Source organism: Streptomyces sp. NBC_00234 (assembly GCF_036195325.1).
Classification (GTDB): Bacteria; Actinomycetota; Actinomycetes; order Streptomycetales; family Streptomycetaceae; genus Streptomyces.
On the sequence record NZ_CP108101.1, the window covers coordinates 6,119,905 to 6,177,575 of the forward strand.

A 57,671-nucleotide genomic window follows, 5' to 3' on the forward strand; every position below is an offset into this window, starting at 1 on the left:
CGGAGGCGTACCCGAGGGCAGTGTCGACCTCGACATCCCGGAGACGCTTCCGATGGTCGCCGTCGATCCCGGCCTGCTGGAGCGCGCCGTCGCCAACATCGTCGAGAACGCCGTGAAGTACAGCCCCGAGCGCACCCGCGTCGTCGTCGCCGCCAGTTCGCTGGGCGAACGCGTCGAACTGCGCGTCGCCGACCGCGGCCCCGGCGTCCCGGACGAGGGCAAGGAGCGGATCTTCGAGCCCTTCCAGCGCTACGGCGACGCCCCGCGCGGCGCCGGGGTCGGCCTCGGCCTCGCGGTCGCCCGCGGCTTCGTGGAGGCCATGGGCGGCACGCTCGACGCGGAGGACACCCCCGGCGGCGGGATGACCATGGTCCTCACCCTCAAGGCCGCGGCGGGAGCCGTTCCGGTCAGTACCGGCCTGCCCGCCCAGGTCACCTCGTGAATCCTCCGTACCTCGTACATGTCCCGTGCAGCAGAAAGGCAGGTCCACGATGACCAGGGTGCTTGTGGTCGACGACGAGCCGCAGATCGTACGTGCCCTCGTGATCAACCTGAAGGCGCGCAAGTACGAGGTGGACGCGGCGCCCGACGGAGCCACCGCGCTGCAGCTCGCCGCCGCCCGCCACCCCGACGTCGTCGTCCTCGACCTCGGACTGCCGGACATGGACGGCGTGGAGGTGATCCGGGGGCTGCGCGGCTGGACCCGGGTACCGATCCTGGTCCTCTCCGCCCGCCATACCTCGGACGAGAAGGTCGAGGCCCTGGACGCCGGCGCCGACGACTACGTCACCAAGCCCTTCGGCATGGACGAGCTGCTGGCCCGGCTGCGCGCGGCGGTACGCCGGGCCGAGCCCGTCGGCGCGGACGGTGCCGACGGCGTCGTGATCGTCGAGACCGAGGGGTTCACCGTCGACCTGGCGGCCAAGAAGGTCAACCGCGGGGGCCGCGACGTACGCCTCACGCCCACCGAGTGGCATCTGCTGGAGGTCCTCGTGCGCAACGGCGGCCGGCTCGTCAGCCAGAAGCAGCTGCTCCAGGAGGTCTGGGGGCCCTCGTACGGCACCGAGACCAACTACCTCCGGGTCTACATGGCGCAGCTGCGCCGCAAGCTGGAAGCCGACCCCTCGCACCCCCGGCACTTCGTCACCGAGCCCGGCATGGGCTACCGGTTCGAACGCGGCTGACCACCGGGAACGGGGTACGAGGAGGTCATACCGGGACGACTGAGGTAACCCGTCCGAGTGACGCCCCCGGGCACCCGCCGGTACCCCCGGACACCGGTACCCTTCGGGTATGAGTGCTGTTCCCCGATTCGAGAAGCCCGGCAAGGCGGATAAGCCGTCCGGCCGCTTCCGCCGCATGCTCGACCGGCTTTCCAGCTCCCAGCAGGACCTGGAGTCCGAGGAGCTGCGGGAGGACGCGCAGGCGTCGGGGTGCACGCGCATCGCTGAGTGCTCCGACCGCCAGATCGTGAAGGTGACTGGTACGTTGCGGACCGTCACCCTGCGTCCGCGAGCCGGAGTTCCCGCCCTGGAGGCGGAGCTCTTCGACGGTACCGCGCCGCTCGACGTGGTCTGGCTCGGACGGCGCTCCATCGTCGGTATCGAACCGGGCCGTAAGCTCATCGCCTCGGGCCGTATCTCGATGAGTCACGGACGCCGGGTGCTGTTCAACCCCAAATACGAACTCCGACCGCTCGGCAAGGAGTAGCCGGTGACGTCTCTTGACAAGCCGACGTCCGACACGGACACGTCCCACCCCACCGCCAGGGAAGAAGCCGCAGCGAAGGCGGTCACCGAGGCAGCGCTCTCCGAGGCGTTCGGCGGTGTCCGCGGCATGGTGGAGACCGTCCTGCCCGGTCTGCTCTTCGTCACGATCTTCACCATCAACAAGGACCTGCACACCTCGGCCATCGCGGCCCTGGTCGTGTCGCTGCTCCTGGTCGGTGTGCGGCTGATCCGCAGGGACACCGTCAAGCACGCCTTCAGCGGCGTCTTCGGCGTGGCCTTCGGTGTGGTCTTCGCGATGATGACGGGCAACGCCAAGGACTTCTATCTGCCGGGCATGATCTACACGCTCGGACTGGCCCTCGCGTACATCGTCACGACCCTCGCGGGGGTGCCCCTGATCGGCCTGATCCTGGGGCCGGTCTTCAAGGAGAACCTCTCCTGGCGCACCAGGAACCCCGGACGCAAGGCCGCCTACGCCAAGGCGAGCTGGGCCTGGGGCCTGATCCTGCTCGCCAAGTGCGCGATCCTCTTCCCGCTCTACTGGTGGGCCGACACCACCCAGCTCGGCTGGGTCCTGGTCGCGCTGAAGATCCCGCCGTTCCTGCTCGCGGTCTATCTGACCTGGCTCTTCCTCGCCAAGGCGCCGCCGCCGATCGACGTCTTCGCCGAGATGGAGGCCGAGGAGCAGGCAGAGAAGGACCGCAAGGCTCAGGCCGCCCGGTCCGCCGGCCACGAGGGCTGACGCCCGCAGCACCGGCACACGCGCAACGAGAGGGGCCCTGAACCGTCTGACACGGTTCGGGGCCCCTCTCGTTGCGTGCGTTGCGTGCGTGTTGCGTGCGTGCCCTAGTCCTCGTCGAGCTCGCGGCGCACGGACAGCAGATCCTCCAGCTGTTCCTCGCGCGCCTGGGCCGCCACGAAGAGCAGCTCGTCACCGGCTTCCAGCGTCTCCTCGGTGCTCGGCGTCAGGACGCGCGTACCGCGGATGATCGTGACCAGCGAGGTGTCCTCCGGCCACGCCACGTCGCCGACCGAGGTGCCGGCGAGCGCCGACTCCGGGGGCAGTGTCAGCTCGACGAGGTTGGCGTCGCCGTGGCTGAAGCGCAGCAGGCGGACCAGATCGCCGACGCTCACGGCCTCCTCGACCAGGGCCGACATCAGACGCGGCGTGGAGACCGCGACATCGACGCCCCAGGACTCGTTGAACAGCCACTCGTTCTTCGGGTTGTTCACCCGGGCGACGACCCGCGGCACGCCGTACTCGGTCTTCGCGAGCAGGGAGACGACCAGGTTGACCTTGTCGTCGCCGGTCGCGGCGATCACGACGTTGCACCGCTGGAGGGCGGCCTCGTCCAGCGAGGTGATCTCGCAGGCGTCCGCGAGCAGCCACTCGGCCATCGGGACCCGCTCCACCGAGATGGCGGTCGGGGCCTTGTCGATGAGCAGTACCTCGTGCCCGTTCTCCAGCAGCTCCGTCGCGATGGAACGGCCCACCGCGCCGGCACCGGCAATCGACACGCGCATCAGTGACCGCCTTCTTCAGGGCCCTCGGCGAAGGCCGCCTCGACCTTCGCGACCTCGTCCGTACGCATCATCACGTGGACCAGGTCGCTCTCCTGCAGGACCGTCTGCGACGTCGGCAGGATCGCTTCACCCAGTCGGGTGAGGAACGCCACGCGGACGCCCGTCTGCTCCTGGAGCGTGCTGATCTTGTGGCCGATCCACGAGGGCGTGGTGTGCACCTCGGCGAGCTGCACCCCACCGCTCGGGTCGCGCCACAGCGGCTCGGCGCCGGACGGCAGCAGCCGACGCAGCATCTGGTCCGCGGTCCAGCGGACGGTGGCCACGGTGGGGATACCGAGGCGCTGGTAGACCTCGGCACGCCGCGGGTCGTAGATCCGGGCGGCCACGTTCTCGATGGCGAACATCTCGCGGGCCACCCGGGCCGCGATGATGTTCGAGTTGTCGCCGCTGCTCACCGCGGCGAACGCGCCGGCCTCTTCGATCCCGGCCTCGCGGAGAGTGTCCTGGTCGAAGCCGACCCCGGTGACCCGACGGCCGCCGAACCCGGAACCCAGGCGTCGGAACGCGGTGGGGTCCTGGTCGATCACGGCGACCGTGTGTCCCTGCTTTTCCAGGGTCTGCGCGAGAGCGGCTCCGACTCGCCCGCAGCCCATGATGACGATGTGCACCTTGCGCCTACCTCGCCGTCCTGGTCATCCCGCTGACCTGCGAAAACACCCTGGTCACACTTCTTTCTCAGCTTGCCGGGCAAACAACGGGGCAACGACCTTCGGCGTTGCCCGGGGTTGAGCTTATGCCGCAACGCGACGGCCGCCTCATCCGAGTGTGCGTTCGTGGGGGCCGGTGCGGCAAAGGCTGGGGAACCGTGTCTGCTCGCACCCTTGAGCGCCACACCACAGACATCTAACATGTCAGTTCATGGAGACTCTCCGGCCCGTCCGACGGACCCTGCTGCGGGACACCGCGTACGAGGCGATTCGTGACGCCATCGTCCGCGGCGACATCCCACCCGGTGCCTCGGTCCGCGACGCCGACCTCGCCGAACGGCTCGGGCTCTCCCGGGCGCCCGTCCGCGACGCCCTGTCCCGGCTCGCCGGCGAAGGGCTCGTCGAGAGCAAGCCGCAGAGCTACACCCGCGTCACCCGGCTCGTCCCGCGCGACGTCAGGGACGCCGCCGCCGTCGTCCGCGCGATGCAGGAGCTCGCGGCCCGCACCGCGGTCCCGCGGCTCACGGACGAGGACATCGCGGCGATGCGGGCGGCGAACGAGCGGTTCCGCGCGGCTGCGGCCGAAGGCGACACCGCCGCCGCGCTGCGCGCCGACGACGAACTGCACGAGGTGCTCGTCACCGCCTGCGGCAACCGCGCCGTCGCCGCGACGGCCGAGCGCTACACCCCTCTGATCCGCCGCCTCGAATGGCGCCGGTTCGGCACGGCGAGCGCGGTGCACGGCTCGGCCGCCCTCCATGACCGGCTCATCGACGCCTGTGCCGACGGAGACGCGGAAGCGGCCGGCCGGATCACCGCGGAGATCTGGCAGGTGCTGGAACAGCTCGCCGACGAGCCGCCCGCCCCGTGACCCCGGCCGACCGCCCACCGCCGTACCGATGGACCGTCCGCCGCCTTACCCGGTTGACCGTCGACGCCGTACCCGATCGATCCGCCCCGCGATCCAAGGAGCCCTCGTGACGACCCTGCCGGCCGACCTCTCCTCGTACGAGCGCTACCCCCTCCTCTTCGGGCCCTCGCCGGTGCACCGCCTGGACCGGCTCACCGAGCACCTCGGCGGCGCCGCGCTCTGGGCCAAGCGTGAGGACTGCAACTCCGGCATCGCCTACGGCGGCAACAAGACCCGCAAGCTCGAATACCTCGTCGCCGACGCGCTGGCCCAGGGCTGCGACACCCTCGTGTCGATCGGCGGCGTCCAGTCCAACCACACCCGGCAGGTGGCGGCGGTGGCGGCCCGCGCCGGTCTGAAGTGCGTCCTCATCCAGGAGAGCTGGGTGGAGTGGCCCGACGCCGTCTACGACAAGGTCGGCAACATCCTCATCAGCCGGCTGGCCGGAGCCGACGTCCGTCTCGTGCGGGCCGGCTTCGGGATCGGCGTCAAGGAGAGCTTCGAGCAGGCCCTGCGCGAGGTCGAGGACCGGGGCGGGCGTCCGTACGCCATCCCGGCCGGCGCCTCCGACCATCCGCTCGGCGGTCTCGGCTTCGCCAACTGGGCGTACGAGGTCGCGGAGCAGGAGGCTGCCCTCGGTGTCTTCTTCGACACCGTCGTCGTCTGCTCGGTCACCGGCTCCACCCAGGCCGGCATGGTCGCGGGCTTCGCCGCCATCGAGGAGGCGGGCGGCCGGCCCCGGCGCGTGCTGGGCATCGACGCCTCCGCGGAACCGGCCAGGACCCGGGAGCAGATCGCCCGGATCGCCCACGACACCGCCGCGCTGATCGGTGTGCGGCGCGAGCTCACCGAGGCGGACGTCGAGCTCGACGAGCGCTACCACGGGGGTACGTACGGCATCCCCGACGAGGCCACGCTCGACGCGATGCGGCTGGCCGCGCGGACCGAGGGAATGGTGACGGACCCGGTGTACGAGGGGAAGTCGATGGCGGGGATGGCCGACCTCGTGGCGCGGGGCGAGATCGCCCGCGACGCGACCGTTCTCTACGCCCACCTCGGCGGTCAGCCCGCACTGAACGGATACAGCGCGCTCTTCGCGGAAGCATGAGCGCAAGGAAGGCGTTAAAGATTGAGCGGAGTTCTGTGCCCGGAGCCGGAAATTAGGGGAGATTGACCCCTTTTGATGGGGTGGTGGCTCAACGGCATCCATACGGAACGCATACGATCCTCTGCGTGTCCAAACTGACCGACGTGCCCAAACGGATCCTGATCGGCCGGGCGCTGCGCAGCGACAATCTGGGAGAAACGCTCCTCCCGAAGCGCATCGCGCTCCCCGTCTTCGCATCCGACCCGCTGTCCTCGGTGGCGTACGCACCTGGAGAAGTTCTCCTCGTGCTGTCCATCGCGGGTGTGTCGGCCTACCACTTCAGCCCGTGGATCGCGCTGGCCGTCGTGGTGCTCATGTTCACGGTCGTCGCCTCGTACCGGCAGAACGTGCGTGCGTACCCGAGCGGCGGCGGTGACTACGAGGTCGCCAACACCAACCTCGGACCGAGGGCCGGACTGACGGTCGCCAGCGCCCTGCTGGTCGACTACGTCCTGACCGTCGCCGTGTCGATCTCCTCCGGTGTGGAGAACCTCGGCTCGGCGGTCCCCTTCGTCGTGGAAAACAAGGTTCCGGTCGCCGTCGGGGCGATCGTCCTGCTGACGGTGATGAACCTCCGGGGCGTCAAGGAATCCGGCAAGCTCTTCGCCATCCCGACGTACCTCTTCGTCGTCGGCGTCTTCCTGATGATCCTCTGGGGCGCGTTCCGCGGACTCGTCCTCGGCGACACCATGCACGCCCCGACCTCGGACCTGGAGATCAAGCCCGAGCACCAGGGGCTGGCCGGCTTCGCGCTGGTCTTCCTGCTCCTGCGGGCGTTCTCCTCCGGCTGTGCCGCCCTCACCGGCGTCGAGGCGATCAGCAACGGCGTGCCCGCCTTCCGTAAGCCGAAGAGCAAGAACGCCGCGACCACCCTCGCGATGATGGGCCTGCTGGCCGTCACCATGTTCTGCGGCATCATCGGGCTGGCCATGGCCACCGATGTGAAGATGGCCGAGAACCCGGCGGAGGACCTGATCCGCGACGGCGCCGCCGTCGGCGAGAGCTTCGTCCAGGACCCCGTGATCTCCCAGGTCGCGGCAGCGGTCTTCGGCGACGGGACCTTCCTCTTCGTGGTGCTCGCCGCGGCCACCGCACTCGTCCTCTTCCTGGCCGCCAACACCGCGTACAACGGCTTCCCGCTGCTCGGCTCGATCCTCGCCCAGGACCGCTACCTGCCGCGCCAGCTGCACACCCGCGGCGACCGGCTCGCCTTCTCCAACGGCATCGTGCTGCTGGCCGGCGCGGCGATCCTGCTCGTCTGGATCTACGGGGCGGACTCGACCCGGCTCATCCAGCTGTACATCGTCGGCGTCTTCGTCTCCTTCACCCTCAGCCAGACCGGCATGGTGCGGCACTGGAACCGCCATCTGCGCGCCGAGAAGGACCCGGCGGCGCGCCGCCACATGATCCGCTCGCGCGCGATCAACACCTTCGGCGCCTTCTTCACCGGCCTCGTGCTGGTGGTCGTCCTCGCCACCAAGTTCACCCACGGCGCCTGGGTCGCGCTGCTCGGCATGGTGATCTTCTACGGGACGATGAGCGCGATCCGTAAGCACTACGACCGAGTCGCCGACGAGATCGCCGCCGACGAGACCCCCTCGGACGAGACCGTCCGGCCGTCCAGGGTCCACTCGATCGTCCTGGTCTCCAAGCTCCACCGGCCCACGCTGCGCGCCCTCGCGTACGCCAAGCTCATCCGCTCCGACCGGCTGGAGGCGCTCACCATCAGCGTCGACGCGGACGAGACGAAGACGCTCAAGGACGAGTGGGAGCGACGCGGCATCAACGTGCCGCTGAAGATCCTCGACTCGCCCTACCGCGAGGTGACCCGCCCGGTCATCGAGTACGTGAAGGGCCTGCGCCGGGAGAGCCCGCGCGACGTGGTCAGCGTGTACATCCCGGAGTACGTCGTCGGGCACTGGTACGAGCACCTCCTGCACAACCAGAGCGCCCTGCGGCTGAAGGGCCGGCTGCTCTTCACCCCGGGTGTCATGGTGACGTCGGTGCCGTACCAGCTGGAGTCGTCCGAGGCCGCGAAGAAGCGCGCCAGGAAGCGCGCCGACTGGAGCGCGCCCGGCTCGGTGCGCCGGGGCCCGGTGGAGCGGAAGCAGAAAGAGCCCAGCAGCAAGGGCTGACCGGCGGAGCCGTTTGTGGTAAGCGGCCGGGCGGCACCCACGTAGACTGGTGGGTCGTTGTCCGGCCGCTTTCCCCTTGATCTCTGGAGCCACCCCCCATGCAGAACGAATCCACTCCGCCGCAGGCCGGGGACTCGCTGGCCGGGGACTCGCAGACCGCGGACTCGTTGGTCGGGGAGGAGTACGAGGTCGAGGTCGGCCCCGTCGCACACGGCGGCCACTGCATCGCCCGTACCGCGGAGGGCCAGGTCCTCTTCGTACGGCACACCCTCCCCGGCGAGAAGATCGTCGCCCGGGTCACCGACGGCGAGACCGGCTCCCGCTTCCTGCGCGCCGACGCCGTCAGGATCATCGAAGCCTCCAAGGACCGCGTCGAGGCCCCCTGCAAGTACGCGGGACCCGGCATGTGCGGCGGCTGCGACTGGCAGCACGCCAAGCCCGGCGCCCAGCGCCGGCTCAAGGGCGAGGTCATCGCCGAGCAGCTCAAGCGTCTCGCGGGCCTGACCCCCGAGGAGGCCGGCTGGGACGGCACGGTCATGCCGGCCGAGGGCGACAAGCTCCCGCAGGGCCAGGTGCCCGCGTGGCGCACCCGCGTCCAGTACACGATCGACGAAGAGGGCCGGGCCGGTCTGCGCAAGCACCGCTCGCACGAGGTCCAGCCGATCGACCACTGCATGATCGCCGCCCCCGGGGTCACCGAGCTGGGCGTCGAGAAGCGCGAGTGGCCGACGCTGGCCGCGGTGGAAGCCATCTCCGCCACCGGCTCCCACGACCGCCAGGTCATCCTCACCCCGAAGCCCGGCGGCCGACTGCCCCTGGTCGAGCTGGACAAGCCGGTCTCGGTGCTCCGCGTCGAGGAGCACGACGGCGGCGTCCACCGCGTGCACGGCCGCGCCTTCGTCCGCGAGCGCGCCGACGACCGCACGTACCGCGTCGGCTCCGGCGGCTTCTGGCAGGTCCACCCGCAGGCGGCCGACACCCTCGTCCGCGCGGTCATGCAGGGCCTGCTGCCCCGCAAGAACGACACGGCTCTCGACCTCTACTGCGGCGTCGGCCTCTTCGCGGGCGCCATCGGACAGCGCATCGGCGAGAAGGGCGCGGTGCTCGGCATCGAGTCCGGCAAGCGCGCCGTCGAGGACGCCCGCCACAACCTCAAGGACCTCGACCGGGTCCGCATCGAGCACGGCAAGGTCGACCAGGTCCTGCCGCGCACGGGCATCACGGAGTGCGACCTGATCGTCCTGGACCCGCCGCGCGCGGGCGCCGGCAAGCAGACGGTGAAGCAGCTGGTGGCCCTGGGTGCCCGCCGCATCGCGTACGTGGCCTGCGACCCGGCGGCCCTGGCCCGCGACCTGGCGTACTTCCGCGAGGGCGGCTACAAGGTGCGGACGCTGCGGGCGTTCGACCTGTTCCCGATGACGTCGCATGTGGAGTGCGTAGCGATTCTGGAGCCTGCTGACAAGGGTGCCTGACCTGCGGTTATGCGGCTCGGGTGGGTCATTCGACCTGTTGTCCTCCGTGCAGCGGGTCGAGCGGACGGCTTGCCCCTCGTAGCTCCTGACCTGCGAATTCATCAGGGAGGTGCTTGCGTCGGCGACGCCTTCAGGGTCTCGTTCGGAGACTCTTGACGCTCCGATGACGCTCGAAGGGAAGTCTCAGCCTCCCGCACCCTTCCGGCTGCGGCTCTGCGGACCGGACCATCGGCACGGGGGCAAGGACTTCCGGTACGGGCGTCCCGTTGCTCCGATGGTGCCCTGTGAAGTGGTGTAGCGGATCTTGGCGGGGATGTGAGCCTGTTCTGAGCCGTCGTGTGCATCGGCTGTCTGTGTGTACTCCCTGAGAACGAAGTCGGCCACCGTGTAACTGCCTTCGGGGAACGGGCAGTTTGGCCCAAGGTATACACGGTGGCCTTGTCCTGGCATGGCCTGCTCCGCCTGTTGGAGTCACTACGTTCGGCGGACGGTCTTGAACTCGTCAGGGGGGAGCACCCTGGGAGCCGGGGCAGTCGTGCGCTGCAGCGTCGCCGCCGACTGGGCGATGCCTGGACCAACGCGACCCGCAGCCGGGACAGCGTCCACTTCAGCGCTGGATTGGCTTTGGCCAGGCCCTCGCTGTCCAGGATGAAGGCGCGTCAAGAGACCGCACGGAGCGCCCATGACGCATGCTCCGCACGGCGGCCTTGCGCCCCGACTTCGTCGATCACGCAGCTGACCAGGGGTTTTCTTCACATGCTTCGACGCCCTTACATCATCGCGACGACGACTTTGCCGGCCTTTGCCCGTCCCTTCTCGACGTACTCCATGGCCTGGAGGGTCTCTTCGAACGGGAAGACGCGGTCGACGACGGGGCGGATCTTCCCGGTGTCGATGAGGGGGGTGAGTTCGCGGAGTTGGTCGCCGCTGGCCTTCATGAACAGGAACGAGTACGTCACGCCATGGCGCCTGGCGTTGCGCCGGGTTCTGAAGCTGAGGGCTGTCATGGCCAGGCGGAGGATCGGGTTCGCGCCCAGTTCGCGGGCGAAGGCCGGGTCGGGCGGGCCCGCGACGCTGATGACCGTGCCGCCGGGCTTGAGCACGCGCAGGGACTTGGCGAGGTTCTCGCCGCCGAGGCTGTCGAGGACGACGTCGTAGCCGTCGAGAACCTCTTCGAAGTCCTGGGTGCGGTAGTCGACGACGACGTCCGCGCCGAGGTCCCTGGCCAGGTCGACCTTGGCGGTACTCACGGTGGTGGCCACGTGCGCGCCCAGCGCCTTGGCCAATTGGACGGCGATGGAGCCGAGGCCGCCGGCGCCCGCGTGGACGAGGACCTTCTGGCCCGGCTGCACGTGGGTCCGCTCGACCAGTGCCTGCCATGCCGTGAGGGCGACCAGGGGGAGGGAGGCGGCCTCGGTCATGGTGAGGGTGGCCGGTTTGGGCGCCAGGTCGTCCTGGTGGACGGCGATGAGTTCGGCGAAGGTGCCGATGCGGTCCTTGTCGGGCCGGGCGTAGACCTCGTCGCCCGCCGCGAAGCGGGTGACGGACGAGCCGACCCGGACGACCGTCCCGGCGAGGTCGTTGCCCAGAACGAGCGGGAGACGGTAGGGCATGAACGCCTTGAAGTCTCCGTTACGGATCCTGAGGTCCAGCGGGTTCACGCCCGCCGCGTGGATCTTGACCAGGACGTCGTCGGTACCTACTTGAGGGTCGGGTAGGTCGGCGGCACGCATCCCGGCCCGGTCGCCGTACTTCTCGACCATGAATGCCTTCATCGTCGTCTCCGTTCCGTTTCCCGTCCGTGAAAGGCCGGGTATCCGCTCGCCCAGGTTCTCTCCCCGTACGAGATGGTTTGTGGTGATGTTCTCGCTGCGGCGCGGGCGCGCCCCGCCCTCAGCCGCGTTCACCCGTCAGGCCACCGGCACGACCGGGGCGGTGGCGCGGTCTGGCCGCGCCGGGGTGGGGAGCGTCAGTCCGCGTTCGGCTGGGGTGCCGCGGACAGGCTCTGCTTGACGTACCGGCTGGTCTCGTCGGCGAGGATCTCGGGCAGGCCGGTCTCGATGCCGTGCAGGGCCTGGGCTGCGACGTCGGCGGCGGCGACCTTCTGATCGGCGGGCACGCCGGCGGCCATGTCGGTGTCCATGTAGCCGACGTGCAGCGCCGAGACGGTGATCCCGCGCGGTGCCAGTTCCTCGCGGGTCGCGTCGCTCAGCGCCCAAGCGGCGGCCTTGGACGCGGCGTAGGAGCCGAGGCCGGCCGGGTGGAACCAGGACAGGGCGGACAGGACGTTGAGCACGGCGCCGCCGCCGTTGCCCTCGATCACGGGGGCGAAGGCGCGGGTCGCGGCGAGCGGGCCGAAGAAGTTGGTCTCCATCTCCCGGCGCACGTCAGCGACATCGCCTCCGATCAGTGTCACGCCGGTGGAGATGCCCGCGTTGTTGATCAGCAGTGTCGCGTCGGACGCCACGCGCGCGGCCTCTCGTACCGACGCCTCGTCCGTGACGTCCAGCCGCAGCGGGATGACGCCCGGCACGTCGACCGTCTCGGGGCGTCGGGCCGCGCCGTACACCTTCGCGCCGCGCTCGACGAGCTGGGCGGCCAGGTGCCGCCCGAGGCCCCGATTGGCGCCGGTGACGACTGCGACCGCGTTCTTGAGTTCCATGTCCACTCCTGGTCGTGGCGGGCGCCGTCGGCCACCCGCAACTGTTTAGATTATGAAGTCAATCTAAACACGGGTCTATGATAGATGCCAGTCGACATCCAAATGGGAGGTGGTCATGGGCCGCGTATCGCAGGCGCAGGCGGAGGAGAACCGCAGGCGGGTGGTGGACACCGCATCCCGGCTGTTCCGGGAGCAGGGCATGCAGGTCAGCGTCGCCGACCTGATGAAGGCGGCCGGTCTGACCCACGGCGCCTTCTACAAGCAGTTCGACTCCAAGGAGGCGCTCGTCGACGAAGCCACCGCCCACGCCTTCGCCGAGCTCGCCCGACGCCACAGCGTCGGACTCGAGCGGTACGACGGGCAGCGTGCCGCCGCCCAGCAGGCGCTGATCGACACCTACCTCTCCGTCGAGCACCGTGACGCCCCGGCGGACGGCTGTCCGGTCGCAGCCCTCGCCACCGACATCGCGCGCGAGGGCGGGGGGCGCGACGCCCGTCGTGTCTACGCCGAGGGGGTGGCCGACTTCGCCGATTTCCTGGACGGTGACGACCAGGACGGCATCGTCCGCCTGTGCACCCTGTTCGGTGCGCTGGTCCTGTCCCGGGCCACCAAGGGCTCCCCGCTCTCCGAGGAGATCCTCGCCGCCGCGCACGCGGCCTTGACCGAAGCGGGCTGATCACGGGCGCGGTGCGGGTGCGCATTTCCCGCACCGGCGCACTCGACGACGCCCCGCAGCCCGACACCTTGGAACGGTTGGACGTGGCCCCCCACGAGACGGTATGTCAGGCATGGAGGGAGCCGCTCGCGCCTTCCGTCCTCACTGGACGATGCGAGCGGCTCTTTGGCGTCCGTGCGTGACCCTCGAACGCCTGCCCCCGTCGGTTCCGGTCAGCCCGGGCCGAAGGAGAGCCAGGTCCCCATAAGCCCCTGCTGCCCCGCCCCGGGGACGGACCAGTCGCAGACGCCGTACGGGAAGATCACCTTCAGTTCGCTCAACTGCCCTTCCGTCACCGGCACCTGATAGTCGGAGGAGACCACGGGCCGCTTCCGGCACTTCACGATGTCGTTGGCCACATCGGCCCCGGCGACCATCCGAGGCGAGGTCCACACCGGGTAGAGCGTGTTGCACGCCGTATTGCCGATGCCCTCCACCTGCGGCTCCTCGATCTTCTGCGCGCCGATGCCACGTGTCCAGCAGGCATCCGTGAGCCCCGCCGGCCGATTCCGGACGATCTTGTCGATGGGGGCGCCGTCCCCCGCGTCCCCCTTGATGGCGGTCAGCCACCGGTCCATGTCGGACACCATCCCGGCGAGCGTGAACCCGTGCCCGCTGGAGCGGGTCAGCATGACCTGGTTGGCGTGGGTGCCGTTGGCCTTGTCCAGCCGTGCCCGGGTGGAGAACGAGTGGAAACGCATGTGCATGTCACCGGTCGCGGCGTCGTCCACGTAGTCGCGGTAGTCGATGATCGGCACGTTCGCGAGCCCGCCACCGCCGTTGAGCAGACGGCCCGTGCGATAGGCGAGCCGCGCCGCCGCGAGGTCAGCGGCGGTACGCGAAGCGACTGGCTTGGCGTCGGAGTCGAGTCCGCCGATACGCCGGTTCAGGTCGATGAACTGGTCCATGTCGATGGTTCCGTCGTTCAGGGCCTGGAGCCCGTACTGGATCCCCGTGTTGTCCAGCGGCCTGCGCGCCTTCCCGGTCTCCGGGTCCTTGCCGTACACGTTCACGGTGTGGCTGTAGACGTCACAGCGCGCACCACCCGGGTTGGTCGCGGGGTCGTAACGCTGTGCCGCGGGCAGCTGGGCCGGGCAGTACACCGTCGGGTCGATCCGTCCGGCCGCCCTGGCCAGACTGCCGATGCTCTCCCACTTCCCGAACCCGGAGACCGCCCGCTGCTGCTCCTGGGTGAACGCGTCGGGCGCGACCTGAGTGAAGTAGTGGTTCAGGAGCTGTGCGTCGCTGAGTGTCTGGATCGTCCCGAAGCCGACGTCGGGGAAGCTGCAGCCGGAGAGGATGCCGTCGAGCAGCCCCGGGTAGTTGTCGGCGATCTGATGGGTCTGGTACGAGCCGCCGGAGCAGCCGTTGCCGATGGTGAAGGCCGGTTCGCCGTACGTCTCCACGAAGTGTTCCTTGACCATGCTCATGGTCTCGGCGGCCAGGACGTCGTTGCAGTTGTTGCCGAAGACGTTGAGGGAGGACGAGGCGACGCCGTACCCCTTGCTCAGATACGCGTCGTTCATGATGCCGACGGTGTTGCGGCCCTGGACGTACCAGCCGCCCGAACAGCCCCCGCCGAAGCCGTACACCAGGCGCCCGTTCCAGCCCGGACCGCGCTGCAGGGGGTCGGGGTCGGGGGACTGCGGATCGTGCAGTACGGCCGTCTCGTAGATGGCGCGGTTGATGGTGCCGGTCTCGACGCGGACGATGTACGGGACCTTCTCGCCGGTACTCGTCGTGGCGGTCGCGAGGTCGGCGGGGCGTACGGCCGGGTCGGGCAGGGGGACGAACTTGGCGGCCGTGGTGCGGTACATGTAGTCGACGCGGGTCTTGATCGAGCAGTCCTGGTCGAGCGGCGGCCCGAGGGTGACGCCGGTGATCGTCTTGAACTCGGCGGTGTCACAGACGAACGGCTGCTCGTGCGGCCCGGAGAAGATCGGGCCGGTGACCGGGTGGTTCTTCAGGGTCAGTTGCCCGGATTCCGCTCCCGGGGCGCTCGCCGTGAGGAGGTTGTCACCGTGGGACAGGTCCTTGACCATGCCTGTCAGCGCGTTGTCGCCGGAGGGCCGGAAGGCCGAGGTCACATCCTGGCCGCCCACCTCGACCCGTACCGTGCCGGCCGGTGTCGACGCGGGCACCTCGACGCGTATCAGGGCGTCGTCGCCCGACACCGTGCCGGGCCGTGACGACAGGGCCGTCACCTGGAGCTGCCCGCCTTCCAGGCTGCTGGCCGGCGTCGCTGTCGCGCCGACCAGTACGCCCATGATCGCCAGACCGACAAGGCCCAGCCGGGCCGGTCTCCTCGTGGCTGCGGTGAACGACATGACGGAATTCGCCTCACTTCCTGGAGTGGGATTGCGTACTCGATGTCCGGATACGGCAGGTCACCAGTTGGTGAACGCCCCGTCCGCCGCGCGCAGATGAGGCCGCTCGGCCGCAGTGGCCTGGTAGCGGCGTGCGGCCTCCCGGTCGATGTCGACGCCGATACCCGGGAGTTCGCTCGCCTCCACCCGCCCCGGAACGATCGTCGGCCGCGCGGTGAACAGCGCGGCGATCTCCGGATCCGGATCGGTCTGATGCTCCTGGATCGCCACATTCGGGCACGCCAGATTGAGCTGGAGCGACGAGGCGGCGGTCACCGGCCCGAGCGGATTGTGGGTGGCCAGCTTGATGTGATGGGTCTCCGCCATCGCCGCGATCTTCTTCGCCTCGGTCAGGCCCGCGGCCACCCCGATGTCCACGCGCGCGTAGTCGATCAGGTCGCCCTCGATCAACGTCCTGAACTCCCATTTGGAGCCGTACTGTTCGCCTGCCGCCAGCGGTACGCCGGTACGCGCCCGCAGCATCCGATAGCTGTCCGGGTTCTCGCAGCGCAACGGGTCCTCGACGAAGTACGGGCGGGCCGCCTCGATCTCCCGGCACAGCGTCAGCGCCTCCGGCGGATCCAGGCGCGTGTGGACATCGAGGATCAGCTCCACGTCGTGGCCGACCGCGTCCCGCACCTGGTGGAAGAGTTTCACCGAGTCCCGCAGGCAACGGCGGGCATCGAGGGTGTCGTCCGCGTCGTGCGGCGAGGCGAACCGCAGATGGCGCCAGCCCTCGGCGACCAACTCGCGGCAGCGGTCCAGGAACCACTCGCGGTCGTGGTAGCCGTCGCCGACGTGCACATAGGCCGGTACGTGATCACGTACCCGGCCGCCGAGAAGTTCATGGACCGGTACGCCGAGCGCCTTGCCGCGGATGTCCCACAGAGCCACGTCGACCGCCGCGATGGCGGCACCGAGGAAGCGGTCGGCGGGGAAGAAGCCCCGCCGGAACATCACCTGCCACAGATGCTCGATCCGCCGCGGATCCTCGCCGACGATCAGCTCCGCGAGATGCTCCAGGCCCCCCGCGACCGCCCGCTGCCGCGATCTGATGCCGACCTCGCCCAGACCGTGGATGCCCTCGTCGGTGTCGACCACCACCAGCATCATGCTGTCGCCGTGGTCGGGGAGAGTCAGCACTTCCAGGCCGGTGATCTTCATTCCACTCCTCTATGAAAACGTTCCCGCAAAATCAGCATCATTCTCGAGAACGCATCATTGGGGGCAGTCGGGCCCCAGCGCAAGACCCTTGCAGTGAGCGGGATTTCGTCGATGAACAAGTCGTGTCGCACGTCTTGACACTTCCCGGGAACGTTCGCAAGCATCAACCGCGTTGGCAGGATCCAGACGATGAGGAGGCCGTCCGTGGCAGTCACGATCCGGGAGGTGGCGAGTGCCGCCGGTGTCTCCGTCTCGACGGTGTCCCGTGCATTCACCGCGCCCGACCAGGTGCAGCCGGCGACCCGGCAGCGCATCCTCGACGCCGCGGCCGCACTGGGCTATTCCGCCAATCCGGCGGCGCGTTCGCTGCGCGGCGGCTCCACCGGAACCCTCGGCCTGATCGTCCCGGACATCGCCAACCCGTTCTTCCCGCCGATCATCAAGGCGATGCAGGCCCGCGCCCGCCGTCTGGGCTACACGGTCCTGGTCGCCGACAGCGACGAACGCGAGGCGGACGAACTGGCCGTCATCGCGGCCGTGTCCAAGCGGGTCGACGGCCTGATCCTGTGGGCCTCCACCCTCACCGAGGACCGCCTCCACGAACTCGCGGGCCGGATGCCGCTGGTGGTGGTGAACCGCCACGTCCCCGGCATCCCCGAGGTCCGCATCTCACTCTCCGCCGGGATCGCCCAGGCCGCCGAGCTGCTGAAGGCGTACGGTCACCGGCGCTGCGTCTTCGTCAACGCCTCCCGCGCCGAACTGAGCCGCGGCAAGTCCATCCAGGAGTCCTTCGAGGCTCTCGACCTCTCCCTGCACGAACTCGGCCCGTACGAGCCGAGGTTCGAGACGGGCGTGCACGCCGCCACCCTGGTCGCCGCTCACGACGCCACCGCCGTGATCGCCCACAACGATCTGGTCGCCCTCGGCGTGCTGCACCAGATGGCCAACCTCGGCATGAGCGTGCCCCGCGACGTGAGCGTCATCGGCATCGACGACACCCTGCTCGCCTCCGTCTCCACCCCCGGCCTCACCACGATCAGGATCGACCCCGAGGAGATCGCCACCCGTGCGGGAGACCTCCTGATCGAGACGATCGCCAGCTCAACGAGACCTGGCGCAAACGGACTTGACGCCACGCCCCCCTTCGTGGAGATCGGCTCCCGCCTGATCCCGCGGGCTTCGACGGGCCCCGCGCCCACCCACTGATCCCTAGCGAAAAAAGCAACGCACCGAGCTCACCCCTGCCCTTCTTGGAGCCGTCATGCCCAGACACTTCCGTTATGCAGCCATATGTGGCTCCATGGCCCTGACCGCGACCCTCGCGGGCTGTTCCTCCCTCACCCCGACCAGCGCCGACACCTCCGGCGATCTCGTCCTCCGGGTGCAGGGGATGCCCCCGGCCACCGACAAGCCGGGCCTCGCCCTCTTCAAGAAGCAGGTCGCCGACTTCGAGAAGGCCCACCCCGGCATCAAGGTCAAGGGCTCCATCACGGTCTTCGACCCGCTGACCTTCTCCGCCAAGCTCTCCGGCGGCAACGTCGAGGACGTCATCAAGGTGCCGCTGACCGAGCCGCAGCGCCTCATCCAGCAGAAGCAGGTCCAGCCGATCACCGGGCAGCTCAAGGAGTGGCAGCACTTCAAGGAGTTCAACCCGCAGGTGCTCCAGCCGCTCACCGACGACGGCGGCGACGTCTACGGCGTACCGCAGAACCCGTACGCCCAGGGCCTGGTCTACAACCGTGAGCTGTTCGAGCAGGCCGGCCTCGACCCCGACAAGCCGCCGGCCACCTGGGAGGAGGTCCGTACCGCCGCCGAGCAGATCAGCGAGAAGACCGGCAAGGCGGGCTTCGTCCACGAGTCCAAGGACAACCAGGGCGGCTGGCAGCTGACCATGCTCTCGTACGCCTTCGGCGGCGAGCTGCAGAAGCAGGAGGGCGGCAAGTACACCGCCACGCTCACTGGGGAGCCGACGAAGAAGGCGCTGCGGCTGCTGAAGGACATGCGCTGGAAGGACGACTCGCTCGGCAAGACGCTGCTGGTCAACCAGAACGATGTGATCAAGCAGTTCGCGGCCGGACAGGTCGGCATGTTCATGGGCAGCCCGGGGACGTACCGGCTGGCGAAGATGCAGTTCGGCATGGAGAACACCGACGCCTTCGGGGCCGCCCCGATGCCGCAGTCCGGCGGCGACGCGACCCTCACCGGCGGCGACATCTACATGGTCCCGAAGTCCGCCGACAAGAAGCACGCGGCAGCGGCCGTCGAGTGGCTGACCTTCGCCTACGCCAAGCCGCAGTACAGCACCGAGATCGCCGCCGCCCAGGCCAAGGCGCTCTCGGCCGACCCGAAGTCCGCGGTGGGCGTACCGACCCTGCCGGTCTTCGACCAGAAGCGGCAGACCGAGATCAACGCCGCGGTCAAGCCGTACGTGAACGTGAAGCTGGACCACTTCAAGCCGTACATCGACGGGCTCGCGACGCTGGAGCTGAAGCCGGAGCCGCCGTACCAGGCGCAGAAGCTGTACACCGCGCTCGACCCGGTGGTCCAGGCGGTGCTCACCAAGCGCGACGCCGACATCGACTCCCTCCTCGCCTCGGCCGAGAAGGACGTCAATGCGCAGCTCGCCGCGGACCAGAAGTAGCCGGCCGATGACTCTGCTCACTCCCTCCCGGAGCCCCGTCGCAGTGTCCAAGGAGCCCGTGCCGAAGTCGCCGCCGATGCGGCGGAAGCGTGGCACCGGCGCCCGCAAACAGCTCACGGCCTGGCTGTTCCTCGTCCCCGCTCTGCTCGTCTTCGGGCTCTTCGCCTGGTGGCCGATCGTGCGCAGCCTGCTCCTCAGCTTCCAGCGCACCAACCTCGTGGAGCCGGCCGTCTGGGTCGGCCTGGACAACTTCCGTACGCTCTTCGACGATCCGCTGCTCGCCACCGCGGTCGGGAACACCCTCTTCTTCGTGGCCCTCGGCCTGCTGATCGGCTTCCCGGCGCCACTGATCCTCGCCGCCATCATGTCGACCGTGCGACGCGGCGCCGGCGTCTACCGCTTCCTCGTCTACCTGCCGGTCGTCATCCCGCCGGTCGTGGCGATCCTGCTCTGGAAATGGTTCTACGATCCCGGCAGCGGCCTCTTCAACAACATCCTCGGCAAGATCGGCCTCGGCCCGTACCCCTGGCTGGAGTCCTCCGACAGCGCCATGCTCTCGCTCGTCCTGGAAGCCACCTGGGCCGGAATGGGCGGCGCCGTCCTCATCTACCTCGCCGCCATGGTCTCCATCCCCGGCGAACTCTACGAGGCCGCCGAGGTCGACGGCGCCGGCATCCGGCGGCGCATCTGGCACGTCATGCTGCCCCAACTCCGGTCCGTCATCGGCCTGTTGCTCCTCGTGCAGCTGGTCAACACGGTCCAGGTCTTCACCGAGCCGTACGTCTTCACCGGCGGCGGGCCCGACAACGCCACCCTCACGGTCCTGTTGTTGATCTTCCGTTACGCCTTCCAGGACGGTGAGTACGGCCAGGCCGCCGCCCTCTCCTTCCTGATGGTGCTCGCCCTCGCCCTGCTCTCCGCGGTGTATCTGCGGGCCACCCGCAGCTGGAGCACGTCATGACCACAGCACTCACCACCTTCGTCTCGACGAACGACCGGCAACGGCCCGGCGTCCGCGCCGCCGTGCGCTCCATCCAGGGGTTCACCCTGATCCTGTTGCTGCTCATCGGCATCGGACCGCTGTACTGGATGCTCAAGGGCGCGGTCTCCCCACCCACCGAGCTCACCACCCAGCCGCTCGCCCTCTGGCCGGACCGCGCGGCCCTCGGCAACTTCGCCACCGCGTACACCGACCTCAGCGTCGGCCGCTATCTGATGAACACCTTCCTGGTGGTCGGCGGATCGTGGTTCGTGCAGCTCTTCGTCTCGGCCACGGCGGGCTTCGCGCTCTCCGTGCTCAGGCCGAAGTTCGGCAAGGTCGTCTACGGGGCGATCCTGGCCACCATGTTCGTGCCGTACACGGTGAACATGGTCAGCCTCTTCATGACGGTGATCGACGTGCCGTTCCTGCACCTCAACCTGGGTGACACGTACTGGGCGATCTGGCTGCCGGCCGGCACGAACGCCTTCACGGTGCTGCTCGCCAAGCAGTTCTTCGACGCCCTGCCCAGGGAGCTGTTCGACGCGGCACGGGTCGACGGGGCGAGCACCCGGCAGCTGCTCACCAGGATCGTGCTGCCGATGAGCAAGCCGGTGCTCGCCGTGATCAGCCTGCTCGCGGTGATGCACTCCTGGAAGGACTTCATCTGGCCGCTGGTCGCCATCACCGACCCCGAGAAGCAGCCGATCAGTGTCGCGCTGGCGCAGCTCGCCACGCAGGCCCCGCAGGACCAGCTCATCGCCGCGATGGTGCTGGCCGTGGCCCCGCCGGTCCTTGTCTTCGTCGTCTGCCAGAAGTACATCGTCGCCGGGCTCGGCTTCACCGGCGTCAAGGGCTGAGCTCCACCCGCACCCGGACCATGAGCCCCACCCCCACCCGGACCAACAGAAGGGCACCTCCATGTCAGTCGCCCGACGCAGACTCATCCAGGGCACGGCCCTCACCGCCGGCGCCGCGCTGCTGCCGAACGTTCCCGCGTACGCAGCCGCCGACCCGGTCACCGTCGAGGCCGACGGCATCAAACTGGTCGGCCGCAGCGACGGCAGCGTCCTCGTCCAGGACGGTGCGGGAACCGACCGCATCCTCCTCAGCCACTTCATGATCAAGGACACCGCACTCGGCCAGCAGCGCACCTTCGGCGGCAGCCCCGCCCTGATCACACTCCCCGACGGACGGCCCGCGATCCAGGTCACGTACACGATGGGGAGCAGCGCGCCCGGAGTCACCGTACGCGGCACCTTCGACGTCACCGCGCGCAAGGCGCACCTGAAATGGGAGGTCGCGGGCTCCAGCACACTCACCCCGTCCGGCTTCCAGTTCTCCCGCACGGTGTACGGGGCGAGCGCGCCGGAGTCGTACGAAGCGCTGACCGTCTGGGAGCGGGACGCTCGGGGCGGCATCCCGTACGAGGTGAACGCGGGCGGTACGTACGTGGAGACGTGGGACGGGGCGAAGGGCTTCTTCTGCCTTTCCTCCACCAACCCCGCCAGCACCAACGCCACATGGATCCATGCGCCCGGCACCTCGACCGGCGCGAGCACCGTCGTCACCGAGGCCGATCTGGTCCTCGGCGACCTGCGACCGCGCGCGGCGGGCACGATCGCCGCGGGGCGGCCGCTCGGCGTGGAGGTGTGGACCGACCAGCCGTTCAACCTCTACAAGGCGGCCGGGCAGACGATGACGCTCAAGACGCAGGTCGTCAACGGGTCGGGAGCCGCCAGGAAGGTGACCCTGACCTGGTGGGCACGGGACTTCGGAGGCAAGAAGATCGGTGGCGGGACCCTCTGCGAGGACCTCGCGGCAGGCGCCGCCTGGAATGCCTCCTTCCCTCTGACCTCGCCCTCGCAGAACATCGTGTTCACCGGTGTGGAGGCGGTCAGCGGCGCTGACCAGGCGATCGCCCGCACCAATCTGAGCGTGCTCCCGGAGTTCACGTACCAGGCCGGTAAGGAGTCGATGTTCGGCCTCGCCAACTACCCCTGGCTGCTCCAGCCCAGCAAGGAAGCCGTACTCGGCCTGGTCAAGACGCTCGGCATCAAGTGGATCCGGATCGCCTACGCGGGCGCCCCCGGCATCGACATCGCGACCCTGGACGCCAACGGCATCGGCCACAACGTGCAGCTCAGCGGCATCCCCGTAGGCGGCAGCCCCGAGCAGATCGCTGCCTGGGCCGACACCAACGTCGCCAAGGCCCTCGCCGCCAACGCCACGTACTTCGAGGTCAGCAACGAGGTCAACCAGCCCTGGATGTCCGGCCGTGGCGCCGACGCCTACGTCCGCGACGGCCTGCGCCAGGTCACCACCCGCCTCGCCGCAGCCGGGTCCACGATGAAGGTCATGAACGCCGGCCTCGGCGGCATGGACCACATCTGGACCAAGAACTTCCACGACGCGGGCGGCTGGGACCTCATCGACGTCTTCGCCTTCCACCCTGGTCGCGGCAACTTCACGCCCGACTTCGCGCCGCCGCCGGAGGAGTGGACCCAGGGCTCGGCCGGTACGTACTGGAACTTCCTCGGCGCCCTGCGCAAGGCACGGCAGGTCATGGCGGAATACGGCGGCGACAAGGAACTCTGGATCACCGAGGCATACGCGCCCACCCGTCCCAACGTGTGGTGGAGCGACACCTACCGGCACGCCGCCGAGAACACGCTGCTCTCGCTCGCCCTCGCCAAGTCGGAGAAGGTGCGCGGCGTCAACTGGTACCAGCTGCACGACTCGATCATCCACCACCCGCAGGAGGCCGACCCGGCCAACCCCGAGTACCACTACGGCCTGATGAACCGCGACACCAGCGCCAAGCCGTCGCTGCTCGCCTTCGCGACCGCCGCCCGGGTCCTGGACCAGGCCGAGTTCGTCCGCCATCTCGCCTTCTCGGACCAGGACATCAAGGGCCTTCTCTTCACCACTCCCGACGGCCCGCTGTCGATCATCTGGGGCCGCAAGGACGGTTACGTCCTCAACTCCGAACACGGTGACGATCCTTGGTACGCGTCGCCGGAGCCGTGGGTCGACACCTGGACGACCAGGACCGAGGTGGTGGCCGAAGCGGCCGCCGGCACCGTGCGCGAGCTCAACTGCATCGGCCAGGAACGCTCCCTGAAAGCCTCCGGCGGCAAGGTCACACTCACCGTCGACGGCGCCCCGCGCATCTATTACGGCCTCGCCGCCGATCCCGACCGCAAGCCCGGAAGCAGGGGACGTACCGCATGAGGAACGAAACCGCACGGCACGACATCACCGTCGTCGGCGGCGGCCTGGCCGGGGTCTGCGCGGCCATCGCCGCGGCCCGCCTCGGCCGGACCGTCGCACTGATCAACAACAGGCCGGTACTCGGCGGCAATTCGAGCAGCGAGGTCCGCGTCTGGGTGTGCGGCGCGACCGGCCACGGCAAGAACCACAACGCCCGCGAGGGCGGCATCATGGGCGAGTTGCTCGTGGAGAACCAGTACCGCAACCCGGACGGGAACCCGTACTACTGGGACGCCGTGGTCCTGGATGCGGTACGCGCCGAGCCCGGCATCACGCTCTACCTCAACACCGATGTGCGCGAGGTCGAGGCCGAGGGCCCGGACGACGAGAGGCGGATCACCTCGGCCACCGGCTGGATGATGGGCTCCGAGCGTCGGATCCGCTTCGAGAGCCCCGTCTTCCTCGACTGCACCGGAGACGGCCTGATCGGCCACCTCGCGGGCGCCCACCACCGCATCGGCCGTGAGGCGCGTAACGAATTCGAGGAGGCGTGGGCCCCGGAGTCGGCCGACGGCATCACTCTCGGCTCCACGCTGCTCTTCTACACGAAGGACGCCGGGCGCCCGGTGAAGTTCGTGCCGCCGGACTTCGCCAAGGACATCAGCACCACCTCCATCCCGCAGCGGCGGATCATCAAGGCGGGGGACAACGGGTGTGCGTACTGGTGGATCGAGTTCGGCGGAGAGCTGGACACGGTGCACGACAACGAGCGGATCCGGGACGAGCTGTGGTCGGTGATCTACGGGATCTGGGATCACATCAAGAATTCGGGCGAGTTCGACGCGGCGAACATGACGCTGGAGTGGGTGGGGTCGGTGCCCGGGAAGCGGGAGTACCGGCGGTTTCTCGGTGACTACGTGCTGCACCAGGGGGACATTCTCGGGCAGACGGAGTTCGCCGACCGGGTTGCCTTCGGAGGCTGGTCGATCGATCTGCATCCGCCGCAGGGTATGTACGCCACCGAGTCGGGGGCCCGGCAGCTCTACGCGGACGGGATCTACCACATCCCGTACCGCAGCCTGTACTCGGTGAACACCGAGAACCTCCTGTTCGCCGGGCGGAACATCTCCGCCAGCCATGTCGCGTTCGGCTCGACCCGGGTCATGGCGACCTGCGCCACGATCGGGCAGGCGGCGGGCACGGCGGCGGCGCTGTGTGCTGCCGGGGAGGTCGCGCCGCGCGAACTTTCCGTACCCGAGCTGCACCGGGTGCTGCTGCGTCAGGACGCCTCGCTCATCGGGCTGGCTTCGACGGACCCGGAGGACCTGGCGCTGCGGGCGACCGTGATCGCGTCATCTGCCCTGTCCTGCCTGGCAGTCGAGGACTCCGGCGAGCTGTGGCCGCTCGCTGCGGACGCCGGACTCGTCCTTCCCGTCGACCCGGACCTCACCGGCCTTGAAATCCTGGTCGACGCCGACCGTGAAACCGAGCTCGTGATCGACCTGTACGACCCCGAACTCGGCCAGAACTACGTCCCGCGCCGCCTCGTCACCTCCACCACCCTGCCGGTCGCTGCCGGTCGCCGCCAATGGCTCAAGACCGGCCTGGACTGGTCCCCGGACACCCCGCGCAACGCCTTCCTCGTCATCCGCGCGAATGACGCGATCGCCCTGCACCGCGCCGACCGGCCGACCCCCGGCGTCCTGTGCTTCACGCGTGTCCCGCTGCGTCCGCAGGACGAATCCCCGCAGCTGCTGCGGGAGTGGACGGACGCCGGACTGCTGCGCCGTACCTTCTGCTTCCGTGCGGGGGAGACGGCGGCGTACGCCCCGGCCAAGGCCGTCGACGGCTACGCCCGCCCGTACGCGGGACCGCACATGTGGGTCTCCGCACCCCTGGCGGACGATCCCTCGCCCTGGCTCTCGCTCACCTGGCCCGAACCGGTCACCCTGGGCCGTATCGAGGTCATCGCCGACGACGACGTCAACGAGGACCTGATCAACCTGCACCACCACCGCACCCCCTTCGACATCCTCCCCACCCTCCTGCGCGACTACCGCGTCGAGGCGCGGGACGCGGACGGCACCTGGCGCGTGATCGCCCACGCGGATCGGAACCGACGACGCCGCCGGTCGCACACGCCGTCGGAGCCGGTCACCACATCGGCCGTCCGGATCGTCGTCGAAGCCACCAATGGCACGGACTCGGCGCACGTCGTCGCCGTACGCGCCTACGCGGCGGGGGAGTGACGCGATGGTCGCGAGAGTGCTGGTCACCGGGGCCGCCGGACGGATCGGGCGAGCGGTCCTCACGCTGCTCGCCGAGCGCGGGATCGAAGCGAACGCCCTGGTCCTCGACGACCCCGGTGACCTCCCGGCCCGCCTGGTCGTCACCGGCGACGCGGCCGACGCGAAGACCGTACGGGCAGCCCTGGAGGGCACCGACGCGGTCATCCACCTGGCCGCGATCCCAACTCCCGAACGCAACACCGCAGTCGAGGTCTTCACGGCCAACAGCCTGACCACCTTCACCGTGCTGGAGGAGGCCGGTCGGGCCGGAATCCGGCACGTGGCACTGGCGAGTTCGTGGGGTGTCACCGGTCTGCCCTGGACGGCGGCCGACCATCCGCATCCGCCGTACGTTCCGGTCGACGAGGCGATGGACTCCCAGGTCGCCGACGCCTACGGCCTGTCCAAACAGGTCGACGAGCTGACCGCGCGGATGATGGCGCGACGGCACGGCATGAGCGTGGTGTGCCTGCGCTATCCGTACGTGGGCGGCTTCGAGGAACGGCTGCTCGCGCACGCCGCCCGGCTCACGGCCGACCCGGCCGCCGGCGCCAGGGACCTGTGGACGTACCTCGAGGTCCACGACGCGGCGAGAGCGGCACTGCTCGCGCTGGACGTGCCGGGCAGCGGCGCGCACGCGGTGCACCTCTGCGCCCCCGAGATCATCGTCCCGTACCCGACGGAGGAACTGTTGCGCCGCTACCACCCCGGCACCGTGCTGCGCGGCCCGCTGCCGGGCCGCGCGGCCCCGGTCGACACCTCGGCGGCGCGCAGGCTCCTGGGGTTCACGGCCAGGAATCTTGTCGACCGCGAGGGTGTCGCTTCTTGCTGAAGTGACTCCTTGAGGGCCGACACTTCCGTTCAATGCTGCGAGGTTGACATGTCGGCATGGGTCGAGATCTTCGCGGACCCTGGCGGCTGTGTGCGGTGCTGCCCGCTCAGCAGTGCGGGCAGCACCGCCATGCAGCGCGACTTACTCGAACGGGTACCGTCCGATCGCGTGCCGTAGGTACGGCAACGGACCAATGCTTTCGCGATGACCGGATCACGTGTGAACAGCCACCTTGACCGCTGTCTCCGGGTGGACGAGCGAGCGCAGCTTCTCGCGGGTCTCAGGATCCGTGGAGTAGATCATCGTCCCGACCATCCCGCGGGTCAGCAGCACTTTGTACGTGTTGCGGATGAGCCGGTGGACCTCGGCGTCCGGGGTTGCCTTTGTGAAGATCGGATCCTTCGAAGCGGTGCGGTCCACCACCCACTGGTCGGTGCGCCACACCAGGTCCGGGCCCATGATCACGCCCGACCAGTCGTACTCGAAGCCCTGGGCGGTGTACACACAGCCCACCTGGCCGAAGCCGGCCGGATCGTTGGCCCAGAGCGGTGCCGACGGGGCGCCGAACAGGGACCGGTCGCCGGGAACGTTCCAGGGCCGTGACCAGTCGCCGATGACGACGTCGCGGGGCAGTTCGGACATCTCCGGTGTGATCTTCGTGGTCCACTTCCAGCAGTACCCGGCCGTCATGCGCGCGCTGTACTTCCCCTGGCCTTCGTCGCGGCGGGCGACGAGGAAGTCCTCCAGCTCCTGCGGGGTGTCGGCGAGCAGCAGCTCCACCTTGCCGTCCGGCTCCCAGACGGTCGGCTCGTCGCCCTCGAGACCGAGCAGGTTCGCGACCCACTGCACGTAGGCATCGCTGCCGCCGCAGCGGAACTGGCTGTCCAGTTCCACTACGACGCAGTCGAGGCCCTGCGCGGCGGCGGCGTCCTTGATCTGCTCCTTGGTACCCATCTCGCCGGGCCGCACCACCTGGTGCTGGTCGAGCAGGAACACCGGCACCCGGGCCGCGTCGATCAGTTCCGCCACCTGCGGGCGGTCGGTGCGCAGAGCGGCCTTGGTGTAGCGGTTGGCGGATGTCTTGCGGAGCCGGTGGGCCTCGTCGCAGATGAGGACGTCGAGGTCGTTGGGCTCGGCCGCCATGAAACTGTTGAAGTACATGAACAGCCGTTGCACCTCGGGCTTCCGGGCGCCGGCGATCTTGCGCATCGTCTTGGTGAACGACGCCGAACCGGTCGCGTGCAGAGCGGTCTCCCCGCGCCGGTACAGCTCGCCGAGGAGCGACAGCGCGATGACGCTCTTGCCGGAACCGGGGCCGCCGGTCACCACGACCACCTGCTTGTGGTTCGACCGCTTGGCCTTGCGCACCGCAGAGAGGACCAGTTCGTAGGCGATCCGCTGCTCGTCGAGGAGGACGAACTGCTCGCGGTCCCGGACCTCGGCTGCCGCCACGGCCATCAGCTGCTTCGACGGGCGCGTCCTGCCCTGGACGAGCAGGTCGGCGGCCCCTGCCCCGGATTTGGGCGCGAGCCGCGAACGCAGGAAGTCGAGAAACGCCCCGCGCTGCTCCGCGGTGTACAAACGGCCCTGGAGGTCCTCCGGGATCTCACGCAGGGAACTGATGCCGAACTCCGTCGCGTTGTGCAGGAACGCCACCCCGGCCACCGCCTCCGGTGTCCGCTCCAGTGCGCCGTTGAACGAGACCAGGTAGGAGCAGTACCCGCGGACCTGCTCGATCGGGTTGAGCACGGGACGCGGGTATGCGTCTATCCGGCAGAGGAGGGGATCCTCCTCCTCGGCGAATGCCTGACTCCACTGCTTGAGCTCGACCACGACGTACGACGGTTCGCCGGTCGACGGGTGAACCCCGGCGAGTATCACGTCGGCACGCTTGCTGGTCAGGGGGAGGGTGTACTCGATCAGCATCTCGACGTCGCCGAGCCCGGCATCGAGCAGCGCACCGGTGAGGGCAGGGATGCTGCGTTCCCAGGACCGCACCTCGGATGCTCCGGGCCGGTGGCCGTGCGCGTGCCGGAAGTTCTCCATCAGGTGCAGCGCCAGCGTTCCTTCCAGGCTGCGGGCGGCGACGGTCGCGGTGGACTCGCGGAACAGCAAGGAATGCCCCCAGGCAGCACGAAGTAGCTCGTGCGGGTGGGGGCATGTCCTCTTCAGTCCGCTGACGCGGAACGGAAGCCCGTCGGGCCGCAGATGATCTCGCACATCCTAGGACAGGGGCGGATCGGGCGGCAGGGGATCGGGACGGGCTGGGCCGGGGCAGGGGGCAGGCCCGCGGCGCCGTGGCGACCGCGGGCCCGTGGGGCGGGGTGGTCAGTGGTTGTCGTCCGTGGAGCCGGCGAAGCTGGGTTCGCGGACCGTGGGGGCGGCAGGTGTGTGCTTGGCGAGCTTTTCTCCTTCGATGTCGACGTCGGGCAGGATGCGGTCGATCCAGGCGGGCAGGGACCAGGCGCGCTTGCCGAGGAGGGCCAGGGCCGCGGGGATGATCGTCATGCGGACGACGAACGCGTCGAAGGCGACCGCGATGGCCAGGCCGAATCCGAGAGCCTTGAGCATGGCGTCGTGGGAGCCGACGAAGCCGGCGAAGACGCTGATCATGATGAGGGCCGCGGCGGTGACGACGGTGGCGCTGTGCTTGAAGCCCGTCTCGACCGCGGTGCGGGCATCCGCTCCGTGGACGTACGCCTCGCGCATGCGGGTCACCAGGAACACCTGGTAGTCCATCGCCAGGCCGAACACGATGCCGACCATGAGCACGGGCATCAGGCTCATGATGGGGCCGGTCTGTTCGAGGCCGATGAGGTCCTTCAGCCAGCCCCACTGGAAGACGGCGACGAGGGCGCCGAGGGAAGCCAGCACGGAGAGCAGGAACCCGAGGGCTGCCTTGACGGGGACCAGGATGGACCGGAAGACGAGGATCAGCACGAGGACGGCCAGGCCGACGACGAGCGCCAGGTAGGGCACGATCGCCGCGCTGAACTTGTCGGAGATGTCGATGTTGAGTGCGGTGGTGCCGGTCACGAGGGAACGGGCACCGGTGTCGGACTGGAGATCGCCGGCCAGGACGCGGATGTCGTCGACGAGGTTCTTGGTGGCGTCGCTGCCCGGTGCGCTCTTGGGGACGACGCTGATGATCGCGGTGTCGCCGCTCTCGTTGAAGGCGGCCGGGGTCACGGCGGCCACGTCCGGAAGACCGGAGAGGGCCGTGCCCATGTCATCGGCGCCGCTGCGGGCGACGGCCGGGTCCCGGTCGTCGATGGTCACCGTGAGGGGACCGTTGAAGCCGGGCCCGAAGGACTCGGACAGCATGTCGTACGCCTTGCGCTGGGTGGACGAGGCGGCCTTGGAGCCGTCGTCCGGCAGCCCGAGTTCGAGCTGGGTGGCCGGGAGGGCGACCACGCCGAGGGCGACCACGGCCAGGAGGAGTACCTGGGCCGGCTTGCGCAGGACGTAGGAGATCCAGCGCTGCCCCAGTCCCGGCTTGCCGGGCTCGGTGCTGTGGGCCGGGGCGGGCTGCTTACGAGTCCTGCCGCGTACGCGTTCGCCGGCGAAGCCGAGGAGGGCGGGGACCAGAGTGGTGGCTACGAGGACGGCGACGGCGACGGCGCCGGCGGCGGCGAGACCCATCGCGGTCAGGATGGGCAGGTTCACCACGGCCAGTCCCGCGAGGGCGATGACGACAGTCAGTCCCGCGAAGACCACTGCGGATCCTGCGGTGCCGTTGGCGCGAGCGGCGGCCTCGCGGGCGTCGTACCCGTCCGCGCGTTCGGAGCGGTAGCGGGAGACGATGAACAGGGCGTAGTCGATGCCGACCGCGATGCCCAGCATCGTGGCGAGAGCCGAGGCGTTGCTGTTGAGGTCGAGTGGGCCGCTGAGGGCGGTGATGGCGGCCATGCTCACGCCCACTCCGACGAGCGCGGTGAGCAGGGGCAGACCGGCGGCGACGAGGGAACCGAAGGTGATGAGGAGGATGACGGCAGCCAGGGCGAAGCCGATGGCCTCGGCGGTGTGGCTTTCCTCGGGGGCGGCCAGCGCGTCGCCGGACGCTTCCACCGTCAGCCCGTGGTCACGCCCTGATTCGAGGGCCTTGTCCAGGCCCGTGTGGTCGCCGTCGGTGAGGTCTGCGTCCGCGGCGGTGTAGGTGACCTGGGCGTAGGCGGTGGTGCCGTCCGCGCTGACCGCCTTGGAGGCGAAGGGATCGCTGATCTGCCCGATGCGGGTGGAGGAGTCCTTGACGTCGGCCAGAGTCGCGTCGAGAGCGGCCTTGTTTTCCGGGCTGCTGATCTTCTCGCCGTCGGGAGCGCGCAGCACGACGCGCGCGGTGGCTCCGTCGGCGTTGGCCGCCGGGAACCTCTCGCCCAGGAGGTCGATGGCGCGCTGGGCCTCCGTACCGGGCAGGGTGATGCTGGAGCCGGCGGGGCCCGAGCTGTTGGAGGCGCCGATGCCCACAGCGCCCAGGACGAGCGCCCAGAGGAGGACGACCAGCCAGCGTCGCTTGAACGCGACCCTGCCGATCTTGTGGAGGAAGGTGGCCATGAGGGAGGTACTCCGGATCGATGGTTTTGGGGCGTGCGGTGCCCTGAGCCCGGCATGTGACTGGCGCGGGCCGCAGGAAGGCATGCGGAGATGGACGAGCGGCGTTTACGCCGTTGTCAGGGTGTGCGGGGTCGCCGACGCGCTCGGAAGGCGCGGCGGGAAGGCAGTCGGGCCTGGGAGTCGCGTCAGGCGGTGGCGGGCTGCGCGGTGAGGGCCGGCAAAAGCACCAGCTCGACGACGGTTTCCATCAGCTCCTGGGTCGCCGGGATCCCGTGGAGGATGTTCTGTGCGAGCCACGGGCCGAGCAGGATCTGGTCCGCCAGGTCGATGACCGGGTTTCCGGCCTCGATCTCTCCCCTGGCCACCGCACGCTCGAAGAGCTGGGCCAGGTCGCGCAGGATGGGGTGGATCAGGATCTCGCGCACGATCTCCATGAGGGCCTCGTCCTGGACGAGGGCAGCCGGCATCGAGGTGAAGGTGTCCTTGACCGGGTCGTCCGCCACCAGGTACCGCGCCACGTCCATCAGGTCGCCGCGCAGACTGCCGGTGTCGATGCGGGACAGGTCGTTTCCGGCCTCCGCGATGAGGGCCTTCCACGCCGAGATCACCAGCCGCGGCTTGCTCTCCCACTGCCGGTAGAGCGTCGCCGTGCTGCACTTCGCCCGCTGCGCGACCGCGGCCATGGTCACCTGCTCGTAGCCGACCTCACCGACGAGCTCGGCCGTCACGCGCAGCAGCTCACGCTCCCGTTCCGGGGTGAGCTTGCGGCGGCGCGACGCCGCAGGTGCCTCGGCCATGACTGCTCCTGATCCGGTCCGTAGCTGACAACAGAACTGTAGCCACCCAGCGAATCGAAAATCAAGTTTTCGAAACTATGATTTTCGAAACTGGCATTTTCGATCCGGCTCCGGAATCCGACTCCAGGGGTGTGCGGCGCGTGCAAGCCAGGAGCTCCCATACCGGCCTGCGTTCTGCGCGGCGGCAGCGCCTTCGTGCTCGCCGCCGCCCTCGCCCCGACGGCTACCGGGGCCCCGCTGTGACGGGCATCCGCGTCGAGGCGGCCTACGACGACGGGGCCACCTGGGCGGCTCCCGCCGAGCCGCACGTCCGGCGCGACGGTTCGGTCGCCACGGTGCTGCACGGCCCGGCCGCCGACGCCCAGGCGGTGACCCTGCGGGTCACGGAGTGGGACCGTGCGGGCAGCCGCACGCAGCAGACCGTGGTCCGGGTGTTCGCGCTCCGGGGATGACAGGGCGCGGGAATTGCCCCCGTTCCCCTCCCTACGCTCCGGAGGGGGACGGGGACGTCGCCCCGGCCCGCAGGGCGTACGCGTTCAGGGTCAGGGACAGGCTTGCGGTGAGGCGGCGGGCGTACGGGACGTGCAGGGATTCGTTCGGGCCGTGGGCGTTGGCGCCCGGGCCCAGGACTCCGCAGGCGAGGAACTGGGCCTCGGGGAACTGGCGGGTCAGCCTGCCCATGAGGGGGATCGTGCCGCCCTGGGCCACAGCGGCGAACGCTGCCGCGGCTGCGGCGGGTCTCAGATGCACGGAAGGGACTCCCGGTGATCGCGGGGAAAGTCGACTCGCCGATGCTGGCAGGAGAGAGTGCGTCAACACGGCCTCAGCCGAGGCGACTTGGCGACATGACGCGTACTTGCCAGATCACGGGACGGCGCTGGTGGGCGGTGCGTCTCGCCTCGCGCCTTCTGATCCGCGCCTTCCTGCCCGCGCTTCCTGCCGCGCTTTCGGAACCGCGCTTTCGGACCCACGCCTGGGCAGCCGGAAAGCGGCGCCGCCGTGGTCGTGGCGACGCCGCTTTCCTCCAGGGCCGGGCGGTCCTTCTCGCCCTTCGGCAACCCCTCCGCACAACAGTCAGGGAATGACCGGTCAGGGAATCACCGGTCACTTCAGCCGGTCGAGGATGTGGTCGCCGACCCGCAGCGCGTTGGCGATGGCCGTCAAGGACGGGTTGACCGCACCGATGCTGGGGAAGAAGCTCGTGTCGACGACGTACAGGTTGTCCAGGTCATGGGCCTTGCAGTTGACGTCGAGGGCGGAGGCGGCGGGGTCGGTGCCGAAGCGGACGGTGCCCGCCTGATGGGCGGTGGCGCCGATCGGCATGCCCTTGTGCAGATAGATGCTGCGGGACAGCAGGTGTTGATCGTGCATGCCCAAGTGACCCAGCATCTTCTGGAGTTTGTGCCTCAGCCGCTTCAGACCTTCGACGTTGTTCTTCTCGTCGAGGGCGAGGTGCACCCGCGCGTCGCTGTCCACCGTGACCCGGTTGCCGGGCAGCGGGAGGTCCTCGCCGCACAGCCAGAAGTCGACGGCATGGTGTGCCAGCACCTCGAACGGCATGTCGGGAGCGACGGCGCCCGCCCACCGGGGGGCTTCGCCGTGGATCTGCTCGGCGTCCGACTTGCCGAGCATCTGGACGCCGCCCAGCGGGAAGTCCCAGTCGTCCGAGCCGAGGTACCAGTCGTTCAGCGCCAGGGTCTTCTGGAACTTGGTGTTGTTGGGCTCCTTGGAGATGGCCATCAGCGCGAGGTTGTTGTGGCGCATGTAGTAACGGCCGACGACGCCGGAGCTGTTCGCCAGCCCTGTGGGGTGGTGGTCATCGGCCGATGCCAGCAGCAGTGCCGCCGAGTTGACCGCCCCGCAGGAGACGACCACGACGTCCGCCGAGAACCGGACTTCCGAGCCGTCGGAGAGGCGGCCGACGACCGCGTCGACGCTGCGCCCCGTCGCGTCCGTCTCCAGCCGGACCACCTGTGTATTGGTGATCATCTCGACGTGAGGATGCCGCAGCGCCGGCTCCACGCAGATGACCTCTGCGTCGGACTTCGCGCGCACGAGGCAGGGAAAGCCGTCGACCCGGTCGCACCGGATACAGGCGCTGGCATGGGTGGCCGCTCCGCTGTCGTCCTGGCTGAGGTCGACGCCGATCGGCAGATGGAACGGGTGCAGACCCAGCTTCTCCAGGTCGTCGCTCAGCTGCTGGATGCGTGGTTCGTGTGCCACGGGTGGATGGGCGTACTGAGCGCTCACCGGACCTTCGCCCGGGTCCTCGCCGTGCCGTCCGTGGACGAGGTAGAGATGCTCGGCCTGGGTGTAGTAGGGCTCCAGGTCCTCGTACCGAATGGGCCAGGCGGGCGACACGCCGCTGTGATGACGGATCTCGCCGAAGTCCTCGGGACGCAGCCGGAAGAGGGCAGCGCCGTAGAACTTCGTGTTCCCGCCGACGTAGTAGTTGACCTCGGGCGGGAATTCGTTGCCGTGCTGGTCGAGCCAGAACTCCGGAGCCCGGTACTTCCCCTTCACGAACACGGCGGTGGAGTCCCAGTTGTCCCGCTCGCGCGGCAGGTAGTCGCCGCGTTCGATGAGGAGAACCCGCTTGCCGGAAGGTGCGAGCCGGTGGGCGAGCGTGCCGCCGCCCGCGCCGGTGCCGATGATGATGACGTCGTAGTGGGGAGAGTCGCCCACGGCGACCACCGTCCTCGCGCTCACGGCCCTGCCCTTGCGCCGGGGCCTGTCACTCCGCCTGGGGAGACCCCGCCTCCTCCCGTAGCCGTCCGACCGAACGTATCCGCGGCTCCGGAGAACGGCGACCGGGAAGGCGTACCGGCCGAGCCGCACGCTCACAGCACGGCGATGGGATTCACGGGGGAGCCGGTCGCCGCGGGCAGCCGCAGGGGGGCCACCACGCAGAGGAAACTCCATCGGCCGGCATCCGCGCAGGCCGGGGAGAGCTGCTCGAACTGCAGATAGTCCATCAGATGCACGCCCATGGCGTGCATGGCCAGCACATGTACCGGGAAGGCGACGTCCGCCACGGCACTGGGCGCGGAGTCGTTGTTGCCGTCGCTGCCCAGCACGGCGATGCGCCTCTCGGCGAGGAACTCCACGGCGGTCGGGTGGAGACCGGCCCGGGCCCGGGCCGACGTCCACGGGCCGAGCTCCGTGCGGCGGCGGCGGTGGCCCACCCGGACGAGCAACAGGTCCCCGGGCCCGGCCCGGACCCCTTGAGCCGCCTCGGCGCCGGTCAGGTCGTCCGCCGTCACGCTGTCCCCCGGCTCCAGCCAGGGCACACCGCGCAGGCGCGGGATGTCCAGCAGCACGCCGCGACCGACGATGCCGTTCCTGACCAGCTCCACGGAGAGCGAACCTGCGCCCTGAGCCGTCACCGCGGTCGCGGGCACCCCGTTGTACAGCTTGCCGTCGTACAGCACGTGACAGAGCGCGTCGAGGTGGCTGTCCGCGTCCCCGTGCACGTTCATCGCGAAGCGGTCGACGGCGAAGTACAGTCCGTCCGCCCCGATGTCGTCCGCGGGGGGTCCGGTCATCCGGTGAACCGCGGGTTCGGGGTTGTCCGGGCCCGGCCGGGTGTCGACCGGTGCGGACAGCGAGACCGTGAGGCCGGTCCGTACCTCCGCGGCGGCTGCCACGACCCGTTCGGGTGTCAGGTGCCGGAGGGCTCCGCGCGGATCGTCCGTCCGTGTGGCGCCGCGCAGCCGCCCGTAGAGGGCCCGGAACTCCTCCGCCGTCATCGGTGGTCCCGCCGGCGGCCTACCGGACGTCAGAGCTCCCTCGGGCCGGGAGCGGCACAGAGCGCCCAGATGACGAACCCGTCGATCGCGATGAGCGCGAGCGCCCAGAACGGCGAGTAGGGCAGCCACATGAAGTTCGCGATCATGCTCAGACCGGCGAGCACGACACCGACCACCCGCGCCCAGGTGGCGCCGCTGAACAGGGCGAGGCCCGCCAGGAAGATCACGATGCCCAGAGCGAAGTGAATCCATCCCCACCCGGTGAGGTCGAACTCGTACACGTAGTTGCGCGTCGTGACGAAGACGTCGTCACCGGCGATCGCCGAGATGCCCGCAAGCACCATCATCAGACCGCCGAAGATCATCAGGACTCCGGCAAAGACCAGCCAGCCGCTGCCGAGGCCGCTTCTGGAGCCGCCGCGCGTCGGGCTGCCTGCGGTGTGACCTGTCATTGCGTGCCTCCGTGCCGGGCGGCCAGGCCCTGCGAGACGGAACGGTCACCTCCAATCTCGCCCAGACGGCCTCCTGGCGCACTTCGGACATCCTGGACCGATAGCGGGGACGGACGACGCCGCAGGTGGCGGAGGTGTCGTCGGCCTACGCCGATCCCCACCTCGGTGCATCCACGCGGCCGTGGCAGTGGAAGAGACATCGGAAGGCAATGACGAAGGAGCTGTCCCGGTGATCAGAGTGCAACGCACCATGCTCGTCCGTCGCCCACTGGACGAGGCCATCACATTCCTGGAGGATTTCGCGCGCACGGAGCAATGGGACCCTGCCACCGTCTCCTGTCTCCGCCTCGACAGCGGACCGGTACGGCCCGGATCGTCCTGGCGCAACACCTCCCGCTTCCGAGGCCGCACCACCGAGCTGACCTACCGTCTGAGCGTCCGGGACGCGGACCGTCTCGTCTTCGTCGGAGAGAACCGGACTGTCGTGGCGAGGGACGACCTCCACTTCGTTCACGGAGCCGACGGAACGACTCGGCTGTCCTACCGCGCGACGTTCCGCTTCAAGGGCGTGGCGCGCCTGGTCGCCTTCCTGCTGCGGAAGGACGTCGAGCGCCTCGCGGACGACGTGGCTGCCGCGCTGCCGCGGGTTCTCGATGCGGAAGTGTCGTAGCTCCTGTTCGCCCGTCGACCGCGCCGCCCCGGTTTCTCAGACCCGCGCCGCCGCGGCCGGAAGCGGCGCCGCCGTGGGCGTCGCGACGCCGCGTTCCTCCAGAGCCAGGCGCAGGGACCGCAGGGCGTAGTACACGCGGGACTTGACCGTGCCGTGGGGGATGCCGAGAGCGGTGGCGGCTTCCTGCGTGGTTCTGCCCACGAAGTACGTCTCGTACAGGACCTCGCGGTGTGCCTCGGAGAGTGCCTTGAACGCCTCGCCGACCACGACCGACGAGAGGACGTTCTCGATCTCGTCCGCGTCCGCCGACATCTCGCGCAGCCAGTTGCTGCCGTCGATCTCGGAGGGGCGGGCGAGGCGGCGCCGGTGGCCGTCGATGACGAGGTTGCGGGCCACCCTGAAGAGCCAGGGCCGCAACAGGGCCGGTTCGAGGCTCAGGTCCTGCTTGCTCCAGCAGCGCAGAAGCGTCTCCTGGATGATGTCCTCCGCCCGGTGGCGGTCGCCGCCGACCAGGCGCAGGACGTACGCGTAGAGCGGGTTGGCCTGTTCCTCGTACAGGGCGCGCAGGGCTCGTTCCTTGCTGTCCCGTGATTCGCCCGATCCCATCAAGGACCATTGCATCGTGTACCCCCAGAGTCGGCACTGCTCCCCGTCGGCCGGAGTCTTCTGGGGGTGCGTCCACGGGGCGTTGACGGTCGATTGACGGCTCGTACATCTCCTGGTGCGGACGTGGGCGCGGGCTACGGTGATTCGCTCGGTGTGGGTGTGGGTGTGGGTGTGGGTGTGGGTGTGGGGCTCGGTGTCGGTGTGGGTGTCGGATTCCGTGTCGAGGTCGGCGTCGGGGTCGGCGAAGGGGTGAAGGACGGGGGCGGGGCGCCGATGCCCTCGTACCTCGCGAACAGCGCCCGGATGCCCACGACATAGCCCTGCGACTGGTTCGTGGTGGGGATGCCGCCGGCCTGGCGTACGGCTTCGAGGTCCGTGTCGTAGGCCGCGAGTGTCAGGTCGAGTACGGTGCCGATGGCCTGGCCGTTGTCGATGAGGAGCTGGACTTCTCCGGCCAGCGCGCAGAGATGGCGGCCCTGCGCCATGATCGAGTCGGCCGCGTCGAACGCCGAGATCTTGTCGTTGTCGTTCTCGTCCTGGCCGTACTTCGTGAACACGGCCGGGGGCAGCTGTGAGACGCCCTCGGCCCCGTCCGCACCGACCTTGTTCGCGTCGAAGCCGGACTCGCGCTCCAGCTGGGCGGCGATCACCACCGGGCCGATCGCCTCGCAGAGCGCGCCGGCCGCCTTGATGGGTTCCAGGAGCTCCGCCGGTACCTGGGCGGGGTCGAGTTCGCCCTTCCCGTCCCCCTGGAACACCTCCACGACCTTGTCGGCCTCGATGGCCGGGTCCACGCCGCCGCCTCCGAACAGTTGGATGAGGGCGATGAGCGGGGCCAGGAGCACGCCGAGCCCGCCGACGACGATGACGACGATCACCGTCCCGAGGAGTACGGCCGGTGAGGTCAGGCAGCCGAGGCCGCCCGCCGCGCCGATGGCGATCTTCGCCGTGCTGGGACCGTCGGAACTCATGAGCTGATCACGCTCTCTCCCTGTCGCTCGCGACCGTTGCGGCCGTCTGTTCGAAATGAGTCGCCGAAGCCTTGAACCGGTGTGGGTGGGGCCCGCGTTGTGGCTGTCTGACGGAGCTCGACGGTCTCGAAGGTTGAGAACGGGTTCTGGAGCAGACCAGTTCAAACGCCCAGGAATCGATCGTGAGAAGAGAGGGTGGGGCACGCATGACTGTCCCTTCAGCGGAGCCCGCCGGCCCGCAGATGTGGGTACGGGGGCCCACGCGTCAGCAGCCCGCCGGGGAGCCGGGTACGGCTGCCGAGGACGGATCCACGACGATGCTGCGGCCGGTGGCCGCGCAGGGGTTGCGGAGTCCCGCCGAGGCGGGCGGACGGCCCCGGCCGCAGCGCCCCCGCCGCAGTCGGCAGGGGACCCTGTCCGGTGAAGGGCTCGGCTGGGTCGGCGCGCACGGGGGCGCCGGGGCGAGCACGCTGGCCCGGGTGCTCGGCGGCAGCGACCTCGGATGTGCGTGGCCCGATCCGTCCCGGGGCGAACCCGCCCGCGTGATGCTGGTGGCTCGCACGCACGCCGAAGGGATGCGCGCCGCTTCCCGCGCACTGAACGCCCTCCGCGAGGGCCGGCATCCCGCCGGAATGGAGCTGGTGGCGCTGGTGCTCGTCGCGGACGCGCCCGGCCGGCTCCCTCTCGTACTCGCCAACCGGGTACGGATTCTGCGGTCCGCCGCTCCCGTGCGGCGGCTCCCGTGGATCCCCGCCTGGCGGCTGGGCAAGGAGACGAGGAAGCTCCCCAAGGAACTGTTCCGGCTGGGCGCGCTGGCCGGTACGCGTCCCGACGGGCCGGGGGAGTGACCGTGACCGGCATCCATCCCGCGGGCGCTCTGCTCGCCGCCACGTTCTCGCCGGGTCCGGAAGCCGACCGGATTCTCGGCCTTCTCGCCTGGTGCGCCTCGGCCGCCGGAGTCGGCGGGGTCATCACGGTCGGCACCCTGATGGCGCTCCAACTGCGCAGCGGCACACCGGGGGAGGGCGGCGAGCACTTCCGCGGGCTCTTCTTCATCATGCTCGCCTGCGTCCTGGCCTCCACGGCCGGGCCGATCGTGTCCTCCCTCGGCTCGCTCGCTCTCTGACCACACCTCATCAACACCCGTCCCGATCATGGCTGTTCGCCGACCACAACAGCTCCGGGACCTTCCTCTTCCCCCGCCACCCGTCGGTGGCGCACGACCTCGCAGGAGACAGCCATGAAAGCGCTCATACCCTCGCTCTTCGACGCCTCGAAGGTTCCCACGCCGAAAAGCAACGCTCCGAAGGCGCTCACCGACAAGGTCGACGTGGTCCTCGGCATCGCCGCCTGGGCGGGTACCGCCGCAGGCGTGGCGGGCGTCCTGATCACCGGCGCCATGATGGCCATCTCCATGAAGCGCGGCGAGAGTTCCGAGCACATGAGCCGTCTCGGCATGGTGCTGGGCGGCTGTGTGCTGGTGGCCACCGCGGGTCCGCTCGTCACCTTCGTCTTCAAGTAGACAAGAGGGCGGACATCATGTTCGGACGTCACCAGAGAGACTCCGGGGCGGAGCAGCCGTTCTGGAACCAGCAGGGATGGCTGCTCTCCGCGGCCTTTCTCGCCGTTGTCCTCGTCATATCCGGGATCACCTGGCTGTCGGCGGGGGACGACACCCCGGCCGCCCGGCAGGGGAACCCCGCCCAGAAGGGGCCGTTGTCCTCCGCGGCGCCGAAGGGTGCTCAGCCTGCCGCCGACGGGGCCGGCGAGAGCCCGGCCGGCACCGGGCGGCCCGGCGGCTGCCTCACCGACGACGGCGACCAGACGCCCCCGTCGGCCCCGCCCGAGGATCTCGGGTGGCGTTCGCTGGGTCTGTCGAGGATTCCCGTGTCGCCCTCGGCGGGTCCGGTCAGGACCAGCGGTGCGGTCATGTGGTGCTTCGCCCGTACGCCGCTGGGCGCGGTGCTGGCCGCCCACGTGATTCCCGCCCGCATGAGCGGCAAGGACTGGCGCACCGTCACCGAGCAGCAGGTCGTGTCCGGACGTGGACGGGATCTGTTCGTCGCGCAGCGGAGCACCGTCCCGGAATCGGCCGGCAACGGAAGCACGGCCGGCTCGTACGTCGGGTTCGCGCTGAGCTCCTACTCCAAGGACACCGCCATGGTGCAACTCCTCATCAAGAACGTTTCGGGTGGCTACGGAACGACCTTCGTCACCGTGAACTGGGACGGCGGCGACTGGAAGGTGCAGCCCAGGACCAACGGCTCGCTGTACACCTCGTTGACGACCGTGACGGGTAACCACGGATTCACCATGTGGGGGGTGTGACGTGCCCTCCTGCCCCACCGGGGACCCACTGGTCGACGCGATCACGGGCTTCTTCGACTTCCTGGACGACCCGATCGGCACCATCGTGTCGGGCATCGCCCACTCCGTACTCGCCGCGGCCATCGCGGCCTTCGGCGAACTGACCGTGTCGATTCCCACGCTCTCCTCGACCGCTACCCCGCAGCAGGTCAACAACCAGACGCAGTGGGTGGTCGTCTACACGGCGGTCGGCTCACTGATCTTCGCCGCGATCCGGATGGCGATCGAACGCCGCGGGGAGGCCGGCACGACGGCGCTCAAAGGTCTGTTCCGGGTGATTCTCGTGTCGGGCGCGGCGACCACCGTGGTGACCCTGCTGGCGGGACTCTCCGACCGGTACGCCGACTTCCTCTTCAAACAGGCGGCGTACGAACAGCTCACCAGCAACATCGGATGCCAGAACTCCAGTGGCATCGAGGCGTTCCTGCTGCTCGTCCTCGCCTTCCTGCTGCTGATCGCCGCCATCCTGCACACGATCCTGCTCTACATCCGCCTCGGCGTGATGATCGTGCTGCTGGGCACGCTGCCGCTGGCCGCCGCAGCCTCCATGACGGACTGGGGCAACGGCTGGTGGCGCAAGCACATCGGCTGGATGATCGCCTGGCTGCTGTACAAACCGGCGGCCGGACTGGTCATGTACGCGGGCTCCGCGATGATCTCGAACGGCCAGCAGAACGGCATCCAGGAACGCATCGCCGGTATCGGCGTCATGCTCCTCTCCGCCGTGGCACTGCCCGCCCTGCTCAAGCTCATCGTGCCGGCGACCGCGGCGCTCGGCGGCGGGAACGGCGTGGGCCAGGGCGTGTCCGCCGTGGGCGGCGCCGTCGCCTCCGGAGCGAAGTCCGTCGCCTCCGGAAGCGGCGGCAGCGGGGGCGGATCGGCAGGCAAGGCCGGACCCTCGGGAGCTTCGGCAGCCTCGGGCGGCGCCGGTGCGCCGGGCAGCGCCGGGGGCACGGGAAGCGCGGGCGGCGCCGGGTCGAACGGTCAGCAGAGCGCGCCCGGCGGGGCCGGTGCGGCCGGTGGGTCGAGTGCGGCCGGTGGCACGGGTGCGGGAGGAGCGGTCGGCGGCGGTGCGGCCGGCAGCGCGGGTGCGGCAGCCGCCGCAGGTCCTGCGGGAGCCGCCCTGGGCGCCGCGATGGCCGCGGCCCAAGGCGTGGGGAGGATCGCGAGCGGAGCCCTGGACGGCGCCGACGGGGACGCCGGCCACAACCGCTAGCCAGGGCCTGCCGCTCGGGACCGTCCGAACGGCAGGCCCCGAACCACCCACCACCCACCGGGCGTTCGGCCCGGCCAAGCCATTCAGGAAGGAAGCACAACCATGGCTACGGAAGCCGTTACACATCCCACGTACGGGAACTGGCGCCGCCCACGGCGCCCGGGGCTCGGCCCACTCGGCCTGATCGGCACGTTCGGAGTCTTCGGCGGTCTCGTCGTGGTGCTGCTCTCGTCGCTGATCTCCCTGGTCGCCGCCGTGGTGGTGCTCGTCCCTCTCGTCGTCGTGCTCACCCCGCTGGCTCTGCGCACCCAGGACGGCCGCAACCTGTACCAGCTGCTGACCCTGCGCATCGGCTGGCTGCGCCGTAAGTCCAAGGGCGCCCACATCTATGTGTCCGGGCCGCTGTCGCAACGCCCCGGCGGTCGATTCAGGCCGCCCGGGCTGCTGAACCGGGTGACGGCCGGCGAGGGACGGGACGCGTACGACCGCCCGTTCGGCGTGCTGCACCACCGTGGGCGCAACCTCTACTCCGTCGTGCTGGCCTGCGAGCCGGACGGCGGTTCCCTCGTCGACCCCGACCAGGTCGACGTGTGGGTGGCGATGTGGGGCGAGTGGCTCGCCAGGCTCTCGCACGAGCCCGGGCTGCGCGGCGCGTCGGTCGTCGTCGAGACCGCGCCCGACCCGGGCACGCGGCTGGCCGCCGAGGTCCTGCCCCGGATCACGGCGGACGCCCCGCCGGCCGCGCGTGCCGTGATGGAGGAGGTCGTCGAGCGCTACCCGTCCGCCTCGTCCGAGATGCACACCTACATCACCCTCACCTACGGCGTCCCGCCCGGGCAGAAGCGCCGGCACGAGGACGTCGTCAACGACCTCGCCATCCGAATCCCCGGTCTGCTCACCGGACTTGTCGGGGCGGGCGGAGGCTCGGCCTACCCGCTCTCCGCGGAGCGGATCGCCGAGGTCGTACGCGTCGCCTACGACCCCGCCGTCGCGGCGGACGTGCTCAGCGCGCGTGCCCAGCACGGCGGTACGGGACTGGAGTGGGACGACGCGGGGCCGTCCGCCTGTGTGGAGACCGTCAAGTCCTACCAGCACGACTCCGGTTACTCGCGCAGCTGGCTGCTCACCCTCGCTCCTCGCGGCACGGTGCGCTCCGGCGTCCTGCGCAGCATGCTGGAGGCCGCGCCGGGAACCAGGCGCAAGCGGGTCGCGCTCCTCTACCGGCCCATCGACCCCGCGACCTCCGCACGGATCGTCGAAGCGGACCGCCGCAGCGCCCAGTTCATGGCCAGCTCCGGACGCGGCATGGTGCAGGCGAGAGCGGCGTCCGAGGTGCGGGCGGCCGAACAGACGGCGGCGGAGGAGGCGTCCGGTGCGGGACTGGTCGAGTTCTCGCTGATGTTCACCGTCACGGTCGACGACGCCGACCAGCTGGACGAGGCCGACGTGACCGTACGCAATCTCCTTGCCTCGTCCCGCATTTCGATGCGCCCCGCCGACCGCATGCAGGCCGCCGCGTTCAGCTGCACCCTGCCCGTCGGCATCCTTCCGTGGGAGCAGACGCTGATCCCGCACGAGCTCCAGGAGGCACTGTGAGCAGCACCCCCTCGTCGGTGCGGGTCCTCGACCTGGGCGCCGACTGGCCGGCCGGATCGTCCGGGGCCGCCACCGCGCTGAGCCGGATCTCGTTCGCGGACGCGGACGCGGCGGGACCGGACGAGAACGGCGGGAAGCGAAGCCGCAAGAGTACGGAACCGGCCGCCGAGGCGCCCCGTAAGGCGGCCGAGGGGAACGGCAGGGGGAAGGCCCGGAGCAGGGGCGGGGCCGCCCGCCCGGTCCGTGAGCCGTACGTGCCCGCCCGCGGATGGGCCGGCCCCGGCGGCGGACGGGTCGGCTACCTGGACCCGCCCACCATGTGGCGCGCCACCAGCGTGCAGGCGTGCGGGCTCTGGCCGTTCGCCGCAGGTTCGGGGGCGCCCATGAGCGGCGTACCGCTCGGGCAGCACATGTTCACCGGGGCGACCGTGTGCGGCGACCCGCTGTCCTGGTTCACCCGGGCCCGGTACATCTCCAACCCCTCCCTCTTCATGCTCGGCATGCCGGGTCTGGGGAAGTCGACGCTGATCAACCGGATGCTCATCGGACTGTCGGCGACGGGCGTGGTGCCGCTGGTGCTGGGCGACCTCAAGCCGGACTACGCGGACACCGTACGGGCCCTCGGCGGCCAGGTGATCTCCATCGGGCGCGGTGTCGGCGGCATCAACGTCCTGGACCCGGGCGCGATGGGGGCCGCCGCCGAACGCATCGGCGGGGAGGCGGGCCGGGCGCTGGCCGCCGAGACCCACGGCCGTGTCCTCAACATGGTCGCCGCGCTGATCACGATCGTGCGCGGCCGGCCCATGGACGACCACGAGCAGTCGGTGCTCTCCGTCTGCCTGCACCATCTGCGCGAACGCACCCCCAAGGGCCGCACGCTGCTCCTGCCCGACCTGCTCAGGGTGCTCGACGAGGGACCCGCCCGGGTGCGTGCGGTCACCCTGGACCGGGGGGACGACGCCCGGTACCGGGACGCCGTCGATCCTCTGCACCGCTCGCTGCTCGGCATCCTCGACGGGCCGCTGGGCGGCACCTTCGCCTCGGAGACCTCCACGCACATCAACCCGGACGCCTCCGCGGTGTGCATCGACATCTCCCGTATCGGAGAGGCCGACACCCAGCTGACCGCGGCGGCGATGCTCGCCGCCTGGTCGGACGGGCTCGGCACGGTCGCCGCCGCGCACGCGCTGGCCGACGCCGGGCTCGCACCCCGGCGCTGGTTCTTCACCGTCCTCGACGAGCTGTGGCGTCCGCTGCGCGCCGCGTCCGGCATCGTCGACCGTATCGACGCCCTGACCCGTCTCAACCGGTCGCTCGGCCTGGGCGACGCCAAGATCACCCACACGCTCAAGGACGCCGAGGCGCTGGGTACCGACTCGGACCGGGCCAAGGCGCGTGGATTCGTCGAGCGCGCCGGGATGGTCGTCGTCGCCGGACTCCCGAGGGCCGAGATGGAGGACCTGGGCAGGGTGGTCGGTCTGTCGCAGCGGGAGATCGAGTTGGTCTCCTCCTGGTCGTCGCCGCCCGGCTGGGCGAGCACCGGGGCCGACGAGGAGCCGCCGGGGCGCGGGCGGTTCCTGATCAAGGTCGGCGGACGTCCCGGCATCCCGATCAAGGTCGCGATCACCGACACCGAGCGAGGGCTGCACGACACCAACACCCGCTGGACGTCCAACGGTTACGCCGAGGCGCGGGCGGCCGAACGGGCCTCGGCGGCAGCCGCGGTCCTCGCCAACGGCCCCGGTCCCGCCCTCGAACAGCTCGGCCCCGCCGTGGACCTGTCGCGTCCCGCCGTCGACCTGTCCGCCCCGGCCGTCGGGTGGCCGGCATGAGCGGGCCGTCCGGCGGCCGGCCGGCCGGCGACCTCGCTCCGTGGGCGATCGTGGGCGTCGCCGGAGTGTCCCTCGTCCTGTTCGGGGTGACCTGGGCGGGCGGCACCCTGGGAGCGCTGGTGTCGGGAGCGGGCTGGAATCCGCCGCCCTTCGTCATGTCGACGTTCGGCACCCTGGTCACCGGGGGAACGGGCCGGCTCTGGCCCGGCGCCTCCCCGTACGGGGTGTACGGCGGCATCGTCGGCCTGTTCGCGGTGTTCGCCGCCCTCACCGTGCTGGTCGTCCGCGGCGTGCTGGGGGCACGGGGAGGCGCGCACTCCGCCGGTCTCGCCGGCCGTAAGGAGCTCGCGTCCATGGGGCCCAAGGGCATCGCCGCGCGCGCCCGCGAACTGCGCCCCACCCTGAAGGGAATGAAGGAGCTCCATCCCGACGAGACCGGAAACCTCCTCGGCGACCTGGAGCCCTCCGGGCCCGAACTGCGCTCCTCGTACGAGGACGTGGAACTGGACCTGATGGCACCACGCGCCGGAAAGTCCACCGGGATCGCCATCCCCCGGGTGCTGCGCGCCCGTGGGGCCGTGCTCCTCACCTCCAACAAGTCGGACGTGTACGCCGTGACCCGCGCCGAACGCGAGAAGACCGGCACGGTCTGGACGTTCGACCCGCAGGGCATCGCCCACACCCCCCGCGAGATGTGGTGGGACATGCTCGCCGAGTGCGTCACCATCGAGGGTTCGCGCCGGCTCGCCGGGCACTTCGTGGCCTCCGTCAACGACGACGCCTCGCAGAAGGACTTCTGGATCTCGGCGGCCCAGAACACCCTGACCGCGCTGTTCCTCGCCGCGGCGCGCGGCCGGGCACCGGTGACCGATCTGCTGGGCTGGCTCGCCGACCCGGCCGACCGCACCCCGATCGACCTGCTCCGCGAGGCCGGACTGGCCGCCATGGCCGAGCAGTTGCAGGGCACCGTGCGCGGCGCGGTGGAGACCCGGGACGGCATCTACGAGACGGCCCGCCAGTGCGTCTCCTGCCTGCTGGACCCGGGGATCCTGGCCTGGGTGACGCGGGACCCCGCCGTACGTCAGTTCCGGCCGGAGCAGCACGTGCTGGGCCGCGACACGCTGTACCTGCTGTCCAAGGACGGCGGTGGTTCGGCTGCCGGAGTGATCGCCGGTCTCGCCGACGCCACCATGAGGGCGGGCGTCGTCGCCGCCGAGCGGATGGGCGGCAGGCTCGACCCGCCGATGACGGCGGTGCTCGACGAGGCGGCCAACGTCTGCCGCATCGCCGATCTCCCCGACCTCTACAGCCACTTCGGCTCACGGGGCATCAACGTGGTGACCCTGCTGCAGAGTTATCGCCAGGGCGCACGGGTGTGGGGCGACGCAGGCATGGACGCGCTGTGGAGCGCGGCCACGGTCAAGCTGCTCGGTGCGGGGCTGGACGACGCGGACTTCGTGGAGAAGATCTCCAAGCTGGTGGGCCAGCACGACGTGAGCACCGTCAGCGTCTCCAGGAGCAGGGACGGCTCGTCCCGCTCCACCTCGTACCGCCAGGAGCAGGTGCTGCCACCGGACCGGATACGGGCGCTGCCGAAGGGCACCGCGTTGCTGCTCGCCACCGGTGTACGGCCCGCGCTGATCCGGCTCCGCCCCTGGTACAAGGAGCCCGACGCGGACCGCATCTCGGCGGCGGCGAAGGCGGAGGTAGCGGCCATCACGGACCGGGCGGCGCAGTCGTGGTCGAAGGTGGGCCTGACGAAGGCGGGGGAGGCGGGGGGCGCGCTGGAGTCCGTGTGAGGCCGGTACGGGCGCGAAGGATGGGCGGGAGGACCCTGGTCAGGGTGCTCCCGCCCATGCGGTTGCCTAATGCCTCTGTGTGGTTGCTTGTTGGGCCGATGGAGGCGGGGCCGGAGGCGTGGGCAGGGAGGTGACGGTGCTGTGCGTGCGCGGCATTGCGCCTGGGGCTGTGGACGTGGCCGCGGCGACTCTGGGTGATGGCTGGGTGTCGTGGAGCGTGTTCGCTTCGGCGGCGCCCGCCGAGGTGGTGGTGTGGGCGGGCGGTGTGTCGAGGTAGGCGTCGAGGATGGTGGACAGGTCATCGTCGTTCGCCGAGGTGGTGGTGAGGTCGGGCGGTGTGTCGAGGTAGGCGTCGAGGATGGTGGACAGGTCATCGTCGTTGGACGCATCGTCGACGACGAGAAGGTCGAGCTCCTCTTCCAGGTCGTGTTCCGCCTCCTGCTCCGAGACCTCGCCGCCGACGGCAGGGGCGGAGGCCATGACCGTTACCGGAGGCGTAAGAGCGGCGGCCATGGCGGTCGAGCTGCGCTGGGACGTCGCCTGCTGCGCGTGCTCGACGAGCCGCTGAGTCGCTGGAAGCTGACCGTCGCGGTACATCTTCTCCAGCGCCGGGTGCTCGGCCAGTACGGCCTTGACCGCTTGGGCGACGCTCGCCGCCATGCCCTTGTTCTCGTCGGCGTAGAGCGGGGCGAACGGTTCCGGGGGCTGAACCGGGGCCGGCTGGTGCCCGGCCTCATGCTGCCCGGCCGGCTGCTGCCCCGATGGCGCGATCCTCTCCAGGAGCTTCTGGATGAGGTACGCGATCAGCTTCTCGGTATCGGTGGACGTCGAGGCGTCCGGCGCACCGGTGCCGGTAGCGGCCTCGTTCCGTTGCGCGGGGGCAGGTTCGTCGGGACGGGCCGATGGTTCGGGTCGCCCCTGGCGTCGCTGGCGCTCCTGGCGCTCCAGGCGTTCCTGGAGCTCCAGGAGGTCCTGGAGAATCAGGTGCACAGCCGTCTTCGCGGGGTCGGGATCGGGCCCTGTGATGCCCATTTCTGTCGGCGTCGTCATCGCGAGCTGCCTCTCATACGGATCGGCCCCCGGCGCTAGAGGGTGGACGAGGTACCGGCGTTCCGCGACTGCGGAGGAGCTACGGCCGGGCTCACGGCAGTGGAGGCGCCGTGCGTCGCGGGCGTCGGCCTCGCGTAACCCGGCGTGGTCGGCTCGACCAGTCGCAAGCTCGCGGCCATCGCCGGTGTGGGCGCCGCGCCGTTGGGCTGCCGCCAGCTGTTCCGGAGCTCCTTCGAGATGCCCAGCTCGGGAAGCGCGATGCGTTGGTCGTCCATCGTGACGGTGCGCCATGTGATGTCGGGCCAGGTGCTCGGCGCCACTTCGAACCGGGAGATCTCGGAGGCGTGCGTCACCTCCACCTGCTCTCCGTAGACGCCGTTGATGGAGTCGTAGAGTGCGGACATGGCGAAGTGCCCGATGACCGTGGGGCGGTGCCCGTCTCCGGGGGTCCACTTGGCTCCCAGCTCGGTTTCCCTTTCCACCGAGACGATCGAAAGCCGGGTCGGATCGAACGCGCCGTCCTCTGCCGCGCGTCTGACGATCTTCTGGTCCTTGATTCCGTCGTTCGCCAGGGACGCGTAGTTGCCGACCATCTTCTCGGCCGCGGCCCGCATGACGTCCTGGCCCTTTCCCCCGGGGCGGGCGTACATGGCCCAGACGTCCAGATGCGGGAGGGTGTGGGGCTCGGCCTCGTTGTCCGGGTTTCTGGTGTAGGGGCTGTACGAAGGACTTCCGATGTGCCGGGAGATTCCGCTCGGTGCGAGCTGGGGAACCTTGAACTCCGCACCGTTCAGGGACTGGATACTTCCGACGTCCGCGATGCTGTTGTCCGTTATCGCATGCATGGAGAGGTCCATCGAGAGTCCGCCCTGATGGCCGAGGACCATGAAATTCGCGAGGTCCTTGACCGAGATCTCACCCCCGTGCGCCATCTCCCACTTGATGATGTCGTCCAGCATCCCCCGGCTGTACGTGGGCATGCCCTGGGCGAACTCGTCGAGGTGCTCGCTGATGTTCCTGACCGTGAAGCCGGCCGCGTCCGCCGCGTCCCGCATGCCCTGCATCGCAGCGTCGGCGGCTTCGCCCGGCGCGGATTCCTTCGGCAGGACCCAGAAATTCCGCTGCTCCCCCGGGTTCGTCCGCGGGAACTGCGCGCCGAGTCGCACCAGCCCTTCCCTCGCCCATTGCGGGGGCGCGCCGCCGACCCAGATCGTGTGAATGTCCGGCATGTGTTCCTCCGTCTGTCTCCATGGGCTGGTGTGCACCCACACGACGGATAACGGGCCAATCCGGTTCAACGGGCGGCCCGTTGCAGCGGTCCGGGCTGAACCGTCCGCACCGTCCGGTGCGTAGTGCCGGTGTCGATCACCGATGTGCCCGTCAACCAGTGGGAGGCGACCGGATGACCAACGCCGTACAGAGTGCCGAGCCGGCCGGAACGACGCAGCAGGGACCGCAGTTCATCGTGTACCTGGACGGTCCGGCGCACGACGAGGCGCTGACGCTCCTCGGCCGGTGGGTGAAGCATCTCCTGATCCCGGTCTACGGCAGGGAGACCACCTCGTCCGCCCCCTGGTGCGCGCGGTGGTGGGAGCACGAGGAGGCGGTGGCCCAGCTCTACGGGCTGTGGATGGCCTGGCAGGAACTCACCGACCCGGGGGCCGGGATGACCGGCCCCGCGGTCTGGCACCGCGACTACCTCACGCACGTCATGGCCGCGTTGAGGGACCCGTCGGGCCCGTTCGCCGGCTGCAAGCCGGGGGCGCACCGGGCCAAGGACGCGCCCGTGACGGACGTGTACGACGGATGAGCCCTGGGCGGACACTCCCCGGGGCGGCTACCGTGTGTGTCGCGGGAAGCCGCCCCGGGTCGCCGCGCGCAGGACGAACTCGACCGGACCGCTCCGGAAGTGCCGCAGAAGCAGTGCGCTCAGGGCGAGTTGGGCGACGTACAGCACCAGGCAGCCCGCCAGTACGGCCGCGGTGCCGATCCGGTCGTACAGGCCGAGTCCGTATCCGGTGAAGACCAGGGCCAGGACGAGCGACTGCGTCAGGTAGTGGGTGAGCGACATCCGCCCCGCGGATGCGAGCGCCGGGGCGAGCTTCCGGCCGGCCGGGGTGCGTACGAGCAGGAGCACCCCGCAGGCGTACGCCGCGGTGAGGGCGGGAGCAGTCAGGACCCCGGCAGCCGCGCCGATGTGGAACCAGCCGCTGTCCAGCCCGCCGTGGGTGCACACCGCCGTGAACGCCCCGCCGGCCAGGCCGAGAGGCAGCCCGCGACGGACGATCTGCCGCATGCGGTTCCGGTGCCGGCCGGTGTCGGCCGACACCCGCCACCGGCCGGCGGCGAGGCCGACGAGGAACGCCGCCAGCAGTTCGGCGGAGTACAGCACGTTCGCGCCGAGGAACTCCGGCAGCAGCTCCAGATTCGCCCCGACCACCGAGCCCGGGCCGCCCCGGTACGCCGCCACGGTGCCGGCCGTCGTGGCCGTGATGTCCTCGGTCCGCTCGGGGCCGGGCAGTGCGAGCGCGAACAGCCCGTAGGTGAGGAGCAGGACGGCGAGCGTGCCGAGGAGCCCTGCCGCGATCCGCAGCAGCGTCCGGGGCGGCACCGCACGGAGTGCGAACAGGACGAGCCCCAGGGCCGCGTACGTCATCAGGATGTCGCCCGGGTACAGCAGCACGGCGTGCGCGAGGCCGAGCAGGAACAGCGTGCCGGTCCGGCGCAGATGGCGGGCAGCGAACGCGACGCCCGCCTGCGCGGCGGCGCGCTGCTGCAGGGTGAAGCCGTATCCGAAGAGGAACGAGAAGAGGAGGTAGAACTTGCCGGCGACCAGGGCCGTCAGCATCCAGGAGGCGCCCCGGTCCACGAGTGGGGCGCCGGCCCCGCCGCCGGGCGCGGTTGCGGGGCCGGCCATGAGCTGTGCGTTGACGAGCAGGATGCCGAGCAGGGCGAAGCCGCGCAGCACGTCGATGTCACCGATCCGGGCCACGGGTGGGGCGGCTACGGATCCGGGGAGTGCGGACACGCGCGGGGTCAGGAGGCGGAAGTGGCCGGGACCCGTGTGCCCGGCACGCGGTCCGGTGCGGGCACGCGCGCAGGCGGCTCGGCCGGCGAGGTGGCACCTCGGACCTCGGGCCGGAGGCCGGTAACCGGGACGGCGTGGGCGTCCTCGCCCGGCCCGGAGACCTGGTCCTGCCGCTGCCTGCGGGCGGCGACGGACGCGAGTACGGGGTCCGCGGCGAAGAAGCCCAGCGCCGCCACACCGAACAGCGCGCCCGCCAGGCAGGCGATGCCGGCCACGACCGCGCCCGTCGGGGCTCCGGGCCACAGCGCGGCCGTCCCGCCGTCGACCAGCGCGGACAGGGAGTCCAGCGCGAACGGCGGCGGATTCCAGCCCTCGCCGACCAGCGCGACGCCCAGGCTGCCGCCCAGCCAGACGGCGGCAAGCGCCAACGGGGTCAGGATCATCAGGGTCATCAGCCAGGGGACGAGGCCAGTCGCCCGCCACGCGTTCGCACGGTTCTCCCGCTGCTCCAGGTCAGCCACGATGTGCCTCCATGTCTCGGTGTCCGGGGCCGTACGGCCGTTGTCGGACAGCCACCACGCATCACGCCCGGCGCACGGTTCAATCGCTCCGGTCCCGGATACGGAGCCCGGCTGCTGCCGTTGCCCTCCGGGGAAATCACCATGGCTTTCTCCGAACCGCGTTGAACCGGTTGCCTCGCCCATCCGTCGAGGTGCTTGAACACGCACCAGCCCCCGTTCACGCCCGGCGAAGGGAATTCCGCATGCCAGAGCTCACCGCCCTCGACCGCCCCGGCCCGTCGGAGCCCGCAGGCGTGCCCCTTCTCTTCGACGTGTACGTCTCCGACGAGTGCACGGCCGTCGTCAACGGGGAGCACGTCGACGTCGGCGAGGGGGAGTCCGTGCACGAGGCGATCCTCGACCGCCTCCAGCGCCACGCACGCGACCACCGGGGGCCGGTGCGGGCGACGGTCTTCGACCGCGGCGCCCACACCCTGCGGATCGAAGTGGCACCGGACGGCTCCAGCCGCATCCCCGATCCCGACGAGAACGAGAACGGCAACGGGAACGGCAACGGGAACGAGATCGGAATCGGCAACGAGCGCGAGCGCGAGCGCGAGACCGAGCACGCAGGCGCCGCCGTCACCGTCGACGCCTGCGAGAAGGCGCGGCCCGAACCGGCCCCTGAACCGGCCCCCGACCCCGTCGCCGAGCGTGTGGAGCGCATCAGGGAAGCCGTCGACGGAGGGGACACGGAACACGCCGGTGCCCTCGCCGCCGCGCTGCGCGAGTGCCTCGCCGGGGACCACGGGGCCGGGCATCCGCAGGCACTGGAGGCCCGGGCGATGGAGGCGTACGTGGCCCATCTCGCCGGTGACCACCGACTGGCCACCTCCCTTGCCATGGGCGTGGCCCGGATCCGCTGCGGCCTCGGGGACGCACGCGCCGCCGACGACGTGATGCGGGCGACCGCCGCGTGGCAGTGGCTGCCCGACGAGCGGGCCGTCGCCGCGCACGGCCGCGAACTCCTGCACCTGTGGGCGCACTTGGAGGCGAAGGTCCGGCTGGAGCCCCCGCACGCCGAGGCGATGCGCCTGGTCAGACAGCATTTCGTGGGCCAGGACCCCGATGACCGCGCGGACCTGGGAGGGATGTCGGCTGTGTCGCAGAACACGTGCGCTCTGTGACGATCACCTCAGCCTCGTGCTCCCCGGCATGTCAAATGTGTTGACATAGGCGGCCGAAGAGGCATTCTGTGCCCACGCGGCGGCGAACCTGCTGAAGACGCCCCCCTCGCGGCGGTTCCCCGGACCGCTAACGTCCCCCCAGAGAATCGCTTCTGTGGGGGGCGCGAACACCAATGGAAACAACGGGCGTTACCGGTCTCCGGTTCACGGTTCTGGGTCCGTTCCAGGCATGGCGGGGCGCGGACCCCGTGCAGCTGGGCTCGCCCCAGCAGAGGGCCGTACTCGCGCTGCTCCTGCTCAGGCAGGGCCGCCCGGCCTCCGTCGACGAACTCGTCGACGCGGTGTGGGACGAGGACCCGCCCATGGGCGCCGTTTCCGTGCTGCGGACCTACATCTCCCGCCTGCGCGCGGTACTCGAACCGGGCCGGGCCAAGAACCGGCCGCCCGTCGTCCTGGTCTCCGTGGCCGGTGGATACGCCGTCCACGTCTCCGACGGCGCACTCGATCTCACCGTCTTCGAGTCCCGGCTGCACGAAGCCAGGGCCCTCAGGGACCAGGGCTCCCACCGGGCAGCCCGTGACCTGCTGCGATCCGCACTCGACGCCTGGAACGGGGCACCGCTGGCCGGTGTTCCCGGCGCAGTGGCCGAGGCGGAGCGGGCCCGGCTCACCGAGCTGCGGCTCGCCGCGACGGAGGTCCGCGTCGAACTGGACGTGGAGCTGGGCGGCCACAGCGACGTCGTACCGGAACTCATCGCCCTGGCCGCGGCCCATCCGCTCCGCGAACGGCTCCGATTACTCCTGATGCTCTCGCTGTACCGGTGCGACCGGCAGGCCGAAGCCCTGGCCGTCTACCACGACACCCGCCGCATCCTGATCGCCGAGCTCGGCATCGAACCGGGCCCCGCGGTCCGGGACCTCCACCGGCAGCTCCTGGCGGCCGACCCGTCGCTCGCCGCCCCCCGGACGACGCCCGCACCACGGAACGCGACGGTACGCCCGGCCCAACTTCCCTCGGACCTCACCGACTTCACCGGACGCGAAGCGGAGACCGCACGCGTGACCGCGGCACTGTCGGGTGCGGCAGGCACGGCCGTACCGGTGGCCGTGCTCACCGGCATGGGCGGAGCCGGCAAGACCGTCCTGGCGGTGCACGCGGCCCACGCCGTGAGCGGACACTTCCCCGACGGGCAGCTCTACGTGGATCTGCGCGGGGCCGACGGCACCCCCGCCGACCCGGCGGCCGTACTCGCCGGGTTCCTGCGCGCCCTGGGGGAGAAGGACCAGGGCATGCCGGACAGCCCGGTGGAACGGGCGGCGCTCTACCGCTCGGTCCTGGCCGGGCGCCGGGTCCTGGTCGTGCTCGACAACGCCTGTGACGCGGAACAGGTGCGTCCGCTCCTGCCCGGTTCCGGAGGGTGCGCCGCCGTCGTGACGAGCCGTTCCGCACTTGCCGCGCTCTCCGGTGTCACCCACGTCGGCGTGGAGGTGTTCCGGCCCCAGGTCGCTGCGTCCCTCTTCGCCCGTATCCTCGGCGGACCCCGCACCGAGGGCGAACGGCTCGCGATCCTGCGGGTCGTCGACCTCTGCGGCGGCCACCCGCTGGCCGTGCGCATCGTCGCCAGCCGGCTCGCGGTCCGCCCCGACTGGACCGTCACCGACACGGTCGACCAGCTCAAGGACGAGCGGCAGCGCATCAGCGAGCTACGGATCCAGGGCCTGGGCGTCGAGGCGTGTTTCCGGCTCGGGTACGGCGAACTCGACGCGGAGCAGGGGCGCGCGTTCCGTCTGCTGTCCCTCCCGGCACCCAGCCTCCTCACGCTGGTCGAAGCGGCGGCCGTAATCGGCCGGACCCCGGAGGTGACCGAGTCGCTGCTCGAATCGCTGGTCGACGTCGGCATGCTGGAGTCGACGGCCCGGCGGTGCTACCGCTTCCACGACCTGCTGCGGCTGTTCGCGCGGCAACGCGCCCAGGAGGAGGAGTCGGCCACCGCACGCGAGGCCGCGCTCACGGGCCTGCTGGACCTGCTGCTGGCCACCGCCCGCAACGCGTACGGTCTGATCCGCCCCGGGCACAACGTCCCCCTGTCGCTGCCCCCCACCGAACACCGGGGTGTGACCTTCGCCGACGAGGGAGAAGCCTGTGCCTGGGGGGCCCGGCAGCTGGCCCCGGCGCTCGAGTTCGTGGCGCAGATCGCCCGGTCGGCGCCTGCGGGGGCGGCCGAACTGGTGCTGGCCCTCGACCCCTTGCTGATGTCCGAGCACCGGTGGCGCGACGTGATTCCCGTCGCCCGCACGGTGGTCGAGGCCGCGCGCCGGGCGGGCGACCGGCGTGCGGAGCAGCGGATCTGCTACATGCTCGGGGGTGCGCTGATGCAGGTGGAGGACCTGGACCGCGCCCACGAGATGACGAGCCGCGCGGTCGAGCTGTCGGTCGGGACCGCGGACCACACGATGCACGCCATGGCGCTGAACGTCGCGGCGCTCCTGGCGATGAAGCGGGGCGGCGAAACGGAAGGGCTGGAGCTCGGCCTGCGGGCCGTGGCCGCGGCGCGCACGGCGGGAGACCGGTCCGTCGAGGCGCTCGCCCTCGGCAACGTCATCCTGGAGTGCGTGCGGCTCGGGCAGGTGGACGAGTTGCTTCTCGACACGGCCCTGCGGCAGTTGGACCTGTACGAGAGTCTCGGCGATCAGCACGGCCGCATCCACGCGCTCTACCGCATCGGCCAGGTGCTGCTCGGGCTGGGCCGGCCGACGGAGGCGTTGCTCCGCTTCGACGAGTGCCTGGAGCGTCTCGGCTCGGACGGACAGTCCTTCATGCGCTGCGCGAACCTGATCAGGGGCGCCGAGGCGCACCTGGATCTCGGACAGCCGCAGACGGCCGCCCGGTACGCGGAGCGGGGGATCGCCCTCGCCAGGGAGATGAACTACGAGCGAGGCGAGGCCCAGGCCACCCGGTTGCTCGGCAACGCCCTGGCCCTGATGGGGCACGAGTCGTGGGCGCGGGCCTGCTGGGAGCGGTCGCTCGCCGTCTGTCTGAGGCTCGGCATGGCCGACGAGGCCGCACGCATCCGCGTAAGGCTGGCGCCGCAGTCGGCCGAGGCACGCTGATCCCGAGGCTCCCCGGAGCCGGTCGTCCCCTCGCTTGAACCGCTCGTTCCCGCAGGGACGTTGTAGGGGCGAGCGGCGTGAAGTCCTCACCCGCTCGGTCCGTTGTGCCGCACAGCGGCACGACGCCCACGCCCTCTACGCGTGACGGAGCGTCATCAAGGTGATACGAACAGCGATCGGCAGGGGTGGTCGGGCGGTGGTGGCCGCCGCCGTGGTCTGCCTCGTCGCCGCGACGGCGCAGGGCGCGGCGGCGGATCCCTCGCCGGGCCCCGGCACAGGAACCGGCACAGGCGCCGGCCCCGCCCGGCCCATGTCCCTGGCCGAGGTGCGCGACGAGCTGGACCGGCTGTACCACGATGCCGAGGTCGCCACGGACACGTACAACGCCGCGGAGGAACGGGCCGGTAAGCAGTCCGCCCGGGTGGCCGCGCTCGCCGAGGACCTGGCGGCCGGCAAGGTCGCGCTGAAGCGGCTGACGTCACGCATGGGGGCCGCGGCCCGTGCCCAGTACCGCAGTGGTGGCCTGCCCCTCGACGTCCAGTTGCTGCTGAGTGCCGACCCCGACGACGTCCTGGACGAGGTGGGCCTGGCGCGCCAGGCCCAGCACGGGATCGACGGACTGCTGCGGGAGCAGACCCGTATCCAGGAGGAGCTGCGCAAGAAGTCCGCCGCGGCCTCCGTGCAGTTGGAGAGGCTTCAGGGCAGTCGCAAGGCCGGAGCCGATGCCCGCAAGCGCATCGAGAAGCGCATCGCGACGGCCGAGTCACTGGAACTGCGGCTGGAGGAGAAGGAGCGCAAGCGCCTGCTGGCGATGCAGAAGAAGGCCGAGGGCGAGGCGCACGATGCGTTCCTGCGGTCCGGCTCGCTGAAAGACGTCAAGGGGCGGGCGAGCGAGGAGGGGGCGACGGCCGTCGCCTTCGCGAGCGAGCAGCTCGGCAAACCCTACGACTGGGGCGCGGAGGGTCCCGACACCTACGACTGCTCCGGACTCACCTCGCAGGCGTGGGCCGCCGCGAAGCGGACCATCCCCCGTACCTCGCAGGAGCAGTGGCGTCTGTTGCCACGCATCGGCATCGGGGCGATGCGTCCCGGCGATCTGATCATCTATCACCGGGACGCCAGCCATGTGGGCATCTACATCGGTGGCGGCTCGATCATCCACGCACCGCGACCGGGTCGGCATGTCACCGTCGCCGACGCGGGCTCGATGTACATCCTCGGGGTCGTACGCCCCGACAAGCGCCCCTGAGCCCGCCGGTGGCTCACTGTTCCGGCAGGGCCTCGGCCGACGCCTTCCGTGCCAGGGCGGCAGCCTTGCGCTGGTACGCCAGCAGGCCGGCGAAACCGGCCAGGAAGCCCGTCATCAGTCCGGAGATCGCGTGGTTGACCGCGTTGAGCCCCTCGCTGTCCGGCATGCCCACCAGCAGGTAGTTGATGCCCGCGCTCATCACGGCGCCGATCGCACCGCCGATCAGGCCACTGATCAACGGTTCCCGCACGGAAGGGGCGGGGGCGGCGGTTCTGGCGGGGGTGGCGGGCGCGGTCATGGTTGACTCCTGGTACGGGCTCCGGTGACGTCCGGACAACCGGACGCGAGACGGATCACACATTGCGGCAGGAACGCCCCCGGAGGGAACAGTCCAGCCCATGCAATGACGTGATGACGCGCATCCACGCGGCGGATATCGGCCCGAAACGGTACGCA

At 70.2% G+C, this 57,671-nt stretch carries 50 protein-coding genes (1 of these 50 running past the window's edge); 30 read left to right on the forward strand and 20 right to left on the reverse strand.

Annotation, left to right across the window (positions count from 1 at the left end):
* From OG230_RS26935 to OG230_RS26950, 4 genes are all read left to right on the forward strand, one after another.
* A protein-coding gene (locus OG230_RS26935; protein ID WP_328906296.1) for a sensor histidine kinase KdpD crosses the window boundary here: on the forward strand, positions 1-442 show its 3' end. 2,102 nt of this gene lie to the left of the window's left edge; the window shows 442 of its 2,544 coding nt (coding positions 2,103-2,544); its start codon lies beyond the left edge, outside the window; its stop codon occupies positions 440-442.
* Positions 443-491: 49 nt separating this feature from the next.
* Entirely contained in the window at positions 492-1,184 is a 693-nt protein-coding gene (locus OG230_RS26940) for a response regulator (RefSeq protein WP_328906297.1), read from the forward strand.
* Between the two features lie 109 nt (positions 1,185-1,293).
* Positions 1,294-1,710, forward strand: coding sequence for an OB-fold nucleic acid binding domain-containing protein (locus tag OG230_RS26945; RefSeq protein WP_328906298.1), 417 nt, complete (start codon positions 1,294-1,296; stop codon positions 1,708-1,710).
* Between the two features lie 3 nt (positions 1,711-1,713).
* The gene (locus OG230_RS26950) at positions 1,714-2,472 is read left to right on the forward strand and encodes a DUF3159 domain-containing protein (RefSeq protein ID WP_328906299.1); all 759 of its coding nucleotides are present in this window, start codon (positions 1,714-1,716) and stop codon (positions 2,470-2,472) included.
* A gap of 104 nt (positions 2,473-2,576) precedes the next feature.
* On the opposite strand, the gene OG230_RS26955 is transcribed toward OG230_RS26950, so the two are convergent.
* Positions 2,577-3,254 carry a potassium channel family protein gene (locus OG230_RS26955; protein WP_328906300.1) on the reverse strand — a complete coding sequence of 226 codons (678 nt, stop codon included), beginning with the start codon at positions 3,252-3,254 and terminating at the stop codon, positions 2,577-2,579.
* A complete protein-coding gene (locus tag OG230_RS26960; RefSeq protein WP_328906301.1) occupies positions 3,254-3,922 on the reverse strand; it encodes a potassium channel family protein in 669 nt (222 codons plus the stop codon). Before OG230_RS26960 ends, OG230_RS26955 begins: the two co-directional genes overlap by 1 nt.
* Positions 3,923-4,172: 250 nt before the next feature.
* Here OG230_RS26960 and OG230_RS26965 point away from each other — a divergent pair, with 250 nt between their 5' ends.
* The 4 genes from OG230_RS26965 (at position 4,173) to OG230_RS26980 (ending at position 9,625) form a co-directional block, all read left to right on the forward strand.
* Positions 4,173-4,832 (forward strand): GntR family transcriptional regulator, encoded by a 660-nt coding sequence (locus OG230_RS26965; protein WP_328906302.1) that lies wholly within the window; start codon positions 4,173-4,175, stop codon positions 4,830-4,832.
* Between the two features lie 115 nt (positions 4,833-4,947).
* On the forward strand, positions 4,948-5,979 hold the full coding sequence (locus OG230_RS26970) for a 1-aminocyclopropane-1-carboxylate deaminase (RefSeq protein ID WP_328911549.1): 1,032 nt from the start codon (positions 4,948-4,950) through the stop codon (positions 5,977-5,979).
* A 125-nt stretch (positions 5,980-6,104) separates the two neighbouring features.
* Positions 6,105-8,153: an APC family permease gene (locus tag OG230_RS26975; protein ID WP_328906303.1), complete on the forward strand. Its 2,049-nt coding sequence runs from the start codon at positions 6,105-6,107 to the stop codon at positions 8,151-8,153.
* A gap of 98 nt (positions 8,154-8,251) precedes the next feature.
* Positions 8,252-9,625 (forward strand): class I SAM-dependent RNA methyltransferase, encoded by a 1,374-nt coding sequence (locus tag OG230_RS26980; RefSeq protein ID WP_328906304.1) that lies wholly within the window; start codon positions 8,252-8,254, stop codon positions 9,623-9,625.
* A gap of 770 nt (positions 9,626-10,395) precedes the next feature.
* On the opposite strand, the gene OG230_RS26985 is transcribed toward OG230_RS26980, so the two are convergent.
* Together OG230_RS26985 and OG230_RS26990 are read right to left on the reverse strand one after the other, a co-directional pair.
* Positions 10,396-11,400, reverse strand: a complete 1,005-nt coding sequence (locus tag OG230_RS26985) for an NADP-dependent oxidoreductase (RefSeq protein WP_328906305.1) — start codon at positions 11,398-11,400, stop codon at positions 10,396-10,398.
* A gap of 194 nt (positions 11,401-11,594) precedes the next feature.
* Positions 11,595-12,287 (reverse strand): SDR family oxidoreductase, encoded by a 693-nt coding sequence (locus tag OG230_RS26990; protein ID WP_328906306.1) that lies wholly within the window; start codon positions 12,285-12,287, stop codon positions 11,595-11,597.
* A 115-nt stretch (positions 12,288-12,402) separates the two neighbouring features.
* Here OG230_RS26990 and OG230_RS26995 point away from each other — a divergent pair, with 115 nt between their 5' ends.
* Positions 12,403-12,963, forward strand: coding sequence for a TetR/AcrR family transcriptional regulator (locus OG230_RS26995; RefSeq protein WP_328906307.1), 561 nt, complete (start codon positions 12,403-12,405; stop codon positions 12,961-12,963).
* Between the two features lie 212 nt (positions 12,964-13,175).
* Here the strand turns inward: OG230_RS26995 and OG230_RS27000 are convergent, their stop codons facing one another.
* Positions 13,176-15,329, reverse strand: a complete 2,154-nt coding sequence (locus tag OG230_RS27000) for a DUF6351 family protein (RefSeq protein ID WP_328906308.1) — start codon at positions 15,327-15,329, stop codon at positions 13,176-13,178.
* A gap of 60 nt (positions 15,330-15,389) precedes the next feature.
* The gene (locus tag OG230_RS27005; protein ID WP_328906309.1) at positions 15,390-16,532 is read right to left on the reverse strand and encodes a mandelate racemase/muconate lactonizing enzyme family protein; all 1,143 of its coding nucleotides are present in this window, start codon (positions 16,530-16,532) and stop codon (positions 15,390-15,392) included.
* A gap of 204 nt (positions 16,533-16,736) precedes the next feature.
* Between OG230_RS27005 and OG230_RS27010 the strand changes: the two genes are divergently transcribed.
* From OG230_RS27010 to OG230_RS27040, 7 genes are all read left to right on the forward strand, one after another.
* Positions 16,737-17,738: a LacI family DNA-binding transcriptional regulator gene (locus OG230_RS27010; protein ID WP_328906310.1), complete on the forward strand. Its 1,002-nt coding sequence runs from the start codon at positions 16,737-16,739 to the stop codon at positions 17,736-17,738.
* 94 nt (positions 17,739-17,832) lie between these two features.
* A complete protein-coding gene (locus tag OG230_RS27015; protein ID WP_328906311.1) occupies positions 17,833-19,173 on the forward strand; it encodes an ABC transporter substrate-binding protein in 1,341 nt (446 codons plus the stop codon).
* A 7-nt stretch (positions 19,174-19,180) separates the two neighbouring features.
* The gene (locus OG230_RS27020; RefSeq protein ID WP_328906312.1) at positions 19,181-20,134 is read left to right on the forward strand and encodes a carbohydrate ABC transporter permease; all 954 of its coding nucleotides are present in this window, start codon (positions 19,181-19,183) and stop codon (positions 20,132-20,134) included.
* The gene (locus tag OG230_RS27025; protein ID WP_328906313.1) at positions 20,131-21,012 is read left to right on the forward strand and encodes a carbohydrate ABC transporter permease; all 882 of its coding nucleotides are present in this window, start codon (positions 20,131-20,133) and stop codon (positions 21,010-21,012) included. The genes OG230_RS27020 and OG230_RS27025 overlap by 4 nt, the downstream gene beginning before the upstream one ends.
* Before the next feature lie 61 nt (positions 21,013-21,073).
* Positions 21,074-23,386, forward strand: coding sequence for a hypothetical protein (locus tag OG230_RS27030; RefSeq protein ID WP_328906314.1), 2,313 nt, complete (start codon positions 21,074-21,076; stop codon positions 23,384-23,386).
* Positions 23,383-25,614 carry an FAD-dependent oxidoreductase gene (locus OG230_RS27035; RefSeq protein WP_328906315.1) on the forward strand — a complete coding sequence of 744 codons (2,232 nt, stop codon included), beginning with the start codon at positions 23,383-23,385 and terminating at the stop codon, positions 25,612-25,614. The genes OG230_RS27030 and OG230_RS27035 overlap by 4 nt, the downstream gene beginning before the upstream one ends.
* Positions 25,615-25,618: 4 nt before the next feature.
* Positions 25,619-26,485, forward strand: coding sequence for an NAD-dependent epimerase/dehydratase family protein (locus tag OG230_RS27040; protein WP_328906316.1), 867 nt, complete (start codon positions 25,619-25,621; stop codon positions 26,483-26,485).
* A 213-nt stretch (positions 26,486-26,698) separates the two neighbouring features.
* Here the strand turns inward: OG230_RS27040 and OG230_RS27045 are convergent, their stop codons facing one another.
* From OG230_RS27045 to OG230_RS27055, 3 genes are all read right to left on the reverse strand, one after another.
* Positions 26,699-28,600: a DUF2075 domain-containing protein gene (locus OG230_RS27045; RefSeq protein WP_328906317.1), complete on the reverse strand. Its 1,902-nt coding sequence runs from the start codon at positions 28,598-28,600 to the stop codon at positions 26,699-26,701.
* A gap of 213 nt (positions 28,601-28,813) precedes the next feature.
* The gene (locus OG230_RS27050; protein ID WP_328906318.1) at positions 28,814-31,036 is read right to left on the reverse strand and encodes an MMPL family transporter; all 2,223 of its coding nucleotides are present in this window, start codon (positions 31,034-31,036) and stop codon (positions 28,814-28,816) included.
* Between the two features lie 185 nt (positions 31,037-31,221).
* The gene (locus OG230_RS27055; protein ID WP_328906319.1) at positions 31,222-31,833 is read right to left on the reverse strand and encodes a TetR/AcrR family transcriptional regulator; all 612 of its coding nucleotides are present in this window, start codon (positions 31,831-31,833) and stop codon (positions 31,222-31,224) included.
* Positions 31,834-32,072: 239 nt separating this feature from the next.
* On the opposite strand from OG230_RS27055, the gene OG230_RS27060 reads away from it, so the two are divergent.
* On the forward strand, positions 32,073-32,285 hold the full coding sequence (locus OG230_RS27060) for a hypothetical protein (protein WP_328906320.1): 213 nt from the start codon (positions 32,073-32,075) through the stop codon (positions 32,283-32,285).
* A gap of 31 nt (positions 32,286-32,316) precedes the next feature.
* Here the strand turns inward: OG230_RS27060 and OG230_RS27065 are convergent, their stop codons facing one another.
* The 4 genes from OG230_RS27065 to OG230_RS27080 form a co-directional block, all read right to left on the reverse strand.
* Positions 32,317-32,583 carry a hypothetical protein gene (locus OG230_RS27065; RefSeq protein WP_328906321.1) on the reverse strand — a complete coding sequence of 89 codons (267 nt, stop codon included), beginning with the start codon at positions 32,581-32,583 and terminating at the stop codon, positions 32,317-32,319.
* 354 nt (positions 32,584-32,937) lie between these two features.
* Complete coding sequence (locus OG230_RS27070) at positions 32,938-34,518, reverse strand: GMC family oxidoreductase (RefSeq protein WP_328911550.1); 1,581 nt, start codon at positions 34,516-34,518, stop codon at positions 32,938-32,940.
* Positions 34,519-34,673: 155 nt separating this feature from the next.
* On the reverse strand, positions 34,674-35,582 hold the full coding sequence (locus tag OG230_RS27075) for a cyclase family protein (RefSeq protein WP_328906322.1): 909 nt from the start codon (positions 35,580-35,582) through the stop codon (positions 34,674-34,676).
* Positions 35,583-35,611: 29 nt separating this feature from the next.
* Positions 35,612-36,034 (reverse strand): DUF7144 family membrane protein, encoded by a 423-nt coding sequence (locus tag OG230_RS27080; RefSeq protein WP_328906323.1) that lies wholly within the window; start codon positions 36,032-36,034, stop codon positions 35,612-35,614.
* Between the two features lie 229 nt (positions 36,035-36,263).
* Between OG230_RS27080 and OG230_RS27085 the strand changes: the two genes are divergently transcribed.
* Positions 36,264-36,704, forward strand: a complete 441-nt coding sequence (locus OG230_RS27085) for an SRPBCC family protein (protein ID WP_328906324.1) — start codon at positions 36,264-36,266, stop codon at positions 36,702-36,704.
* Positions 36,705-36,740: 36 nt separating this feature from the next.
* Here the strand turns inward: OG230_RS27085 and OG230_RS27090 are convergent, their stop codons facing one another.
* Complete coding sequence (locus OG230_RS27090) at positions 36,741-37,310, reverse strand: sigma-70 family RNA polymerase sigma factor (RefSeq protein WP_328906325.1); 570 nt, start codon at positions 37,308-37,310, stop codon at positions 36,741-36,743.
* Positions 37,311-37,444: 134 nt separating this feature from the next.
* Positions 37,445-38,281 (reverse strand): lytic transglycosylase domain-containing protein, encoded by an 837-nt coding sequence (locus OG230_RS27095; protein ID WP_328906326.1) that lies wholly within the window; start codon positions 38,279-38,281, stop codon positions 37,445-37,447.
* 206 nt (positions 38,282-38,487) lie between these two features.
* On the opposite strand from OG230_RS27095, the gene OG230_RS27100 reads away from it, so the two are divergent.
* The 8 genes from OG230_RS27100 to OG230_RS27135 all read left to right on the forward strand — a co-directional run bounded on the left by OG230_RS27100 (position 38,488) and on the right by OG230_RS27135 (position 47,091).
* The gene (locus OG230_RS27100; protein ID WP_328906327.1) at positions 38,488-39,129 is read left to right on the forward strand and encodes a DUF6668 family protein; all 642 of its coding nucleotides are present in this window, start codon (positions 38,488-38,490) and stop codon (positions 39,127-39,129) included.
* 2 nt (positions 39,130-39,131) lie between these two features.
* Positions 39,132-39,407, forward strand: coding sequence for a hypothetical protein (locus OG230_RS27105; protein ID WP_328906328.1), 276 nt, complete (start codon positions 39,132-39,134; stop codon positions 39,405-39,407).
* A gap of 114 nt (positions 39,408-39,521) precedes the next feature.
* Entirely contained in the window at positions 39,522-39,803 is a 282-nt protein-coding gene (locus OG230_RS27110) for a hypothetical protein (RefSeq protein ID WP_328906329.1), read from the forward strand.
* Positions 39,804-39,820: 17 nt separating this feature from the next.
* Positions 39,821-40,609, forward strand: a complete 789-nt coding sequence (locus OG230_RS27115) for a hypothetical protein (RefSeq protein WP_328906330.1) — start codon at positions 39,821-39,823, stop codon at positions 40,607-40,609.
* A gap of 1 nt (position 40,610) precedes the next feature.
* Entirely contained in the window at positions 40,611-41,864 is a 1,254-nt protein-coding gene (locus tag OG230_RS27120; protein ID WP_328906331.1) for a hypothetical protein, read from the forward strand.
* A gap of 102 nt (positions 41,865-41,966) precedes the next feature.
* On the forward strand, positions 41,967-43,460 hold the full coding sequence (locus OG230_RS27125) for an SCO6880 family protein (protein ID WP_328906332.1): 1,494 nt from the start codon (positions 41,967-41,969) through the stop codon (positions 43,458-43,460).
* A gap of 254 nt (positions 43,461-43,714) precedes the next feature.
* Entirely contained in the window at positions 43,715-45,292 is a 1,578-nt protein-coding gene (locus OG230_RS27130) for an ATP/GTP-binding protein (RefSeq protein WP_328911551.1), read from the forward strand.
* Entirely contained in the window at positions 45,289-47,091 is a 1,803-nt protein-coding gene (locus tag OG230_RS27135) for a TraM recognition domain-containing protein (RefSeq protein ID WP_328906333.1), read from the forward strand. The genes OG230_RS27130 and OG230_RS27135 overlap by 4 nt, the downstream gene beginning before the upstream one ends.
* A gap of 66 nt (positions 47,092-47,157) precedes the next feature.
* Here OG230_RS27135 and OG230_RS27140 read toward each other — a convergent pair whose 3' ends face one another.
* Positions 47,158-48,141 carry a hypothetical protein gene (locus OG230_RS27140; protein ID WP_328906334.1) on the reverse strand — a complete coding sequence of 328 codons (984 nt, stop codon included), beginning with the start codon at positions 48,139-48,141 and terminating at the stop codon, positions 47,158-47,160.
* A gap of 35 nt (positions 48,142-48,176) precedes the next feature.
* The gene (locus OG230_RS27145) at positions 48,177-49,370 is read right to left on the reverse strand and encodes a hypothetical protein (RefSeq protein ID WP_328906335.1); all 1,194 of its coding nucleotides are present in this window, start codon (positions 49,368-49,370) and stop codon (positions 48,177-48,179) included.
* A gap of 173 nt (positions 49,371-49,543) precedes the next feature.
* Between OG230_RS27145 and OG230_RS27150 the strand changes: the two genes are divergently transcribed.
* Positions 49,544-49,951 carry a DUF4913 domain-containing protein gene (locus OG230_RS27150; RefSeq protein WP_328906336.1) on the forward strand — a complete coding sequence of 136 codons (408 nt, stop codon included), beginning with the start codon at positions 49,544-49,546 and terminating at the stop codon, positions 49,949-49,951.
* A 27-nt stretch (positions 49,952-49,978) separates the two neighbouring features.
* On the opposite strand, the gene OG230_RS27155 is transcribed toward OG230_RS27150, so the two are convergent.
* Entirely contained in the window at positions 49,979-51,169 is a 1,191-nt protein-coding gene (locus tag OG230_RS27155; protein ID WP_328906337.1) for a DUF418 domain-containing protein, read from the reverse strand.
* An 8-nt stretch (positions 51,170-51,177) separates the two neighbouring features.
* Positions 51,178-51,690: a hypothetical protein gene (locus OG230_RS27160; RefSeq protein WP_328906338.1), complete on the reverse strand. Its 513-nt coding sequence runs from the start codon at positions 51,688-51,690 to the stop codon at positions 51,178-51,180.
* 242 nt (positions 51,691-51,932) lie between these two features.
* Between OG230_RS27160 and OG230_RS27165 the strand changes: the two genes are divergently transcribed.
* From OG230_RS27165 to OG230_RS27175, 3 genes are all read left to right on the forward strand, one after another.
* Positions 51,933-52,856, forward strand: coding sequence for a hypothetical protein (locus tag OG230_RS27165; RefSeq protein ID WP_328906339.1), 924 nt, complete (start codon positions 51,933-51,935; stop codon positions 52,854-52,856).
* Positions 52,857-53,104: 248 nt separating this feature from the next.
* Positions 53,105-55,966 (forward strand): AfsR/SARP family transcriptional regulator, encoded by a 2,862-nt coding sequence (locus OG230_RS27170; protein WP_328906340.1) that lies wholly within the window; start codon positions 53,105-53,107, stop codon positions 55,964-55,966.
* A gap of 160 nt (positions 55,967-56,126) precedes the next feature.
* Complete coding sequence (locus tag OG230_RS27175; protein ID WP_328906341.1) at positions 56,127-57,215, forward strand: C40 family peptidase; 1,089 nt, start codon at positions 56,127-56,129, stop codon at positions 57,213-57,215.
* Positions 57,216-57,228: 13 nt separating this feature from the next.
* Here the strand turns inward: OG230_RS27175 and OG230_RS27180 are convergent, their stop codons facing one another.
* Positions 57,229-57,513: a hypothetical protein gene (locus tag OG230_RS27180; protein WP_328906342.1), complete on the reverse strand. Its 285-nt coding sequence runs from the start codon at positions 57,511-57,513 to the stop codon at positions 57,229-57,231.
* Positions 57,514-57,671 lie beyond the last annotated feature (158 nt).

Bases quoted from the DNA above. Each gene is read 5' to 3' on its own strand.
- OG230_RS26940 (WP_328906297.1), top strand. From the start codon at position 492: ATGACCAGGGTGCTTGTGGTCGACGACGAGCCGCAGATCGTACGTGCC.
- OG230_RS26945 (WP_328906298.1), top strand. From the start codon at position 1,294: ATGAGTGCTGTTCCCCGATTCGAGAAGCCCGGCAAGGCGGATAAGCCG.
- OG230_RS26955 (WP_328906300.1), bottom strand. From the start codon at position 3,254: ATGCGCGTGTCGATTGCCGGTGCCGGCGCGGTGGGCCGTTCCATCGCG.
- OG230_RS26965 (WP_328906302.1), top strand. From the start codon at position 4,173: ATGGAGACTCTCCGGCCCGTCCGACGGACCCTGCTGCGGGACACCGCG.
- OG230_RS26980 (WP_328906304.1), top strand. From the start codon at position 8,252: ATGCAGAACGAATCCACTCCGCCGCAGGCCGGGGACTCGCTGGCCGGG.
- OG230_RS26985 (WP_328906305.1), bottom strand. From the start codon at position 11,400: ATGAAGGCATTCATGGTCGAGAAGTACGGCGACCGGGCCGGGATGCGT.
- OG230_RS26990 (WP_328906306.1), bottom strand. From the start codon at position 12,287: ATGGAACTCAAGAACGCGGTCGCAGTCGTCACCGGCGCCAATCGGGGC.
- OG230_RS26995 (WP_328906307.1), top strand. From the start codon at position 12,403: ATGGGCCGCGTATCGCAGGCGCAGGCGGAGGAGAACCGCAGGCGGGTG.
- OG230_RS27000 (WP_328906308.1), bottom strand. From the start codon at position 15,329: ATGTCGTTCACCGCAGCCACGAGGAGACCGGCCCGGCTGGGCCTTGTC.
- OG230_RS27005 (WP_328906309.1), bottom strand. From the start codon at position 16,532: ATGAAGATCACCGGCCTGGAAGTGCTGACTCTCCCCGACCACGGCGAC.
- OG230_RS27015 (WP_328906311.1), top strand. From the start codon at position 17,833: ATGGCCCTGACCGCGACCCTCGCGGGCTGTTCCTCCCTCACCCCGACC.
- OG230_RS27020 (WP_328906312.1), top strand. From the start codon at position 19,181: ATGACTCTGCTCACTCCCTCCCGGAGCCCCGTCGCAGTGTCCAAGGAG.
- OG230_RS27025 (WP_328906313.1), top strand. From the start codon at position 20,131: ATGACCACAGCACTCACCACCTTCGTCTCGACGAACGACCGGCAACGG.
- OG230_RS27030 (WP_328906314.1), top strand. From the start codon at position 21,074: ATGTCAGTCGCCCGACGCAGACTCATCCAGGGCACGGCCCTCACCGCC.
- OG230_RS27035 (WP_328906315.1), top strand. From the start codon at position 23,383: ATGAGGAACGAAACCGCACGGCACGACATCACCGTCGTCGGCGGCGGC.
- OG230_RS27040 (WP_328906316.1), top strand. From the start codon at position 25,619: ATGGTCGCGAGAGTGCTGGTCACCGGGGCCGCCGGACGGATCGGGCGA.
- OG230_RS27050 (WP_328906318.1), bottom strand. From the start codon at position 31,036: ATGGCCACCTTCCTCCACAAGATCGGCAGGGTCGCGTTCAAGCGACGC.
- OG230_RS27055 (WP_328906319.1), bottom strand. From the start codon at position 31,833: ATGGCCGAGGCACCTGCGGCGTCGCGCCGCCGCAAGCTCACCCCGGAA.
- OG230_RS27075 (WP_328906322.1), bottom strand. From the start codon at position 35,582: ATGACGGCGGAGGAGTTCCGGGCCCTCTACGGGCGGCTGCGCGGCGCC.
- OG230_RS27080 (WP_328906323.1), bottom strand. From the start codon at position 36,034: ATGACAGGTCACACCGCAGGCAGCCCGACGCGCGGCGGCTCCAGAAGC.
- OG230_RS27090 (WP_328906325.1), bottom strand. From the start codon at position 37,310: ATGGGATCGGGCGAATCACGGGACAGCAAGGAACGAGCCCTGCGCGCC.
- OG230_RS27095 (WP_328906326.1), bottom strand. From the start codon at position 38,281: ATGAGTTCCGACGGTCCCAGCACGGCGAAGATCGCCATCGGCGCGGCG.
- OG230_RS27100 (WP_328906327.1), top strand. From the start codon at position 38,488: ATGACTGTCCCTTCAGCGGAGCCCGCCGGCCCGCAGATGTGGGTACGG.
- OG230_RS27110 (WP_328906329.1), top strand. From the start codon at position 39,522: ATGAAAGCGCTCATACCCTCGCTCTTCGACGCCTCGAAGGTTCCCACG.
- OG230_RS27115 (WP_328906330.1), top strand. From the start codon at position 39,821: ATGTTCGGACGTCACCAGAGAGACTCCGGGGCGGAGCAGCCGTTCTGG.
- OG230_RS27125 (WP_328906332.1), top strand. From the start codon at position 41,967: ATGGCTACGGAAGCCGTTACACATCCCACGTACGGGAACTGGCGCCGC.
- OG230_RS27135 (WP_328906333.1), top strand. From the start codon at position 45,289: ATGAGCGGGCCGTCCGGCGGCCGGCCGGCCGGCGACCTCGCTCCGTGG.
- OG230_RS27140 (WP_328906334.1), bottom strand. From the start codon at position 48,141: ATGACGACGCCGACAGAAATGGGCATCACAGGGCCCGATCCCGACCCC.
- OG230_RS27145 (WP_328906335.1), bottom strand. From the start codon at position 49,370: ATGCCGGACATTCACACGATCTGGGTCGGCGGCGCGCCCCCGCAATGG.
- OG230_RS27150 (WP_328906336.1), top strand. From the start codon at position 49,544: ATGACCAACGCCGTACAGAGTGCCGAGCCGGCCGGAACGACGCAGCAG.
- OG230_RS27165 (WP_328906339.1), top strand. From the start codon at position 51,933: ATGCCAGAGCTCACCGCCCTCGACCGCCCCGGCCCGTCGGAGCCCGCA.
- OG230_RS27180 (WP_328906342.1), bottom strand. From the start codon at position 57,513: ATGACCGCGCCCGCCACCCCCGCCAGAACCGCCGCCCCCGCCCCTTCC.